Source organism: Desulfosporosinus sp. (assembly GCF_014237355.1).
Taxonomy (GTDB): domain Bacteria; phylum Bacillota; class Desulfitobacteriia; order Desulfitobacteriales; family Desulfitobacteriaceae; genus Desulfosporosinus.
In genome coordinates, this window is the sequence record NZ_JABZFS010000015.1 from 1 (window position 1) to 57,671 (window position 57,671).

54 protein-coding genes, 1 pseudogene and 1 other annotated feature (1 of these 56 running past the window's edge) are annotated in these 57,671 nt (G+C 43.7%); of the genes and pseudogenes, 48 read left to right on the plus strand and 7 right to left on the minus strand.

Translation table 11 applies throughout. The annotated features are described in order from the left end of the window. The first annotated feature begins 31 nt into the window (after nucleotides 1-31). Genes HGJ98_RS03435 through HGJ98_RS03445 form a run of 3 tightly spaced genes read left to right on the plus strand, consistent with a single transcriptional unit; the run spans nucleotide 32 to nucleotide 2,955 of the window. Nucleotides 32-1,207 carry a glycine betaine/L-proline ABC transporter ATP-binding protein gene (locus tag HGJ98_RS03435; protein ID WP_291349639.1) on the plus strand — a complete coding sequence of 392 codons (1,176 nt, stop codon included), beginning with the start codon at nucleotides 32-34 and terminating at the stop codon, nucleotides 1,205-1,207. A 14-nt stretch (nucleotides 1,208-1,221) separates the two neighbouring features. Further along, nucleotides 1,222-2,058, plus strand: a complete 837-nt coding sequence (locus tag HGJ98_RS03440; RefSeq protein WP_291349640.1) for a proline/glycine betaine ABC transporter permease — start codon at nucleotides 1,222-1,224, stop codon at nucleotides 2,056-2,058. A 27-nt stretch (nucleotides 2,059-2,085) separates the two neighbouring features. Further along, a complete protein-coding gene (locus tag HGJ98_RS03445) occupies nucleotides 2,086-2,955 on the plus strand; it encodes a glycine betaine ABC transporter substrate-binding protein (RefSeq protein ID WP_291349641.1) in 870 nt (289 codons plus the stop codon). Between the two features lie 160 nt (nucleotides 2,956-3,115). On the opposite strand, the gene putP is transcribed toward HGJ98_RS03445, so the two are convergent. Then, nucleotides 3,116-4,579, minus strand: coding sequence for a sodium/proline symporter PutP (gene putP, locus HGJ98_RS03450; protein ID WP_291349642.1), 1,464 nt, complete (start codon nucleotides 4,577-4,579; stop codon nucleotides 3,116-3,118). A 249-nt stretch (nucleotides 4,580-4,828) separates the two neighbouring features. Further along, nucleotides 4,829-6,748: a cell wall-binding repeat-containing protein gene (locus HGJ98_RS03455; RefSeq protein WP_291349643.1), complete on the minus strand. Its 1,920-nt coding sequence runs from the start codon at nucleotides 6,746-6,748 to the stop codon at nucleotides 4,829-4,831. A gap of 275 nt (nucleotides 6,749-7,023) precedes the next feature. On the opposite strand from HGJ98_RS03455, the gene HGJ98_RS03460 reads away from it, so the two are divergent. The 9 genes from HGJ98_RS03460 to yhbY all read left to right on the plus strand — a co-directional run bounded on the left by HGJ98_RS03460 (nucleotide 7,024) and on the right by yhbY (nucleotide 14,123). Next, complete coding sequence (locus HGJ98_RS03460; RefSeq protein ID WP_291349644.1) at nucleotides 7,024-7,419, plus strand: hypothetical protein; 396 nt, start codon at nucleotides 7,024-7,026, stop codon at nucleotides 7,417-7,419. A gap of 712 nt (nucleotides 7,420-8,131) precedes the next feature. Beyond that, nucleotides 8,132-8,213: a sequence feature (ribosomal protein L21 leader region), on the plus strand. A gap of 13 nt (nucleotides 8,214-8,226) precedes the next feature. Beyond that, the gene (gene rplU / locus HGJ98_RS03465) at nucleotides 8,227-8,538 is read left to right on the plus strand and encodes a 50S ribosomal protein L21 (protein ID WP_291349645.1); all 312 of its coding nucleotides are present in this window, start codon (nucleotides 8,227-8,229) and stop codon (nucleotides 8,536-8,538) included. Nucleotides 8,539-8,551: 13 nt separating this feature from the next. Beyond that, nucleotides 8,552-8,890, plus strand: coding sequence for a ribosomal-processing cysteine protease Prp (locus tag HGJ98_RS03470; RefSeq protein ID WP_291349751.1), 339 nt, complete (start codon nucleotides 8,552-8,554; stop codon nucleotides 8,888-8,890). After that, nucleotides 8,884-9,192, plus strand: a complete 309-nt coding sequence (gene rpmA, locus HGJ98_RS03475) for a 50S ribosomal protein L27 (protein WP_007786854.1) — start codon at nucleotides 8,884-8,886, stop codon at nucleotides 9,190-9,192. The genes HGJ98_RS03470 and rpmA overlap by 7 nt, the downstream gene beginning before the upstream one ends. Nucleotides 9,193-9,522: 330 nt before the next feature. Continuing rightward, nucleotides 9,523-10,020 (plus strand): Spo0B domain-containing protein, encoded by a 498-nt coding sequence (locus HGJ98_RS03480; protein WP_291349646.1) that lies wholly within the window; start codon nucleotides 9,523-9,525, stop codon nucleotides 10,018-10,020. A 52-nt stretch (nucleotides 10,021-10,072) separates the two neighbouring features. Continuing rightward, on the plus strand, nucleotides 10,073-11,341 hold the full coding sequence (obgE, locus tag HGJ98_RS03485) for a GTPase ObgE (RefSeq protein ID WP_291349647.1): 1,269 nt from the start codon (nucleotides 10,073-10,075) through the stop codon (nucleotides 11,339-11,341). Between the two features lie 42 nt (nucleotides 11,342-11,383). After that, the gene (locus HGJ98_RS03490) at nucleotides 11,384-12,613 is read left to right on the plus strand and encodes an efflux RND transporter periplasmic adaptor subunit (protein WP_291349648.1); all 1,230 of its coding nucleotides are present in this window, start codon (nucleotides 11,384-11,386) and stop codon (nucleotides 12,611-12,613) included. Next, a complete protein-coding gene (locus tag HGJ98_RS03495; protein ID WP_291349649.1) occupies nucleotides 12,610-13,809 on the plus strand; it encodes an ABC transporter permease in 1,200 nt (399 codons plus the stop codon). The genes HGJ98_RS03490 and HGJ98_RS03495 overlap by 4 nt, the downstream gene beginning before the upstream one ends. 23 nt (nucleotides 13,810-13,832) lie before the next feature. Continuing rightward, complete coding sequence (gene yhbY, locus HGJ98_RS03500) at nucleotides 13,833-14,123, plus strand: ribosome assembly RNA-binding protein YhbY (protein ID WP_291349650.1); 291 nt, start codon at nucleotides 13,833-13,835, stop codon at nucleotides 14,121-14,123. Between the two features lie 164 nt (nucleotides 14,124-14,287). Here yhbY and HGJ98_RS03505 read toward each other — a convergent pair whose 3' ends face one another. Further along, a complete protein-coding gene (locus tag HGJ98_RS03505) occupies nucleotides 14,288-14,671 on the minus strand; it encodes a DUF302 domain-containing protein (RefSeq protein ID WP_291349651.1) in 384 nt (127 codons plus the stop codon). Between the two features lie 164 nt (nucleotides 14,672-14,835). Between HGJ98_RS03505 and HGJ98_RS03510 the strand changes: the two genes are divergently transcribed. The 11 genes from HGJ98_RS03510 to HGJ98_RS03560 all read left to right on the plus strand — a co-directional run bounded on the left by HGJ98_RS03510 (nucleotide 14,836) and on the right by HGJ98_RS03560 (nucleotide 29,171). Continuing rightward, nucleotides 14,836-15,714, plus strand: coding sequence for an FAD binding domain-containing protein (locus tag HGJ98_RS03510; RefSeq protein WP_291349652.1), 879 nt, complete (start codon nucleotides 14,836-14,838; stop codon nucleotides 15,712-15,714). A gap of 149 nt (nucleotides 15,715-15,863) precedes the next feature. After that, nucleotides 15,864-17,279 carry a sigma 54-interacting transcriptional regulator gene (locus HGJ98_RS03515; RefSeq protein WP_291349653.1) on the plus strand — a complete coding sequence of 472 codons (1,416 nt, stop codon included), beginning with the start codon at nucleotides 15,864-15,866 and terminating at the stop codon, nucleotides 17,277-17,279. Nucleotides 17,280-17,550: 271 nt separating this feature from the next. Beyond that, on the plus strand, nucleotides 17,551-18,207 hold the full coding sequence (locus HGJ98_RS03520; protein ID WP_291349654.1) for an ABC transporter permease: 657 nt from the start codon (nucleotides 17,551-17,553) through the stop codon (nucleotides 18,205-18,207). Nucleotides 18,208-18,268: 61 nt separating this feature from the next. After that, nucleotides 18,269-19,384: an ABC transporter ATP-binding protein gene (locus tag HGJ98_RS03525; RefSeq protein ID WP_291349655.1), complete on the plus strand. Its 1,116-nt coding sequence runs from the start codon at nucleotides 18,269-18,271 to the stop codon at nucleotides 19,382-19,384. Beyond that, the gene (locus HGJ98_RS03530) at nucleotides 19,385-20,020 is read left to right on the plus strand and encodes an ABC transporter permease (protein WP_291349656.1); all 636 of its coding nucleotides are present in this window, start codon (nucleotides 19,385-19,387) and stop codon (nucleotides 20,018-20,020) included. 214 nt (nucleotides 20,021-20,234) lie between these two features. Continuing rightward, nucleotides 20,235-21,179: a glycine betaine ABC transporter substrate-binding protein gene (locus HGJ98_RS03535; RefSeq protein WP_291349657.1), complete on the plus strand. Its 945-nt coding sequence runs from the start codon at nucleotides 20,235-20,237 to the stop codon at nucleotides 21,177-21,179. Between the two features lie 372 nt (nucleotides 21,180-21,551). Then, nucleotides 21,552-22,583 (plus strand): ATP-binding protein, encoded by a 1,032-nt coding sequence (locus tag HGJ98_RS03540; RefSeq protein WP_291349658.1) that lies wholly within the window; start codon nucleotides 21,552-21,554, stop codon nucleotides 22,581-22,583. A gap of 500 nt (nucleotides 22,584-23,083) precedes the next feature. Continuing rightward, the gene (locus HGJ98_RS03545) at nucleotides 23,084-24,559 is read left to right on the plus strand and encodes a trimethylamine methyltransferase family protein (protein WP_291349659.1); all 1,476 of its coding nucleotides are present in this window, start codon (nucleotides 23,084-23,086) and stop codon (nucleotides 24,557-24,559) included. A gap of 146 nt (nucleotides 24,560-24,705) precedes the next feature. Then, nucleotides 24,706-26,160, plus strand: coding sequence for a trimethylamine methyltransferase family protein (locus HGJ98_RS03550; protein ID WP_291349660.1), 1,455 nt, complete (start codon nucleotides 24,706-24,708; stop codon nucleotides 26,158-26,160). Nucleotides 26,161-26,330: 170 nt separating this feature from the next. Then, entirely contained in the window at nucleotides 26,331-26,963 is a 633-nt protein-coding gene (locus tag HGJ98_RS03555; RefSeq protein WP_291349661.1) for a B12-binding domain-containing protein, read from the plus strand. A 192-nt stretch (nucleotides 26,964-27,155) separates the two neighbouring features. Continuing rightward, nucleotides 27,156-29,171 carry a urocanate hydratase gene (locus HGJ98_RS03560; RefSeq protein WP_291349662.1) on the plus strand — a complete coding sequence of 672 codons (2,016 nt, stop codon included), beginning with the start codon at nucleotides 27,156-27,158 and terminating at the stop codon, nucleotides 29,169-29,171. A 405-nt stretch (nucleotides 29,172-29,576) separates the two neighbouring features. Here HGJ98_RS03560 and HGJ98_RS03565 read toward each other — a convergent pair whose 3' ends face one another. Then, nucleotides 29,577-29,813: a YkoF family thiamine/hydroxymethylpyrimidine-binding protein gene (locus HGJ98_RS03565; RefSeq protein WP_291349663.1), complete on the minus strand. Its 237-nt coding sequence runs from the start codon at nucleotides 29,811-29,813 to the stop codon at nucleotides 29,577-29,579. Between the two features lie 126 nt (nucleotides 29,814-29,939). Between HGJ98_RS03565 and HGJ98_RS03570 the strand changes: the two genes are divergently transcribed. From HGJ98_RS03570 to HGJ98_RS03595, 6 genes are all read left to right on the plus strand, one after another. Then, nucleotides 29,940-30,647 (plus strand): vitamin B12 dependent methionine synthase, encoded by a 708-nt coding sequence (locus tag HGJ98_RS03570; RefSeq protein ID WP_291349664.1) that lies wholly within the window; start codon nucleotides 29,940-29,942, stop codon nucleotides 30,645-30,647. 304 nt (nucleotides 30,648-30,951) lie between these two features. Next, nucleotides 30,952-32,211 carry an imidazolonepropionase gene (gene hutI / locus HGJ98_RS03575; protein WP_291349665.1) on the plus strand — a complete coding sequence of 420 codons (1,260 nt, stop codon included), beginning with the start codon at nucleotides 30,952-30,954 and terminating at the stop codon, nucleotides 32,209-32,211. A 148-nt stretch (nucleotides 32,212-32,359) separates the two neighbouring features. Then, nucleotides 32,360-32,524, plus strand: coding sequence for an aspartyl-phosphate phosphatase Spo0E family protein (locus HGJ98_RS03580; RefSeq protein WP_291349666.1), 165 nt, complete (start codon nucleotides 32,360-32,362; stop codon nucleotides 32,522-32,524). A gap of 236 nt (nucleotides 32,525-32,760) precedes the next feature. Beyond that, complete coding sequence (locus tag HGJ98_RS03585) at nucleotides 32,761-34,707, plus strand: ABC-F family ATP-binding cassette domain-containing protein (protein ID WP_291349667.1); 1,947 nt, start codon at nucleotides 32,761-32,763, stop codon at nucleotides 34,705-34,707. Between the two features lie 54 nt (nucleotides 34,708-34,761). Then, nucleotides 34,762-34,917, plus strand: coding sequence for a hypothetical protein (locus HGJ98_RS03590; protein ID WP_291349668.1), 156 nt, complete (start codon nucleotides 34,762-34,764; stop codon nucleotides 34,915-34,917). Between the two features lie 70 nt (nucleotides 34,918-34,987). Further along, nucleotides 34,988-36,544 carry an ABC-F family ATP-binding cassette domain-containing protein gene (locus tag HGJ98_RS03595; protein WP_291349669.1) on the plus strand — a complete coding sequence of 519 codons (1,557 nt, stop codon included), beginning with the start codon at nucleotides 34,988-34,990 and terminating at the stop codon, nucleotides 36,542-36,544. Between the two features lie 118 nt (nucleotides 36,545-36,662). Here the strand turns inward: HGJ98_RS03595 and HGJ98_RS03600 are convergent, their stop codons facing one another. After that, nucleotides 36,663-36,884, minus strand: coding sequence for a hypothetical protein (locus tag HGJ98_RS03600; RefSeq protein ID WP_291349670.1), 222 nt, complete (start codon nucleotides 36,882-36,884; stop codon nucleotides 36,663-36,665). 257 nt (nucleotides 36,885-37,141) lie between these two features. On the opposite strand from HGJ98_RS03600, the gene HGJ98_RS03605 reads away from it, so the two are divergent. From HGJ98_RS03605 to HGJ98_RS03655, 11 genes and pseudogenes are all read left to right on the plus strand, one after another. Next, nucleotides 37,142-38,320 carry an MFS transporter gene (locus HGJ98_RS03605; protein ID WP_291349671.1) on the plus strand — a complete coding sequence of 393 codons (1,179 nt, stop codon included), beginning with the start codon at nucleotides 37,142-37,144 and terminating at the stop codon, nucleotides 38,318-38,320. A 128-nt stretch (nucleotides 38,321-38,448) separates the two neighbouring features. Then, on the plus strand, nucleotides 38,449-39,054 hold the full coding sequence (nadD, locus tag HGJ98_RS03610) for a nicotinate-nucleotide adenylyltransferase (protein WP_291349672.1): 606 nt from the start codon (nucleotides 38,449-38,451) through the stop codon (nucleotides 39,052-39,054). 133 nt (nucleotides 39,055-39,187) lie between these two features. Continuing rightward, the gene (locus HGJ98_RS03615; protein ID WP_291349673.1) at nucleotides 39,188-39,439 is read left to right on the plus strand and encodes an RNA-binding protein; all 252 of its coding nucleotides are present in this window, start codon (nucleotides 39,188-39,190) and stop codon (nucleotides 39,437-39,439) included. 123 nt (nucleotides 39,440-39,562) lie between these two features. Next, nucleotides 39,563-40,159, plus strand: coding sequence for a bis(5'-nucleosyl)-tetraphosphatase (symmetrical) YqeK (gene yqeK / locus HGJ98_RS03620; protein WP_291349674.1), 597 nt, complete (start codon nucleotides 39,563-39,565; stop codon nucleotides 40,157-40,159). Further along, nucleotides 40,134-40,493 (plus strand): ribosome silencing factor, encoded by a 360-nt coding sequence (gene rsfS, locus HGJ98_RS03625; protein ID WP_291349675.1) that lies wholly within the window; start codon nucleotides 40,134-40,136, stop codon nucleotides 40,491-40,493. Before yqeK ends, rsfS begins: the two co-directional genes overlap by 26 nt. A 72-nt stretch (nucleotides 40,494-40,565) precedes the next feature. Then, a complete protein-coding gene (leuS, locus tag HGJ98_RS03630; protein WP_291349676.1) occupies nucleotides 40,566-43,067 on the plus strand; it encodes a leucine--tRNA ligase in 2,502 nt (833 codons plus the stop codon). Between the two features lie 201 nt (nucleotides 43,068-43,268). Then, nucleotides 43,269-44,894, plus strand: a complete 1,626-nt coding sequence (locus tag HGJ98_RS03635; RefSeq protein ID WP_291349677.1) for a cell wall-binding repeat-containing protein — start codon at nucleotides 43,269-43,271, stop codon at nucleotides 44,892-44,894. Next, nucleotides 44,891-44,986 (plus strand): annotated as a pseudogene (locus HGJ98_RS03640) (hypothetical protein); the annotation flags it as partial. The gene HGJ98_RS03635 and the pseudogene HGJ98_RS03640, both read left to right, overlap by 4 nt. A gap of 15 nt (nucleotides 44,987-45,001) precedes the next feature. After that, nucleotides 45,002-45,400, plus strand: a complete 399-nt coding sequence (locus HGJ98_RS03645; RefSeq protein WP_291349678.1) for a cell wall-binding repeat-containing protein — start codon at nucleotides 45,002-45,004, stop codon at nucleotides 45,398-45,400. Between the two features lie 324 nt (nucleotides 45,401-45,724). Then, nucleotides 45,725-47,050: a PhoH family protein gene (locus tag HGJ98_RS03650; RefSeq protein ID WP_291349679.1), complete on the plus strand. Its 1,326-nt coding sequence runs from the start codon at nucleotides 45,725-45,727 to the stop codon at nucleotides 47,048-47,050. A gap of 35 nt (nucleotides 47,051-47,085) precedes the next feature. Continuing rightward, nucleotides 47,086-47,301, plus strand: a complete 216-nt coding sequence (locus HGJ98_RS03655) for a hypothetical protein (RefSeq protein ID WP_291349680.1) — start codon at nucleotides 47,086-47,088, stop codon at nucleotides 47,299-47,301. A gap of 826 nt (nucleotides 47,302-48,127) precedes the next feature. On the opposite strand, the gene HGJ98_RS03660 is transcribed toward HGJ98_RS03655, so the two are convergent. Further along, nucleotides 48,128-48,556, minus strand: a complete 429-nt coding sequence (locus HGJ98_RS03660) for an OsmC family protein (protein WP_291349681.1) — start codon at nucleotides 48,554-48,556, stop codon at nucleotides 48,128-48,130. Nucleotides 48,557-48,963: 407 nt separating this feature from the next. Here HGJ98_RS03660 and HGJ98_RS03665 point away from each other — a divergent pair, with 407 nt between their 5' ends. The 5 genes from HGJ98_RS03665 to holA all read left to right on the plus strand — a co-directional run bounded on the left by HGJ98_RS03665 (nucleotide 48,964) and on the right by holA (nucleotide 54,490). Continuing rightward, nucleotides 48,964-49,266, plus strand: a complete 303-nt coding sequence (locus tag HGJ98_RS03665) for a nucleotidyltransferase family protein (protein ID WP_291349682.1) — start codon at nucleotides 48,964-48,966, stop codon at nucleotides 49,264-49,266. Beyond that, complete coding sequence (locus tag HGJ98_RS03670) at nucleotides 49,256-49,714, plus strand: hypothetical protein (RefSeq protein ID WP_291349683.1); 459 nt, start codon at nucleotides 49,256-49,258, stop codon at nucleotides 49,712-49,714. The genes HGJ98_RS03665 and HGJ98_RS03670 overlap by 11 nt, the downstream gene beginning before the upstream one ends. A gap of 282 nt (nucleotides 49,715-49,996) precedes the next feature. Beyond that, a complete protein-coding gene (locus HGJ98_RS03675; RefSeq protein ID WP_291349684.1) occupies nucleotides 49,997-50,605 on the plus strand; it encodes a helix-hairpin-helix domain-containing protein in 609 nt (202 codons plus the stop codon). Then, the gene (locus tag HGJ98_RS03680; protein WP_367142660.1) at nucleotides 50,602-53,088 is read left to right on the plus strand and encodes a ComEC/Rec2 family competence protein; all 2,487 of its coding nucleotides are present in this window, start codon (nucleotides 50,602-50,604) and stop codon (nucleotides 53,086-53,088) included. Before HGJ98_RS03675 ends, HGJ98_RS03680 begins: the two co-directional genes overlap by 4 nt. A 385-nt stretch (nucleotides 53,089-53,473) precedes the next feature. Then, on the plus strand, nucleotides 53,474-54,490 hold the full coding sequence (gene holA / locus HGJ98_RS03685) for a DNA polymerase III subunit delta (protein WP_291349685.1): 1,017 nt from the start codon (nucleotides 53,474-53,476) through the stop codon (nucleotides 54,488-54,490). A gap of 325 nt (nucleotides 54,491-54,815) precedes the next feature. Here holA and rpsT read toward each other — a convergent pair whose 3' ends face one another. Next, nucleotides 54,816-55,088 carry a 30S ribosomal protein S20 gene (rpsT, locus tag HGJ98_RS03690; RefSeq protein WP_291349686.1) on the minus strand — a complete coding sequence of 91 codons (273 nt, stop codon included), beginning with the start codon at nucleotides 55,086-55,088 and terminating at the stop codon, nucleotides 54,816-54,818. Nucleotides 55,089-55,324: 236 nt separating this feature from the next. Here rpsT and HGJ98_RS03695 point away from each other — a divergent pair, with 236 nt between their 5' ends. The 3 genes from HGJ98_RS03695 to murJ form a co-directional block, all read left to right on the plus strand. After that, on the plus strand, nucleotides 55,325-55,654 hold the full coding sequence (locus HGJ98_RS03695) for a phage holin family protein (RefSeq protein WP_291349687.1): 330 nt from the start codon (nucleotides 55,325-55,327) through the stop codon (nucleotides 55,652-55,654). Nucleotides 55,655-55,755: 101 nt separating this feature from the next. Then, the gene (spoIIP, locus tag HGJ98_RS03700) at nucleotides 55,756-56,844 is read left to right on the plus strand and encodes a stage II sporulation protein P (protein ID WP_291349688.1); all 1,089 of its coding nucleotides are present in this window, start codon (nucleotides 55,756-55,758) and stop codon (nucleotides 56,842-56,844) included. 332 nt (nucleotides 56,845-57,176) lie between these two features. Further along, nucleotides 57,177-57,671: the 5' portion of a murein biosynthesis integral membrane protein MurJ gene (gene murJ / locus HGJ98_RS03705; protein ID WP_291349689.1), read on the plus strand. The gene runs 1,074 nt beyond the window's last position; the window shows 495 of its 1,569 coding nt (coding positions 1-495); its start codon is at nucleotides 57,177-57,179; the stop codon falls past the right edge of the window.

A 57,671-nucleotide genomic window follows, 5' to 3' on the forward strand; every position in this document is an offset into this window, starting at 1 on the left:
AAGTAAACTAGTTTAGTTAAGGAGCATCTGTATGAGTAAAATCCTGGTTAAGGAAGTTAGCAAACTATTTGGTGATAATCCTCAAGAAGCTTTAAAACGTCTTGAAAAGGGTGAAAGTAAGAACCAAATTCTTGAAGATACAGGTATGACGGTTGGGGTAAATCGGGCATCATTTGATGTTAATGAAGGGGAGATTTTTGTCATTATGGGGCTTTCGGGAAGCGGAAAGTCGACTCTCATTAGGTTGATTAACCGTCTGATTGAGCCCACTTCAGGAGAGATATTAATTGATGGTCAAAATATTGTAAAAATGAATACCAACGAATTAATAGAAATTCGCAGAAAAAAACTTGGTATGGTTTTTCAGAAGTTTGCCTTACTTCCTCATCGAACGATATTAGATAATGTTGAATATGGCTTAGAAATTCAGGGTGTCCCAAAAGAAGAAAGGGCTAAAAAAGCTCTGGAAACCCTTGCAACGGTTGGTTTGAAAGGATACGAGGATCAAAGGCCTAATCAATTAAGTGGTGGTATGCAACAGCGGGTAGGCTTGGCGAGAGCGTTAGCAAATGATACGGATATTTTACTTATGGATGAAGCATTTAGTGCTTTGGATCCCTTGATTCGTAAAGACATGCAGGATGAGTTGTTGACGCTACAGGAATCATTGAAAAAGACTATTCTATTTATTACCCATGATTTAGATGAAGCTCTAAAATTAGGAGACCGGATTGCTATCATGAAGGATGGCCGAATCGTACAAATTGGAACTCCAGAAGAAATACTAACTACACCAGAGAATGACTATGTATCAACCTTCGTACAAGATGTCGATCGATCAAAGGTTTTAATTGCATCACAGGTTATGAAAAAGCCGGATATTGTGGCTATTTGGAAAGAAGGAGCAAGTAGGGCAATTCGTAGAATGGATGAAAAAGGAATTTCAAGTATTTTCGTTGTAGACAAACAACATAAGTTAAAAGGGTTATTAACAATTGATGCTGCCATAGAGGCTCTCAAGGAAGGCGGTTGGGTAGAAGAGATATTGGTTCAGGATTTTCCAGTTACCTCTCCCGATACACCTCTGCATGAATTGATTGGGATTGCTATAGATACAAAATATCCGATTGCCGTCGTGGAAGGGGAAAAACTTGTCGGAATCATCGTGAGAGTATCGATCCTTTCGGGTCTGGCATTAGGGAAATAGGAGGAGTAGTCCGTATGAATTATTTTTATTTTCCATTAGAAGAATGGACTAATCGTTTTGTTAACAATTGGCTTTTGCCTGTTTTGGGAGGCTTTTTTGGTATAATTAGTGACTATATATCCGCCTTTTTAGGAGGCATTGAAGCCTTTCTAATCTGGACTCCTCCAGAAATCATTGCTCTTGTTTTTGTCCTAATAGCTTGGCGCACAGTAGGCAAAGGGATGGCTTTGTTTACGATCATCGGTCTACTATTTATTGGATCCGTTGATCTTTGGGAAGATGCGATGCGAACCTTAGCTATAGTATCCGTGGCTACATTTTTTTCCATCATAGTCGGGGTTCCGCTCGGTATTTGGAGTGGGAAATCAGAGATGGTAGGGAGAATCCTTCGACCAATCTTGGATTTTATGCAAACTCTTCCGAGCTTTGTCTATTTGATTCCGACGATTCTTTTATTTGGAATTGGGGGAGTTTCAGCTGTTATTGCGACCTTTGTTTTCGCTGCACCTCCCGCTGTAAGATTAACCCATTTAGGAATTAAGCAGGTCCCAGAGGATGTCATTGAAGCGGCAAGAGCTTTTGGTTCTACATCTTGGCAAATGCTGGCCAAAGTCCAATTTCCACTCGCCCTTCCGACAATAATGGCAGGTGTAAACCAGACAATTTTACTGGCACTTTCTATGGCGGTCATAGCATCTATGATTGGAGCTCCGGGACTTGGTTCGGTTGTTTTAACAGGAATATCCAGGGTAAATGTTGGAATGGGCCTGGTAGGCGGTTTAGGAATTGTTGTTTTGGCAATTATTCTAGATCGAATTACTGAAGCTTTAGGTAAACCCAGAGAGAGCTAAACTATAAATTGACAAGGAGGAAAGCTAATGCTTCGGAAAATTAAATGTATAACGGTTTGTTTGCTTATGTTATTTGTAGTAATTGTTGGAGGATGTGCACCGGGAGATAAAGACGCAGGGAAAGCTGGTAAGGAAACGATTAAGATTGGTCAAGTTCCTTTCGAACATGAATGGATTCCCGTCAATATTATCAAAAGGGTAGCAGAGGAATTGGGATATTCAACAGAAATTAAAGAAGGGGATGTTGGGATTATATTCCTCGGTCTTTCAAGAGGAGATATAGATATATATCCTGATGTTTGGCTGCCAACGGTTCATTCCAGCTACATGGAACAATACAAGGGACAAATAGAATTAGTTGGTACATTATATAAAAATGCTCCAACTGGATGGGCTGTTCCGACTTACGTCGATATAAATAGCATTGATGAATTAAAAGGAAAAAGTCAATTGTTTGGTGCAAAAATTATTGGAGCTGAGCCAGGCGCGGGAATGATGGAAGTTTCAAGGAAAGTAATCAAAGAGTATGGACTTGATTACACACTGGTTGAAGGTAGTACACCTGCAATGTTGGCAACCGTTAAAAAGGCTATTCAATCTAAAGATCCGATTGTTTTCCTGGCTTGGCGGCCGCATACTATGTTTCAGGATTTTGACATAAAAATACTCAAGGACCCTAAAAACATCTGGTCGGTTGATGATGCAAGAAACGGAGTAAACCCGGGATTAAAAGAAAAAGCTCCTGATCTATACAAGTTTCTCAGCAACTTTCAAATTAGTATAGATGAGATTGAATCCATGATGGTCGAGATGGGTAAAGGAGAAAAAGTTGATAAGTTGGCTGAAAAATGGATTAATAACAATCGAGATAAAGTCAATGAATGGTTAGGTAAGTAGGCCCTTGAAACGAGGAAGGGCACAAAGAAGACACCAGGGAGGGTCTTAGTTCTTCTAAATGGAACCAAGACCCTCCCTAGGTGTTTATCTCTTTAATTTAATCTTTAAACTTCCACTATCTCAAGTTGGAGTGCCAACGATCTTACGAGAGTTGGCCTATTTAGAGTTGATTCGTATTCAGCTGACACTGTTCGAATTCGGCTTGCATTTTATCCGAGGGTTTGGTTGTGAGCAAGCTTACAGCGACGATGGCTATCAGGCATACGAAAAACCCCGGTACCAGTTCATACAAGTTATTTTTCAGGAAGGGGAAGCGGGTCCATAGTATTACCGTGCTGGAACCGGCAATCATGCCGGCTAAGGCCCCCCATTTGTTCATACGCTTCCAATAGAGGCTTAAGAGAATAACCGGGCCAAAGGCTGAGCCAAAACCTGCCCAGGCGTAACCGACTAAGCTCAGAATTGTATCATTACGCTGATAAGCAATTAGGATTGCGACTACCGCTACGATGAGCACGCAGAGACGACCCACCAGGACGAGCTCTTTATCCGTTGCCCGGCGGCGAAACAGGCTATAAAGATCTTCCGTTAATGAACTAGAGGTTACAAGGAGCTGGGAAGAGATGGTGCTCATGATGGCAGCTAAGATAGCTGCCAGGAGAAGACCGGTTACGATGGGATGAAAGAGTACTTTGCCTAGTTCGAGGAAAACAGTTTCAGGGTCCGTAAGGGTGATGCCCTTGTTTGCAAAGTAGGCGATTCCTACTAATCCGGTAAACATTGCTCCAACTACTGAAAAAACCATCCAACTCATGCCGATTCGGCGAGCTTTGGCAACTTCTTTAATGGAAGAGATGGCCATGAAACGGATGATGATGTGAGGCTGACCAAAATAACCTAATCCCCAGCCAAAAAGGGAGATAATCCCTAGCAGAGTGGTTCCTTTGAAGAAGTCGAGGTAGGCGGGGTTAATACTTTGAATGGTATTAAAAGAAGTGCCTAGTCCTCCAGAGGCTTGGATAGTCACAAGGGGTACCATAACCAAAGCCAGGACCATGATCAACCCTTGGACGAAATCCGTGATGCTCACGGCTAAAAAGCCCCCGAAGAGGGTATATGCCACTACGACTCCACCGACAATCCATAGTCCGGTATGATAATCGACGTTAAAGGAGTTCTGAAACAAAACGGCGCCTGAGACGAGGCCTGACGACACATAGAAGGTAAAAAAGATAATAATGACAAGTCCGGATACGAGACGCAAGGTTCTAGATTTGTCTTCAAATCGGTTCCCTAAAAATGCAGGGATTGTAATAGAATTGTTGGCGAGCTCTGTGTACGAGCGCAGACGGGGGGCAACATAAAGCCAATTTAAGTAAGCTCCCAGGGTAAGACCAATGACGATCCAAGAAGCACTTATTCCTTGGGCAAACATGGCGCCGGGTAGTCCCAGCATAAGCCAACCGCTCATATCAGAGGCCCCTGCACTTAAGGCCGTAACAGCAGGGCCGAGATTTCGACCCCCTAGCATGTAATCCGACAGGTCAGTGGTGCGTTTATAGGAGTAGTAACCGATCCCCAACATTCCGGCCATGTAAATGATAATTGCAATTAATGATTCCAAGCCCTTTTCCTCCCTTTTCTTTATGCTAAAATTATTTTTGCTATGGGCTAGGATATTGTACCATAAAGTATCTAAGTAATGAATAAGCTGATGTTAGTGAATACTGGATACTTATTTTTAATTTAAATAAGATTTTTAATATTGATGTAAAAGCTCAATAAAGCAAAAATCCCTAGAAGTCGAAGGCTTTAAGCACTCGCTTCCAGGGATTTTCAGTCGCATAGAGCATATCTCACTAATCCTAAACGTTTATAAACTGAAATCCTTGCGGTCCAGGTTTTTATAATATAAACGAACAGGGCTGTAATCAGGGGTATAATCTTCAATGTAGTCAAAAGGTTCGTTGTCTTCCAAGTAGAGGGTTGTTAATTTTGTCAAATATTTTAAGGGTGTAAAATCCTTAATATAATTGTCGGATATGTCAAGATAGGTAAGGGAGGTTAAACCTTTCAAGGCATTGATATCCTTAAGTTCATTGTTGGATAATTTCAACGTCTGGAGATTCGTAAGTTTGGTTAATGGAGTCAGTTTTTCCAGGGAATTATTGCCAAGATCAAGAGTCCTTAAGTTCGTAAAGTATTCCAAACCGGATAAATCAGTGATTCCTTCACTGCGCGCATTTAAGGTGGTGATATCGATCACATCACTCTTGTAAATGGTTTCGTCCCAATCCTTATTTACTTTATCCTCAACTGCAGATCTTAGGCCCGGATCGGTAAAATTGATTTTTGCATCCTCGGATACTTTAAGAGATAGACTGACCTTTTGAGTTAGGCCATCAATTGTCCCCTGAAAGGTGTAAGTGCCTACCTTATTAAGAGGGACAATTTTACTGGTCCAAGTCACTGGAAGCGTCTCTGTGCTGCCATCGCTCATGGTCGCATCCACCGTATCGGGAAAACTATAGGAATCACCCAGAATGATTTCTGCGGAAATGGTGTTGATTTTAGATATTTTAGGGTGGACCGTTAAGTTGAGATAAACACGTCCTCTATAGTTGTCGATGGTCCCTTCAAATTTGTAGGTTCCAGACCGCAGTGTACGTACGGAGGAAAGGGTCCAAGTAACGGGTACCTCTTCGGTTAAGCCGTTGGTTAGGGTTGCTGTAACTGTTTTAGGGGGATCATAGTTTTCCGATTCCTGGACGCTGTCCGTGACGTTTGCAACGGAGTCAATCTCAGGAGGTAAGGACGCAAGCTTTAGTTTTGTCGTGTCACTGATAACAGCTGTACCGCCTAAAATGGTGAGTTTAGAAATGTGTTTTGACCGCATAAAGGAAGTTACTGGATAAGGGATCGTGTCCCCTTGAAGTAAGATAAGGGCATTTTTCCCTTTTTGGACTAAGGCAGAGGCTGCTAGAGCGTCGGGGAACCGTTGCCCAGTAGCGAGATAGATGTTGTCAAGCTCTAGACTAGCCGCAAATCGGTTAATGAGGTTAATATTTCTTTCATAGGGATCATATCCGTAAATGACCTCGGAATTCGGAAATTGATTAACTACGTTGTAACTTAATTCTGAACCATTGACAATATAAGAAGTGGGAATTTCATTCTCACTTAGGAAGTTTGTTAATGCTGGAGTAAGTTTATCTGGAGGGACTAGTAGGATGGGCATCTCTAATGCTGCTGCAATGGGGCCTATGGACAAAGCGTCTGCAAAGGTTAAACCGTTTGTTACGAAAACCCCTTGTGTGACACCGATTTCTTGGGCCACTTGCATCGCTGTATCATAACGATCTTCTCCAGCTAGGCGCTCTGTGGTAATACTCATTAAGGAAAGTTGTCGTTCAACACCGCTAGAGACAACAGCGGTTCCACCTACTATATAAACTTTTTTAACCTTGAGTCGCTTCAATTCAGTCGCAGTATCATTATTTAAAGCATAAGAATTCGTCAGTAAAATAGGGGCGTTGTATTTCTTGGCTAAAGGTCCTGCACTTAAGGCATCCGGAAAGTCCTCCCCGAGGGCTAGGATTGCTGTATCTGCTCCATCAGGCCAGCCGCTTTGGCTTATAGCAACAGCAGTTTTATAATGGTCATAGCCAGCAAGTCGGTTAGTCGATGTAGAAGCGCTGGTAGCAGGCGCGTAAGTCAACATTATAAAGGTCATAAGGAAAAAAGCTAGAAAGCCCGGAAACGCTGAGAACAATTTCATCTTCTTAGTTGTCAAGTAAACACCCTCCTTTTTGAAGTACTTTCTCGAATTATTACCTAAAATCCTTCTTTTTCTTTGAAAAAGTGACATAAGTCCTAAAGTGACCTGATACCCACTAAATGGTATAATGAGGGAACTCGCTCCTACTTGAAGAGCGGGGGATTCTTAGGGTAAACAAAAATAAGCCCTTGTTAGGCTCGTGTTTGTGGCTGGATTTATGCATAAAGTTTCATTTGCGACAGATTTGTTCATTCAAGCGAAGGAATAAAAGGCTCTTGGAGGGAAGTAATTTGAATAGTGCATTGAAATTCATAACCGGAATTATTAACTATTTTCACGATCACTTAATTCTGTTATCAAAGCTGATGGGTCTTAAGTTGAACGATAAACAGCTTCATTTCTTGGTGATAGGGGCTATTGGAATTCTTCTATTTATCTTTGTTCATGAGCTCTTTAAGCGTTTGGTTCGGTATAGCCTTACGGCGATTTCTTTTATCTATACGTTTACAGTATTAGTTGTTTTTGTTTTCGCTATAGAGATTGGGCAAAAAGTAACAGGGCGCGGCAATATGGAATTTCAAGATATCGTAGAAGGCCTATGGGGATTCTTAGTTGCCTTTGCAATCTATAGGATAGTCGTTATCTTATTTTATTTGTTAAAAAAGATATTAATTCGTCTAAGATAAGAATTAATATAAAGGATGACAATCTAAGTTAATCTTAGTAATAATACTAATTAGGAAGTAAAAATAAAATACGCAACAATAAGTAAGCAGATTACGGTTGAGGCTGCGATAATGATAATTTCCTCATGTGAGGGGATGTGAAACATAGAATTTTTATATTGCTTCCATGGCATGGTGCATCACTCCTTACATTTTAAGTTAATATACATTTTAAGGTAATATAGTAATTCTGTTACTATTCAAGAACTCCTTCTTAGAGCATAAATATTTACTTACATAATTAGCAAAGTTTCGTGTTTGATTATCCTATGTTGACATAAAAACGTACAAAGTTTTAAAAGATGAAACGTTTATAGTTTAAAATTTATGGTTATTTGAAGAATTATCTGATTATAACTATTTCTTTTTAGCTTTGATATTATCTAAGTAAGTTGTTCAACTAAGGTGTGGTTTACCCTCAGCAGTAGAAGTCAAGATTCTTCGGCTATGCCTCAGAATTCCCATGCGTTACCCACATCACGATAAACAAAAGATTATTTTGTCATCCTGAGCGTTAGCGAAGGATCTAGATCCTTCAGTCGTCCCTCCTTCAGGATGACACAGTGCTTAAGTTTCTTTCATAACAAAGACATATATAGTAAAAAGATGCGTAGCATTTTTCTTAAGTTGACAAATGAAGTGGATAAATGCTAAAATACTTAAATGTGGTGACTTCTCACCGCAACCGCTCGAATCAGGTATTAACCGGTTTTTTCTTTAAGAACCGACCTGCAATGGCGAGTCTAGGGCATGGGAGGTGTAATAATAATGTACGCAGTGATTGAAACCGGTGGTAAACAGTTCCGCGTTCAAGAAGGCGACGAGATTTACGTTGAGAAATTGGATGCTAATGTAGGAGATGCAGTAACGATTGATCAAGTTCTCCTCGTTGAAAAGGACGGTTCTGTAAAAATTGGAACCCCAGTTGTGGCAGGTGCTACAGCAGTGCTGAAAGTCGTGGAGCACGGTAAAGGGGAGAAGATTATTGTCTTCAAATACAAATCCAAGAAGAATTATCGACGCAAACAAGGACATCGTCAACCTTACACAAAAGTTCTCGTCGAGGCACTCCAAGCGTAAGCGTCAAGACGGAATCCGCTTCATTATATGGGCGGATGATCAAGGGCAAGTGCGTGAATTCGAGTTGTCTGGACATGCCGGGTTTGCAAAAAGGGGTCGGGACATTGTTTGTGCGGGTGTTTCCGCACTGAGTATTGCGGCTGTCAATGGGTTAGAGCATTTCTTGACGGTTGCCCCTACGGTGCAGGAGGCGGATGGACACATCACTTGCCGGCTTGTAGAGGTTTCTGCGCAAGACTTGGAGAAGGCTCAGTGGATTTTGCAGACAATGATATTAGGTATTGAAAAGATACAAACGGCTTACGGCCAAAACTATATACTAATTGATCGAAGGAGGTGGACTCCATGCTAAAAATGAATCTGCAATTATTCGCCCATAAAAAAGGGGTAGGTAGCTCACGTAACGGCCGGGACAGTAACGCTCAACGTCTTGGTTTAAAACGTGGTGATGGCCAATTCGTTACTGCTGGTACGATTATCGTACGACAACGCGGTACGAAGTTTCATCCCGCTAAAAACTGTGGTTTGGGTAAAGATGACACCTTATTTGCTCTGATTGACGGTTATGTTAAATTTGAGCATAAGGATCGGACACATAAACAAGTAAGTGTTTATGCTGAGCGCCCAAAAACACCGGTGGCTATCGCCCAATAAGCTGTTTCTTAATTACCCCTGGGTTTACCCCAGGGGTTTTTCGTGTAATATCAGACTTCCAAGCAGCTTAGGCTACACCACGGATGAATGAAAAAACAGTAGAGGGTCAAGATACTTCACTGCGTCCAGGATGACATAGTGCTTGAATTGCTGTCACAGCAATGACATTCCATGCTTCTTAAACTTCTATTTCGGCGTTGACTTCTATTTCGGGTTTTGGCCCGCAACTATGGCTTTCTACTAGCCTAGTTTTTTGCTGATAGGAAATGCTAATACATATCTATTCGTAGTTCTTGCGACAATAACTGTGATGGATGAGAGGGTATATTTATGTCAGACATAAATCGGGTTCTTTTATCAGAATTGTTACACTGGTATCGCTTGCAAAGACATGATTATATGAATCACTGGCAGGTGATTATGGGAAATTTACAGCTAAACCGGCCTGAGGAAGCCCTGCGGTATATGCGGGAGACAAATTCTGAGTCACTTGAAGAGCAAAAGATCGGGCAAATTCCAGAACCTCTCTTAGGAGCTGTTTTGTTAGGCTTTGTGATTCGTCTTAGACAAGAAGGGGTTATGGCGACCCTTGATTTTCCTGAGGAGATGAAACAGAGTGACTTTTGGAAAGATCATTGGCGGGAAGAATATGTAGATGGGTTCTACGGGTACACTATGGAATGTATGGAAGTGGTTTCGCGGTTTAAAACTTCCAAAGATTTATATGCTGAAGTCTATTTGTTTGATGAACCGGGAGGCCTGGCTTGTCAGTTTATCTTATCTGATGAGGAGTCAGTCCTCTGGGATAAAATAATCACGTTTAATTAGGGCAGCAAGTTAAGAACAAAGGGCTACTGCTAGCAGTTAAGGAGAATCATGTATGTTTTATGATCAGGCGAAGATTTATGTTAAAGGCGGGGATGGCGGCGCAGGTGCTGTTGCTTTTCGTCGAGAAAAATATGTCCCCGAAGGCGGTCCCAGCGGCGGAGATGGCGGGCGCGGTGGAAATATTGTGTTTGTAGGAGATGAGGGCCTAAGGACCCTTGTGGACTTTCGCTATAAGCGGCATTATAAAGGGGAACGAGGGGATCATGGCCAGGCCAAGAATATGAGTGGCCGGAGTGGTACGGATACTATTCTGCGTATTCCCGTTGGAACCATGGTCTTTGATGATGGAACTGGGGAAACCATTGCTGATATCACTGAGCATGGACAGCGCGTGGTTGTGGCAGCGGGTGGACGAGGGGGCAGGGGTAATGCCCGTTTTATGAGCAATACCAATAAAGCCCCTACGTTGGCAGAAAATGGGGAACCAGGGGTGGAACATTGGCTGCGTCTGGAATTGAAGCTCTTGGCTGACGTTGGTTTGGTTGGGTTCCCTAATGTAGGGAAATCTACGATTATTTCAAAGGTGTCTGCAGCAAAACCAAAGATTGCCGATTATCATTTTACCACGTTGGTTCCGAATTTAGGTGTGGTGGATATGGAGGATGGGGAAAGCTTTGTTATGGCGGATATTCCAGGACTGATCGAAGGTGCCCACACGGGGGCTGGATTAGGGCATGAATTTTTACGCCATACGGAGCGGACACGCTTGATTTTGCATGTGTTAGATATTTCAGGCTCAGAGGAACGAGATCCTCTTGAGGATATGCGAATTATTCAGGATGAACTGAGGCTTTATAGCCCAGCGCTAGCTGAGCGTCCGGTGATTATTGTTGCAAATAAAATGGATATCCCGGGGGCTGAGGAGCATTTACAGCGCTTGAAAGATGAGGTTAAAGACCAGCACGAAATCTTTGCGGTATCTGCGGCTACTGGAGAAGGATTACAAGCCTTGGTTTATCACATTGCCCAAGTCTTGCCGGATATCCCAGCACCGCAGATTGTCAGCCTGCCGGCAGAGCATCGAGTGACGAAGGCGGAGACAGACAAGAGGTTTGAGATTCGCAAAGACGAGGGGCTCTTTGTCGTTGAAGGTTCCGAAATTGAAAAACATGTTAAGATGACCTTTTTTGATCGGGAGGCAAGTGTTTATCGTTTCCAGAACATCTTAAAGATGATGGGGATTGATGACGCTCTCCGCGAAGCAGGGATTAAAGAAGGGGATCAAGTAGAAATTGCAGGAGTTAAGTTTGATTGGGTATAGGCTTAGATTAGGGGTATCTTTGGGTGGTTTGGGGGTAACAATGTGACGAAACGTCTCTGGTGGATCATTGGGGCAATGCTCTCTGTTCTTGCGTTAGCCTTGAGTGTATGGTGGTTTTGGGGAAGACCCCAGGATCCACTGAAAGTCAAAGCTGGAGTGGTGGCTCCGATATCAATGCAAGAAGATGTTTATGCGACGGGGAGTGTCGTTCCAGTGTCTCGCCAGGAAGTGCGTGTCTTGACCCCTGGGCGAGTAGAGAAGGTGGCAGTAAAGGTTGGGGATGCTGTTCAAGTGGGGCAGATTCTGGTTGCTTTAGATACTACTCTTGCCGATGCCCAAGTGGCTCAGGCTAGAGTGGGTGTCGAGGCAGCCCAAGCCGTTGTTAATACGGCTCAGGCTAATCTGGACGAGCTAAAAAAAGCCCAAAGTGCTGCGAAGTCGGCGACAGAATCGTTTAACGTCGCTGGGAAGGGTCCAGACGGGGCAGATGCGGAAGACGGGGTTAGTTCACTGCTTCCGGATTTTATAAGCGAACAAAAGAATTCGGTCCAGGAAAGCCTGGTGTCCCCTGCTGTTATCGCGCAAGCGGAGGGTGCTTTGGCGCAAAGCAAGGTGGCTTTAAAGCAGGCTCAGGAAATACTAAAGGTTGCCCAGGTGCAGAAGGGACAGCTAGTCCATAAAGCTGGGATGGCTGGAACTGTCCTTGAGGTCAATGCTCAAGAAGGAAATCTAACCTCTGTGCAGCTGCCCTTAGTGGTGGTGGCTGATCTGTCTGAGATGAATGTCGAGGCGCAACTGAATGAAGTTGATGCGGGAAAGATTCGGTTAGGCGGAAAGGTGACCATCTCCAGTAAGATGTTAGGTGAACAGTCTGTTCAAGGAACCATTGTAGAAATAGCCCCGACTGCAGTATCTAAGCCAAGTATTCAAGGAAGCTCTTCCCCAACAGTGGGTGTGAAAATCCGCTTGGAAAAAGCACCCCTTGAACTAAAGCCTGGCTTTACAGTGACGGTTGAAATTGTTGTAGCGACAAAGGAAGGCGTTTTAGCTGTTCCACAAGAAGCTCTTTTTCAAGAAGGAAACAAAAATTATGTTTACAAAATCCAAGCAGGCCGGCTTGAAAAAACAGAAGTAACGATTGGGATAGGAAATGACACCCACCAAGAGATTACCTCCGGTTTAACGGCTGGAGATAAGGTGGTATTGGATCCCTCTACGGATTTTTCGGAAGGGATGCTGGTAACCCCTGAGGCAGGAAGTGGGGTTTCATGAGCTTCTTAGAAGGACTGCGAGGGGCACTTTTTAGCTTGCGGACCAATAAGCTGAGATCGGGATTGACCATGCTGGGAATCATTATTGGGATTGCTGCTGTGATTGCCGTTGTTACCATTGGGCTGGGGGGCAAGGCAGCCATCATGCAGGAAATGGAGAAAAGCGGGGTTAACCTGTTTGTTATGTATGCCAAGTCCTCCGGAAGTAGTGGACAGGGCGAAGGGGGGCGCTTGACTCTTCAGGATGGGGAGAGTCTGAAACGTGCCCTTCCTCAAATCAAGATATTACTTCCGGCGAGTATCGAGTATACTACGTTAGAGGTCAACCAAAAGCGATCGTCTGCTATGGTTGTAGGAACTACCCCGGAGTTTGCGGACCTGCGCAATCGGGATATTGCCAGAGGGCGTTTCTTCTCCGAGGAAGAATTTGCTGCAGACCGTCGCGTGGTGGTGATTGACCAAACCTTAGGGGATGCCTTATTTGGCGCCGGAAATCCCTTAGGACAGCAGGTTATTATTCAGAGTGTGCCTTGTCGAGTCATTGGGGTTTTAGCTAAGGATAAATCTGCCTTTGCTCAATTCAATGTTGGGCCTCAGAATGCTTATTCTTATGTTCCCTGGGGAACCTGGTCGGATGTGTTTCAGTCACGACGAGTGGACCAATTAGAAGGTGCGACGTTTCGGGAGGCGGATTTGGCTAGTACGATTGACAGCGCCAAGCGCATTTTGAATGTGCGTCATGGGACAACCAATCAGTATGAGGCCTTCAATGTACAGCAACTAGTGCAATCCGCGAATACGATTATGCGGATTCTAACAAGTTTTATCGGTTTAGTTGCAGGTATCTCCCTTTTAGTGGGGGGGATTGGAATTATGAACATTATGCTCGTGTCTGTGACAGAACGCACACGAGAAATCGGGCTGCGCAAAGCCGTGGGGGCTAAAGAACGAGACATCTTAATGCAATTTTTATTAGAAGCTATTGTTTTATCTCTAATCGGCGGGATAATGGGGATCGCTTTGGGGGTAGGGAGTGCGCTGATAGCCTCCTACCTTTTGAACTGGCCGCCACTTTTGTCCGGATGGGCGATTATATTTGCCGTATCCTTTTCCATCGGAGTGGGACTTTTCTTCGGTTTTTATCCGGCCTTAAAAGCGGCCAAACTAGAACCAATGGCGGCCTTGAGATATGAGTAGTGAATATTAGGGGGAAGATTTTTGTGTTGACAGGTAAACAAAAGCGTTTTTTAAGAGCTATGGGAAATGAAATGGATCCTATTTTGCAGGTGGGTAAGGGTGGAATTGGGGAAACCGTCGTCACTCAAACCAATGAGACCTTGCAAGCCCGGGAGCTGATTAAAGGAAGGGTTTTGCAAAACTGCCTGGAGGAGCCGAAAACCGTAGCAGCAGAACTTGCCGAACGGACCGGATCGGAGCTGGTTCAAGTGATCGGTCGCAACTTCTTGCTGTTTAAGCAGTCGAAGGATAAGCCGGTAATAGAGTTACCCTAGTAAAGGGGTACTGGAAAAAGGGATCGGACGCATTTAAAGCGACCGATCCCTTTTTAATACCATCAGAAAGCATAAACTTGCGTTATATACTTACTAAGCATAAGGGCAACTAGGGCGGCCGCCGGCGCCTGCGGCTTGGTGCCAGCCAAGTTTTCTTTATAAAATTACACACTATCATCGATGATTTTTAATAAGACTTCTTCTACATCATTTGCGAAATCTTTTAAATCCTCATTATTGAACATTGTTACTAAGGCTTTTGGTTTAACCGTGCTAATCACGGTTTTTTCTGCTTCGCGATAGACATTAATACGACAGGGCATTAACAGACTAACTGTAATATCGATCATCAAAGCTGTATGAGCGTATTTAGCGTTGCAAACTTCGATGATCTTCAAAGGTTCTCGTTGAAAGTCCTTTTCTGCTAACGTCGCCTGCACATCATGGGTATGGAGAACTCTAAATCCATTAACTTGAGTATTAGTCTGGACCGCTAAAACTGCGTCATCGAATGACTTTTGTGTAGTAACCTGATATATGGCTTCCAATAGTTTTCGCCTCCCTAAAGATATAAACTTAGTTTGCGTAAAGATCAGTCTTTTAAATCACAAATCTTAAGCTTAATGAAATGAAGGGATATTTGCTCAAGCTATCGAATAGTTAGAACATCCAAGTGGAGAAATGGAAGGGAAGCAAGAGAGGAGTTTTTAGGTTGCAGGAATGTCAATTTATTTGTCCCTCGACAGTGTCCGAGGGAATTGAGACTATTTCTAGAATCAATGAGGATGTCTTGTTCATAAGCGGTGGTACAGACCTTGTTATTAAGCTGCAGGGCGGTCAGGTAAAACCTGTATGGCTTATGGATATCTCCTTGCTTCCAGAGCTGAAATTTATTAAGGAAGATGACGGTAGGATAAGGATTGGAAGTGGGGCAACCTTCGCTCAAATTAGTGAGAGCGATCTGGTTAGGGAGAAGGCTCGATGTTTAAGTCAAGCAGCTTCTCAGGTTGGGTCTGCCCAAATTCGTAATCGAGCTACCCTAGGTGGAAATATCGCTAATGCCTCACCTGCTGGAGATAGTCTGCCAGCTTTACTGGTTCTTGAGGCTTGGGTCAGTGTTATTGGTCCTCAGGGCTTTCGGAGAATACCCTTTGCCCAGTTACAGGCCGGTGGAGATGTGGGCTTGCAGGGGAAAGAATTGATAACAGAGATTGATTTTCCAGTGAGGGAACCTCAGGGAAATGAGCAGATTCTCAGCGTCTTTGGGAAAGTCGGAAGTCGTACTGCGGTTTCCATTGCCCGCTTAAATATGGCGGCATTGCTGGAGTTTGATGCGGAGAATCAACGGATTCTAAATTCAAGATGGGCGGTAGGAGCTTTAGGGCGCACGCCCTTTCGTTTAGAGGAATTGGAGCGAGAAATACAGGGGAAGAGGATTAATCCTGTCTTAGCCCAGGAAATTGCCGACCATTTAACAGGTGTGGTGGATCAAGCGATCCCTGGTCGTGCTTCCCAGGAGTATAAACGTCAGGCTATTCGGGGTTTAGCCTACGATCTCTTGGAGGACTTGTTCCCTCTTAAACTCGGGTAAGGTAAGTAGTGTTAAGTAAAGTAGTAACAATTTATAATTTCGTTATGTATTATGGTACACAATTCGTTAATAAAGAGGATATTTGTCGTTACTTGGAGAATTAAATGAATCATAGAGTTTTAAAACCACATTAACTAGGGGGTAGGAGTATGCCTGCAAATGAAGTTATAGTTCAAGTTTTTAGGCATCTCTTTAATTCAATTGATGAAGGGGTCATTGTGACTGATCCCGAGGGGAAGATCATCTTCTATAATGCTGAAATGGCTAAGTTAGAGGAGTTATTATCAGAACATGTTGTCGGAAAGCATCTGAACGAAGTCTATGACGCTGTAACAGTTGAAAGCAGTGAACACTTGAGTGTTGCCTTAACTCATGAACCTATTCTAGAGAAACATAAAACCTATTTCACGAACAGGGGTAAAGAGGTTACTATTGTCGCCAGTACGTTTCCCGTAATTGAAAACGATCAGGTGGTTGCGGTCTATTCCGTGTGTAAGGATATTACTAAATTCAAAGAATTACTGACCAAAACAATGCAATTGCATGATCAAATTGGTATGGAAGGGCAAGAACAGCGTGGTAGTAATGGAACCCGTTATACCTTTGAATCGATAATCTATGCTAGCTCCACTATGCAGAGCCTGATTGCTTCAGCTAAGAAAGCGGCTTTAGCGGATGGGTTTATCTTAGTGTTTGGAGAAACCGGAACGGGTAAGGAACTCCTGGTTCAAGCCATTCATAATCACAGCCTTCGCAAAAACGAACCCTTTGTGGCGATTAATTGTGCCGCCATTCCAGAAACACTCTTGGAGAGTATTCTTTTTGGGACGGCTAAGGGGGCTTTTACAGGGGCGGTAGAATCTAAGGGGCTGTTCCAACAAGCTGGACAGGGAACCTTGTTTTTGGATGAACTTAATTGTATGAGTATCGCCCTGCAGGCTAAGATCTTGCGGGTGGTCCAGGAAAAAATGGTGAGGCGAGTTGGCGGAACCACAGAAACTCCTGTTCACTGCCGAGTTATCAGTTCTACGAATGTTGATCCGTGGGAATCCGTGAATAACGGTAGTTTGCGAAAAGATCTTTTTTATCGCTTAGCGGTTATGACCCTTTTTATTCCTCCTTTGAACGATCGGAAGGAAGATATAGAGGCTTTAATTCACTTCTTTTTGAATCGATACCAAAAAATCTATGGATTAGGAGCGGTTCAGATTGGAGCTGATCTAAGGGATGTTTTTCTTAGATATCAATGGCCGGGAAACGTACGGGAGTTAGAGCATATCATTGAAAGCGCGATGAACATGCTTGATGGGAGAAGAGTTATTACCGTTGACCATTTGCCACATTACCTTAAGGCGAAGTTTCTTAGTCAGGATGGAACTTCGTTTGAAATATATAAAAAGGGATCTAGTACTTTAGCTCACGTTTTGCGTGAGGTAGAGAAACAAGTGCTTTGGGAAGCCTTAAAAAACCATGGGGGGAATATCACCAGGGCTGCTGAATCCATAGGGATTGCCCGGCAAAACCTGCAATATAGAATGAAAAAACTTCGGATGCAAAATTTTTAGGCGCGCAAAAAATGTACGCTTTTAATCGTTATTACATGTCTGGCAAGGTTTAGAGTTGTTTAGTAGTCCCATCTTTAGAGCAAAAGAAATTTGCGGCATAAGAGATATTGAGGGGAAACCCCAATTGTCTGAAAGTAGGCACAATTCTTGCAGAAACTATTAAGTTCTATTCTATTTTAAAAGACTGATTTAACGGTGCAATTAAGGAGGTCGCCGGTCCTTTCTCGCCGGAAATTCCTAATCATTAATGAAGAAAGTGGGGTGATGGAGAGTGGCTTTATCGGATTTTCTTGATTTTCTGATGAAAAATACTAGGACTATTTCGGAGTATTCTGAGAATCATTTTACCCTAGTCTTATTGGCAGTGGGAATTTCCTTGGCAATTTGGGTCCCTGTTGGGCTCTTGTTGACAAAAAGTGATAAATGGGCGGCTAGGGTTTTAGCTCTGGCAAACACGATATTTTGTATTCCAAGTTTGTCCATGTTTGCAATTTTAGTAACTATTCCGATGTTTGGATTAGGTCGAAAATCTGCTTTGTTGGCATTAGTTCTCTATGCGATGATGCCCTTGATTCGCAGTGTTTATGACGGGGTTAAAAACGTCGATCGCAGTGTAATCGAAGCTGCTAGAGGGATGGGTATGAGTACAAGGAGAATTCTAGTTGAAATTCTTGTGCCTTTAGGTATGCCGATCATCTTTGCGGGTTTTCGAGTGACGGTAGTAATGACGACTGGGATTGCGGCGATAGCTACCTATATTGGGGAGCGTAATTTAGGGCGGTTTATTCAGGAAGGTCTCGTTCGTTCAAATACTCCTATGATGGTCACAGGTGCTTTGATTATTTCGGTAATTGCTATAGGTTTAGATACTATTCTTGGACTGATTGAGAAACGAATTGTTCCAAAAGGATTAAGAATCAGCCGCTAACTCCTCATCAATACAGAAGGTCTAACTAAGGACAAGATAGAGTTTTCAGAGGAGGAATTTGATGATCGTACTAGAACAAATTACAAAAAAATACCCAGGTCAGGCTATGCCGGCAGTTGATAAATTGTCTATTTCCATTCCTAAAGGCGAGATATGTGTCTTAGTCGGGCCCTCAGGCTGCGGGAAAAGTACAATTTTACGCATGATTAACCGTATGATCGAACCTACATCGGGGATCGTGAAAATTAACGGAGAGGACGTAACACAGAAAAATCCAGACCAGCTGCGGATGGGGATTGGCTATGTCATTCAACAAATTGGACTACTGCCCCATCGAACTATCGCCGAAAATATTGCCATCGTACCTCGGTTATATAAATGGCCGAAGGAGAAAATCAAGCAAAGAGTTGATGAGCTGATTGTTATGATGGGGCTTGACTTGGAGAAAACAAGAGGCAAGTATCCTGCTCAGCTTAGTGGCGGACAAATGCAGAGAGTAGGGGTGGCAAGGGCAATGGCGGTTGATCCGCCTATTATGTTGATGGATGAGCCTTTTGGAGCAGTTGATCCCATTGCTCGGACCCATTTGCAGGATGAATTGCTTCGTTTACAGAAAGAAATAAAGAAGACCATTGTCTTTGTTACTCATGACATTAATGAAGCTATAAAAATGGGGGATAGAATTGCTATTTTTAATGCCGGAAAACTAGTGCAATTTGGAACTCCTGAAGAGATCTTAACCAATCCGGTCAATGAGTTTGTCGAGGACTTTATTGGTCGTGATAGGGTTGTTAAAAAGCTGAACTTATATTCTGCTGGAGATGCAATGCAACCTATCCGTTGTGTTGTGAAGGAAAATGAATTGGGTAATGCTGCTCAGAAAATGAAGGAAGCCGGGGCAGAAGTTGCCTTTCTCTTGAACAAAGCGGGTAAGGCTTGTGGGCATATCACCTCTTCTGATCTTGACGAGTTTGGGAAGGACCTGGGGGGGCTGCGAAAACGAATTGGTAGGACGGAAAAGGCTTTCGTGCAAACAACCACGCCGTTCCCTGATGCACTTTCCTTATTGCTGGAGTATGATGCGGATTATCTCGGAATTCTAAAGGGCGAGGAACTATGTGGAATGCTCTCTTTCAAAGGGATTAGGAAGCATGTGTACAGGAAAGAGGGGGAGTAAATGAGTTGGGAGAATTTTAGATTTGCTCTTTTCGAGAAGGCTCCAGAGGCTTTGTTGGAGCATTCTATGATTGTTGTGGTCACAATAGGGATCGCAATTTTGATTTCCATACCCCTGGGAATTTTCCTAAGTCGTCCGAGGTTTAAAAAGTTCGGCCTTTTTACCATGAATATACTCAACCTTTTACAAGCTGTTCCGGGACTTGCTGTTATTGCCTTGGCTTTACCCTTTCTTGGATTGGGAATGAAGCCTGCCATAATTGCGCTTTTGTTCCAGAGTCTGTTGCCCATCGTAAGAAATACGATTGCTGGTTTATTAGGTGTTAGTTCAGATGTTAAGGAAGCTGCCAGCGGTATGGGAATGTCCCAACGGAGAATTCTTTTAGAAGTGGAAATTCCGTTGGCTATACCGATTATTCTGAGCGGTATTCGCACGGCAACGGTCTATGTCGTAAGTATGGGTACACTAGCCTCTTTTATTGGGGCCGGCGGTTTGGGCAATCTTATTCAGGGTGGATTAACTCTTTTCAGGCCTGAATACTTGCTGGTTGGTGCAGGACTTGGGGCGCTGATGGCTATCTTTTTAGATCGGATGATCAATTATCTTGAGTATCGAATTACCCCGCCAGGGATGTAGATTGAGTAAGCGGAAAGAGTGCGAGTGAACGGTTCTTGGCCTGGCATTCTTTGCTTGCATATAGACTAACATTAAGGAGCTTGAGAGACTAAGGTGATTTTATTAGCCGTTGGAAAAGGAGGGGTATTTGCCAAAATAATGAAAATTGGGTCTACGCTAATATTGTGAAAAGATGTATAATTAGGACAACTCAATTAAAGGAAGGGGTATGTATATGAAGAAACGATCATTATTTCTCGTTGCAATCTTGACCCTCGCATTAGCTTTAGGCGGGGTTATTGGTTGCGGATCAAAGACGCCTGCGGATGCACCGGCTCCAGACAAGGCGAAAGAAGGACCAACCATTAAGATTTCCTCCAAGACCTTTACTGAAGCTGCACTTTTAGGAACGATGAGTCTTCAGTATCTGGAAGAGCTTGGCTATCCTGTCGAAAACAAAATGGGACTTGGCGAATTAGCCGTCATCAGACCTGCTTTGACCTCCGGGCAAATTGATCTTTATTGGGAGTACACAGGTACAGGTGTTATGAATTTAATGGAGCATGAGCCAGTATTTGAGGCTGAAGAAAGCTACAAACTCATTAAAGAGTGGGATGCTAAGAATGGAATTGCTTGGCTGGATTACGCCCCGCTTAATGATACTTACGGAATTGTGGTCCGTCCGGAGATTGCTGAAAAGTATAATTTAAAAACTATTTCTGACTATGTTGCTCAAGTGAAAAAGGGTGAAAGCCTTAAATTTGTTGGTTTCCCTGAATGGGAAGGAAGAGCAGATGGATTGCCATCGTTTGAAAAGGTTTATGATTTTAAAATGCCAAAAGGAGATTTTGTCAATGTAGCTATGGGTCTTAACTATGAGACTCTTGCCAACAAAAAAGGGGATCTGGCTTTGGCTTTCACTACGGAACCGAGAATTGTCACGGATAAGCTAGTGATGCTCGAGGATGATAAGAAGGCGTTCCCGGTTTATAATGCAGCTCCTGTTGTACGTCAGGCAGTCGTGGATGCGTATCCTACCCTGGCTGAGGATCTTAAGAAATTGAGCTCTGTGTTAGATACCAAGACGATTACTGAACTGAACATGCAAGCTGACGTTGAGAAGAAGTCCATTGAGGAAGTTTCAACGACGTTCTTAAAGAGTAAGGGATTGATTAAGTAGGTCGGCTTGGAGCGAAGTTGAGGTGCGGGCCCGTTTGGGGCGGAGGCATTGACTTAGCCCATTCGCACTCGTGCCGTCGCTATTCGCTTGCCGATAAGGCTAAAACTCAAAACCTCTGGGCTTTCTGAATGTGAACCGTTGAGTTTCTTCACGCCTTATCGGCTGCTCTCATTGACGCGACTCTACTCACATGCTCATTAAGCTAAGTCAATGCCTCTTATCTTGGGTCTGGGCGGACGCACCTCAACTTCGGTGCTGCGCCGAGGGGCTAGGAACGGGGGAGGCATTTCTTTGGCAAGTCGCTTACCTAATTAAATTGGCCACTTTATGCCCAATTGTTTTTCAAGGGGTGTAAAGTGGCTTTGTAAACTTTTGCATCGTGAAAGGCTGGATTTGTATATGGCTAATTTGGATCGGTTTGTTACTTTGTTTGGTGTGCCTGAATTTGTTATTCCTCACCTCTCTCGTTTTGTTTCTGAGGGTGAGATGGAGCTGGTGATTCGGCTGGATGGGGAGAAGTGTTCTGTGCTTGAAGTGGCGTCAAGGTTAGATGGCGCTTTAGAGGATGTGCAGGATTTTTTGATTAGCTGTTATAATAGGCATATTGTTCATAAGGAAGAGCTTGATGGGGAACTTGTTTATTATGGGGCGGATTTCTATGAGCTTTTGGATTATTTATGTAAGTTTGATATAGACTATTATCTGATTGAAGAGGGTTTGAAAAAAGCTTTAGATCAGTGGTGTTATAGTGTTTACGCTGAGCGAATGGATTCCTATCTTGATTCGCTTAAAAACAGAGAAGTAGTGGATAGGTGTCCGGAGACGTTTCTAATGATTGAAGATCTTGACGAGGTACTGGAGTCGGTGAGCGATATTCGTGTAGTTCCTTGTAATTGTCGTAAGTTGGCAGAGCATTGTGCCAAGCCAGTAGAAACTTGTTTGAGTTTTGATGAAACCATAACCGACCGGACATCAGGTCGTTCGCTTACGAAGGAAGAGGCGAAAGCACTTATCAAGACGGCTCATAGGAACGGTCTGATGCATCAAGTAAATAGTGACTGGAAGACAAAGGGACCGACTTATATTTGTAATTGTTGTTCCTGCTGTTGTTATCCTATACGCCTAGCTCAAGAAAAGGGAACCAAGGGCGTGTTTCCAGTCATTCGTTACGTGGCTCAGTATGATGAAACTAAATGTTCACATTGTGGAGTATGTGCTAAGCGCTGCCATTTCGAAGCTTTTTATCTGGGAGATGCGGAAACGGTCGTGAAGGGCAAGGCGCGCAGAAGGGTCATGTTCGACCAGAGCAAATGCTGGGGTTGCGGGATTTGTGTCGAGGCTTGTACCGGTAAGGCTATTTCCATGGTCCAAGCTATCGATGATGGGGCAGAAAAGGCGCAATAATTTTATGCGGAGCTAAAATATTTGGCGCGTAGATATCTTGAAAAGTCAGGACCCTAGAGAGAATAGGGAAGCAAATATTTTTTGCGGTAACGCTTTCCTTTCTTTTATTTTAGAGGGAATTCTTTGTCTTTGTAAGGTAGAAAGATGCCTTAAGGAAGCTGGTATAATTAGTCTGACTGAGCCTATAGGGGCCTATATGAATCTTTTAAGGCTTAAACAAATAACTTCAAGTCGGGAATTTGTCCTTTCCTAAGGAGTGGCATGAAACTTGCAATGTTTGTCCATCAGGTCTTAACCCACTTGCGGATATGGATATCGGCAAGCGAGGAGCAGAGTTTATAGCTCAATAATACCTGAAGTTGTTTAGGTATTGGAGATAACTCTGGAGGTAAGCTAAGCAGAGAGACATCAAAAACTTGGAGTGTAGAACGATAAACAGATAAGAATTAGGAAAGGAAAAGGTTAGGTTTTTTCCAAGTTTTATTAACCAGGTACTACCAATGAAAAAGATTCGTTCCAATAGTATAGAACAAACAACTCCATTATTGCGCTGGGTGAGCGAGGGACAGATTGAGGAAATTCATTTTGCAACCTTAGAAGTCCTGGAACGAACGGGAGTTAAAGTAGATCACCCAGAAGCGTTACAACTGTTGAAAGATGCGGGATGTATTGTTAATGAGAACCGTGTTCGAATTCCGAGTTGGTTAGTAGAGGAATGCATTCGCTTAGCACCGAGCAAAATTGTGGTAGCTAATCGGAAGGGTAACCGGGTTATGCCTTTAGAAAAGAATCGCACATATTTTGGAACAGGCTCAGACCTGCCCTACACGATAGATTTAGAAACAGGTAAGCGTCGACGTTCTACTAAGAACGATGTGGAACTTGCTTGCCGGGTTATGGATTATTTACCTAATTATGATTTTGTCATGAGTTATGCTATCGCCTCGGATACGAGTTCTAAGGTGAGCGATCTTCATCAATTAGAAGCAATGGTCTCTAATACGATAAAACCGATGATTGTTACGGCCCATGATGAAATCAACATGCGGGCTCAATTAGAGATGGCGGCTTTAGTAGTTGGTGGTAAAGAAGAGCTTAGGAAAAATCCCTTCTTAATACTTTACTCTGAGCCAATCTCTCCGTTAGTACACACCAATGACGGGGTGGGCAAGATGTTTGCTTGCTTTGAATATGGGGTGCCCGTGGTATATACTCCAGGAATTTTGTCAGGGGCTACTACGCCGGTAACGAAAGCCGGAACCATTGTATTAATGAATGCTGAAGCGTTAGCGGGAGTCGTCATGGCTCAATTAAAACAAAAAGGAGCACCGATTATCATTGGCGGCGGTGCAACTCCTATGGATATGAGAACTACCGCGACCTTGTATGGATCTCCGGAAACCATGATGAACTATGCTATCATGACTCAATTATCCCAATTTTATGGTATTCCAAACTTTACGGAAGCTGGTTGTGTCAATTCGCCGGTTCCTGATGCTCAGGCAGGTATGGAGGCTGGAAATGGGATTTTAATGGCTCAGTTAATGGGTGCTAATCTAGTTCACGATGTGGGATATCTAGAAGGCGGAAAAACCGGTTCCTTGACCTTCCTCACTATGTGCAACGATTTCATGGATAATGCTCGTTACATGGGAAGAGGAACTCGTATTGATGAAGAGACCATGGCTGTCGATGTAATTGATGAAGTGGGACCCGGTGGAAACTATGTTAGCCATGAACATACCTTTAAGCATTTCCGTGAAGAAGTGTGGACGCCTAAACAGTTTAATCGCTCATTCTGGGAGATTTGGGAAGAGCAAGGGTCTAAATCCATGGAAGATAATGCTGAGGAATTGGCAAAAGAAATTGTGGCTAATCATACTTCAGAACCATTAAACGAAACCATCCGGCAGGGATTAAATGAAATTATTGCTGAGACGGATAAAGCGAAAGCGACTAGTAGACGAAAGAAATAAGGAAGTACAGAAGTAGAGGACTCTAACTCCTTCTTAATGGGGAAGGCGACACGGCTATACTTTATCAAAGTCGGAAGTAAGTTCTACGAGGGAACACCCACTTTGGGAAGGGGGTGTTCCGAGGATTGTATGAAAGGGGTATAGTAATGGGAGTAGGAAGTTCACACGGCAACGGGCTGTTCTTTCGAACGCTCACGGAAAAGCAAGCAGAGGAGATACATCTCGCAAGTTGTCAAATCCTCGAAGATACAGGCATGGTGATTCACCATGAGGAGGCAGTCGAACTACTTCGGAAGGCAGGGGCGCATGTAGAAAATGGCAACCGGGTTTATTTTCCGAGTTTTCTCGTGAAGCAAGCATTGCAATCGGCCCCTTCACGGGTGACACTATATAACCGTAATGGAGATGCTGCGCTGCATTTAGAAGGGTCTAATGTTTACTTTGGCACAGGATCTGATACGTTGAACTATCTCGATCCCTTTACCTTAGAACGGCGGAGTTGGCGTCAGGAGGATGTCGCTAAGGCGATTAGAATCTGTGATAAATTACCCAATATTGATTTTGTCATGTCAATGGGGCTATTATCTGATGTGAATCCCTTGATGATTAACCGGGAACAATATGCAATTATGGTTCAAAACACAGAGAAACCTCAAGTAGTTATTGCCGAAGACGGGGATACTCTGAAAGATATTATTGAGATGGCATCTAGTGTTAGAGGCGGAAACGATCGTTTGCGTCAGAAACCTCTGTTTATGATCTATACGGAGCCGACCTCGCCGCTCCAGCATCCCAAGGAATCTATTGAAAAGTTGTTAATTGCTGCAGAATATGGGGTTCCCTCAAATTTCGCCTGTGGCGGTGTTGCCGGCGCATCCGTTCCTACGACAGTGGCAGGGGCTTTGGTACAGGCCAATGCTGAAGCCTTGAGCGGGTTAGTTATTCATCAGCTGAAAGCTCCAGGGGCTCCCTTTGTTTACGGTTATGGGAATTCTCCCCTCGATATGCGCACGATGCAGGCTGTTTATGGTACACCTGAAGCTGTGCTCTTTCAAGGAGGAGCCGTTGATCTGGCCCACTATTATCAGCTTCCGTCTTGGGGCTATGCTGGATGCAGTAACTCTAAGGTTTGCGATGAACAGGCAATCATGGAGTCGACGATGTTCACTTTAATGGGAGCCCTCCAAGGGTGCAATATTATGCATGATGTTTTCTACATGGAATTTGGGATAACAGGCTCTTTAGAGTTGCTGGTTATCTCCAATGAGGTGATTGGACGGACCCGGCGGTTGTTGAAGGGGATTGATACAGATAAAGAGTCCTTAGGAGTCGAGTCAATCATGCGGGTTGGCCCAGGAGGAAATTTCCTTGGAGATGACCATACGGCGAAGCATTTTAGACAGAACTGGATGCCAGATCTTTCGGATTTCAATAATTATGAAAACTGGACTGAGAACGGCAGTAAGACCATGGTTGAACGGGCAAGAGACCGCATCAAACTTATCTTAGAAACTCATCAGCCAAAACCTGTCTCTGAGGAAGTAAAGGCTCAGATTAATGAAGTTCTTCGGAAGGCTAAGGAAAAGCTCGGGGGGAGCTAAGCCCGGGCTAGCAGCGGAGAGGCGTCTCGTGCCTTGCTAAAGTCTGGAAGTTCAGATTTACAGAACAAGTCCACTTTAAATATGATAGAATATAGTCTTAGTATTGATCTGCAACAAACTTATGTTGCGCACCTTTTGGATAGCCTATATTATGAGGAGGAAAAATCTAAATGAGCAGTTTAAATGATTTAGCAGAACTGGTGATCAGTGGGAACTATAATGGGGCTAAGGAATTAACCCAGAGGCTGATCGATAATGGCACAGAGCCCCTGGAGATAATTAATCAGGGATTAATGGCGGGTATGAATGTTGTTGGTGTTCGCTTTAAAGCTGGGGATATGTTTGTCCCAGAGGTTATGATGTCTGCTAAGGCTATGAGCACAGGAATTGAACTGGTAAAACCCCTGATTGCGGATCGAGACATGCCTTCTGCAGGGACGGTGTTAATCGGTACGGTAAAGGGTGATCTTCACGACATTGGGAAAAAGCTTGTCGTTATGATGATGGAAAGTGCTGGATTTAAGGTTATTGATCTGGGTGTTGACATAAGTCCGGAAGCTTTTGTTGAAGCTGTTAAGGAACATAAGCCCCAAGCTATTGGTATGTCCGCTCTTCTGACAACGACTATGCTGTCGATGAGAGATACCATTGAGGCTCTGGAGGAAGAGGGCTTACGTGATTCTGTCAAGATCGTAATTGGAGGGGCCCCTATATCACAAAGTTTTGCTGAGGAAATTGGTGCAGATGGATATGCACCAGATGCTGCAGCAGCTACAGATTTGTGTAAAAAATTAATCGCCTAGGAGTAATTTAATCCGTGATTATTGGGTATGACAGATAATATAGGTTAAGATAGGTATAATGAAAGGGTACAGGAGTCCTGAGGGATGACTGTACCTATTTCTAAAACCATGAGAACCATAGAGACTTGGGGTAAGACCTATTGAGTACCTCGTCAAGTTTCTTTTAAAGATTCAAGTGAGGAGTGATCAAGCATGATCAGTAACTATGACATTTCTCAAGCTATGACAGTTAAGCTGGACTCAGAATTGCCTGAAATGCAAGAATTTGTGGAAGGGATTAGACGGGCTCCGGATCGAGGGTATAGCCTATCTCTCAATCAAACGAAAATTGCTCTCAAGAATGCCTTGCGCTATGTTCCCGAAGAATTACATGAACAATTGGCGCCGGAATTTTTAGAGGAACTACGAACCAGAGGCAGGATTTATGCCTATCGTTATCGTCCGGCGGGGAGATTGTACGGCAAACCTATCGAGGAATACAAGGGAAACTGTATAGAGGGTAAGGCTTTTCAGGTAATGATCGATAATAACCTGGATTTTGAGGTGGCACTTTACCCTTACGAACTTGTGACTTATGGCGAAACAGGAAGTGTCTGTCAAAACTGGTTGCAGTATCGCTTGATTAAGAACTATCTGGAAGTTATGACGGATCAGCAGACCCTGGTCATGGAATCCGGTCATCCCGTCGGATTGTTCCCCTCTCGTCCAGAAGCTCCGCGAGTCATCATCACCAATGCTTTAATGGTCGGGATGTTTGACAATCAGAAGGATTGGGAGATTGCTGAACAGATGGGTGTCGCGAACTATGGTCAGATGACAGCCGGGGGTTGGATGTATATTGGCCCCCAGGGAATTGTGCATGGTACCTTTAATACCTTACTTAATGCTGGGCGAATGAAGTTAGGTATTCCCCACGATGGGGATTTAAGAGGGCGTTTGTTTATTTCGTCAGGTCTTGGCGGCATGAGTGGAGCTCAAGGAAAATCCGTAGAGATTGCCCGTGGTGTGGGGATTATTGCTGAGGTGGATGAGTCTAGAATCAAGACTCGCTATGAGCAGGGTTGGGTCAGTAGAGCCTCTACAGATCTAGAAGAAGTTTTTCGTATTGCAGCTGAGTATGTGCAAAAAGAAGAACCCATCTCCATCGCCTATCTGGGTAATGTTGTAGATTTATTGGAGTATGCGGTTGATCATCAAATCAAAGTGGATTTGCTGAGTGATCAGACCTCCTGTCACGTTGCCTATGAAGGAGGGTATTGCCCTCAAGGAATCTCCTTCGACGAGAGGACGAGGTTACTGGCAACTGATCGAGTCGAGTTTAAAAAGCTTGTAGACCGGAGTTTGGTTCGTCAATTTAAATTAATTCGGACGCTGGTAGAACGTGGGACGTATTTCTTTGATTATGGTAATTCGTTTATGAAAGCTGTTTATGATGCCGGAGTAAACGAGATCTCAAAAAACGGCGTGGATGAGAAAGACGGCTTTATTTTCCCATCCTATGTAGAGGATATTATGGGGCCTGAGCTTTTTGATTACGGGTATGGACCCTTTAGATGGGTTTGTCTAAGTGGTAAACCGGAAGACTTACGTAAAACTGACGCTGCAGCGATGGCTTGTATCGACCCTAATCGCCGGGGTCAAGATCGAGATAACTATATTTGGATTAAAGATGCTGAGAAAAACAAACTAGTCGTTGGAACCCAGGCCCGAATTCTTTACCAAGATGCTGAAGGGCGAATTAAGATTGCTCTCAAATTCAATCAAATGGTTCGGAGCGGGGAGATTGGGCCCGTCATGCTGGGTCGGGACCATCATGATGTAAGTGGAACAGATTCTCCATTTAGAGAGACTGCAAACATCAAAGATGGCAGTAATGTCATGGCCGACATGGCGGTACAAAGCTTCGCGGGAGATGCCGCCCGGGGTATGAGTCTAGTTTCTCTACATAATGGAGGAGGCGTCGGCATTGGTAAAGCTATCAATGGTGGATTTGGCCTGGTGCTTGATGGGAGCGAGCGAGTGGACAGCATCATAAAATCTGCTCTATTATGGGACGTGATCGGTGGAGTTGCGCGACGGTCTTGGGCTAGAAACGAACATTCCATTGAGACGAGTATCGAGTTTAATGAACGGTATAAAGGTTTAGGACATATTACAGTTCCGTTTATTCCCAAGGATGAATTGATTGATCGGTTGGTTAGGGAGTAAGTTTCTTAGCCCAGTCTTACATCCTCCGCCGTAAGGTATTCCTATAAGGATCGCGGCTTCGGCGATAGTGTATCCTTCGCCGTTAGGTCTTCCTTACGGGATCACGGCTTCGGCGATACTCTCCACCGGAGAGTATCGTACCGGACACTATCGTGATCCATCGCTATTCCCTTGCCGTCGAGGCTAAAACGCAAAACCTCTGGGCTTTCTGAATGTGAACCATTGCGTTTCTTCACGCCTCGTCGTCTGCGTCCATTGACGCGATTCCTCTAAAGTGCTCCTTAAGCTAAGAAACTTACTCTGGCTTGTGGGTCGAAGGGGGCTTAGGACGACGGGAGATGAAACGTTCGAAAAAAGGGGTTAGCATTGATTGCTAACCCCTTCGATGGATCGATTCCTTGCATTTTAGTGGGCGGAATTTGAAATAGTGACTACCATGCTTACTTCGCCTGAGTTTTGAGCTTCAGTGAAGATTTTCTTGATTCCAGTCCATACTTGTTCATCGTTTCCATCAATATGGGTGCTGAGAGAACCCACTTTGTATTCTACGTTTTCTTGGGATAAGGTTTGAATAGCATTTGTAATGACTTGACTAGCGTTATTCGTTTTTTGCGGGTAAATTGATACTTCTGCACAGAGCATTTTGACGGCCTCCTTAAGAATTAATCACATATAGCCTTCCCAGTTTGAGTTTAATTATTGATACTAGGATTTCGGGTTTGGACAGGCTATAGCATCTTTGGAGGCCGCAAGTTTGGGAGGAAAATAATGGAATATATTACGTGGGATAACTTGAAGTTAGATACTTCAGAGATCTATCGGCGAATCGGCATGCCGGATGCAGATTCTAAGCGGAGTCAGAACTTTAAACCTGTGATTGAACAGATGCGCCTCAAAGCTTTAGAGCTTATTGAAGCTCGCTGTATCTATGGCTATATCCCAGTGGAAGTCACGGGTCCGGGAGAAATTCTTCTGGCAAACCAGTATCCTATTAAGGCTGTTACCTCGTTTTTTACGGGAGCAACCGAGGTGTTAATTGCGATTCAGACGATTGGTTTTCCTCTCGAAAAAGAATCAATCCGTTTGTTTGAAGCAGGGGAGATGCTCGATGGCATGGTCTTGGATGGTTGCGGGACCGTTGCCCTTGATGAGGCTTTGGAATTGTTAAGGGGCATGGTTGTTGAGCAGGTGCTAGCTCGCGGTTTACAGACGGGTCATAACTTATGCCCGGGTGGTTATCAGATTCCTTTGGAAGCTCAGAAAATCTTATTTACTCTTCTTGATGGGGGTGAACTGGGCATCACCTTAGGGGAAGGAATGTTAATGTCTCCGGTAAAATCTCACACCTTAGTTATCCCAGTTGGTGAAAAGCTCAATAAGCCGAATTTGTCTTGCGCAATAACCTGTGAGATGTGTGCTGAACAGCAAAATTGTGCTCACAGCCGCATAAAATTTGGCAAATCCAAACCAGTATAACTAGTTGTTGACTTCTCCAAGTTTAGAAAACAGTTTAAGGAAGCAGGGGAAGGTTCTTTTGCTTTTACTAGACAGAAAGTATAACTTTTCGTTGATACTGCAAGAAGGCTAATACGTGCGAAGACAGTGCTGCAAGAAGGTTTAACCCGTGCGAAGACGGTGTCTTCGTCGTCTGAAGCATAAGTGCAACTAAGGCTGCCGCCTACGCCTGAAGGCTTTTAAGATAAGCTAACCCGTGCGAAGACAGTGTCTTCGGGCGCCAGCCAAGTATTCTAATAAAATTGACTTGAAGGGAGATGATTATGTGGTTTATGCCGATCTCTTAATCCATTCTGCGCAAATGATGGCGACGATGAGTGGTTATTCCGAGAGTCCAGCTTGCGGGGAAGATATGTCGAAGATCGGGTTGATCGCAGACGGGGCCGTGGCTATCCGAGAGGGAAAAATTGTTGCAGTAGGCACAACACAGGACCTTCGCGCCAAGGGTTGGGTAGGACCTGATACAAAGGAAATAAGTGCACGGGGTAAAGTTGTTACTCCGGGGTTCGTGGATCCTCACACCCATGTTCTTTACGCCGGTTCACGGGAGAATGAATTGTCCTTAAAGTTAAAAGGGGTTCCCTATCTCGAGATACTTAAACAAGGTGGAGGAATTCTTTCGACAGTTCGGAGTACAAAGCAGGCTTCGGATGAAGAGATTAAGGCGCAAACACATCGTCGACTTCGGACAATGCTCAGCATGGGAACCACGACGGTTGAGGCGAAGAGTGGTTATGGCTTAACGGTGGAGGAAGAACTGCGGGCTTTGCGTCTTATCCATGAGTTAGATGGAGAACAGCCGGTTGATTTGGTACCAACGTTTATGGGAGCCCATGCGGTTCCGCCAGGTTACAGCGAAGAGGAGTTTACCAACTATGTTGTGGATGAGATGTTGCCTCAAATTGCTGCTGAGGGCCAAGCGGAATTCTGTGACGTTTTTTGTGAACCGGGAGTTTTTAGTCTTGAATCCAGTGAGCGGATTTTAGTAAAGGCGCAAGCCTTAAATCTTAAGTTAAAAATGCATGCAGACGAATTAGCTTCAGCAGGAGGAGCACAATTAGCAGCAAAACTAGGTGTTATTAGCGCCGATCATTTACTCCAAGCTTCAGATGAAGGAATTGCTGCTCTAGCCCAACAAGGTGTGATTGCCGTGCTGCTTCCGGCGACTTCCTTTAATCTTGCTAAGAATTCCTATGCCAGAGCGAGGGAGATGATTCGAGCAGGGGTACCTGTAGCGCTGGCTACGGATTCGAACCCCGGATCCTCTCCTACGGAATCCATGCCTTTGGTTTTAACCTTGGCCTGTCTTTACCTAAGGATGACCCCGGAGGAAGCGTTGACTGCGGTGACGATTAATGCAGCGCATGCTATCGGAAGGGCAAATCAAATAGGGAGTTTAGAGGTTGGAAAACAAGGAGATGTGGTTATCCTAGATATTCCGAATCTAAATTATTTGCCCTATCATTTTGGAAGTAATCCCGTTGAAATGGTGTTTAAGAGAGGAAAAATTGTCTGGAGTATTTAGGAAACTATTGGAATATACTGACTATTTCCTAGTCTGCTCAATTCATCTCCTTTCGACAAAAGTTTATCTAATATATTGTTGATGATATTTGGAAAATATATTAGAATGTTCCAAGGTTCATTAATTTGTTGAAATGAGGTTTTCCAAAATGGAGCAGTTAATAGATCAGCAAATAGAAGAATTAAGATTAGAAATGCATGAAGTTGCTTCCGACAAAAATCTCACTGATTATCGAGTTGTGAGTATTAGCTGTAAATTAGATGCCTTGATTAACGAGTTTTATGTAATGAAAAGACTTAAGATAAGCTCGTAAAAAAAGTGGGGCGGTATCACCGGCCGCCTACCCCAGAGAGGCTGTTCTTGGTTTCCGAATTGGATTAACTAAGAGCAGCTTTTTTTCTATTCTGCAAACTTGGCCATAAGGCTTTGCTCTATGGCAGTTCTCTAATCTTGAACGTCCTGTTCGAGTCACTAATCATTGGGCATCCTTCCTCGAACTATGATATAATAAGATGTTCTACAGCTTTTGCTAAGGAAAAGAGGGTTAGTATGAATGTCTTAACTGCTGAGAATTTGACAAAAAGTTATGGCGAGAAGGTTCTTTTCACAGACATTTCCTTTGGGATCGACGAAGGGGAAAAAATTGGGATTATTGGAGTCAATGGGACGGGCAAGTCTACATTGCTTAAAATATTGGCGGGTATCGAATGGCCAGATCAGGGCAAAGTTACGACAGGTAATAGTATCCGCTTAGAGTATCTCCCTCAAAATCCGGAGTTCGAGGATTCTGCAACAGTCTTACAGCAGGTCTTTAAAGGGAATTCCCCGGAGATGAGGTTGCTGCGGGAGTATGAATTAGCCTTAGAAAAGCTGAATGAAGATTCCGATGATCCGATACTTCAGCAAAGGTTAATCACCTTAGGTCAGCAAATGGATGAGTTGGATGCCTGGCAACTTGAAAACGAGGCCAAAACCATCTTGAATAAGCTGGGGATTTCAGGGTTTCACACCTTGGTAGGAAATCTTTCAGGTGGACAGAGAAAACGGGTTGCCTTAGCTAGTGCTCTCATTACCCCTACCGATATCCTGATTCTTGATGAGCCAACCAACCACATTGATAACGATACTGTCGACTGGTTGGAGCAGTATCTTCATAAACGCAAAGGTGTGCTGGTAATGATCACCCACGATCGGTATTTTCTTGATCGTGTGGTTGGTCGAGTATTTGAGTTAGACCAGGGGAAGCTTTATCCTTATCCAGGTAATTATAGCCGCTTCTTGGAGTTAAAAGCAGAACGAGAGGAGCAGGTGGAAGCTACTGAGCGAAAACGCCAAAATCTCTTTCGCAGCGAGCTTGCTTGGATGCGGAGAGGGGCTAAGGCTCGAACGACAAAGCAAAAGGCTAGGATTGAGCGTTTTGAAAAGCTGCAGGCTGAGAAGCCACTGGAGCAGGCAGGTCGGATTGAAATGCCGACTGGGGCATCTCGTTTAGGAAAGAAGATTCTAGAATGTACTGACGTTCGAAAAGAGTTTCCTGATCGGGGGGTGGTCATTAAGAACTTCAGTTATATCCTCTTGAGAAATGACCGGATAGGGATTATTGGCCCTAATGGAAGCGGCAAGTCTACGTTGCTAAATCTAATTGCCGGTAACCTGACACCGGATCGTGGAAGCATAGAATTGGGGACGACGGTTAACTTGGGATATTTTTCTCAGGAAAACACCTATTTCGATCCGGATATACGAGTGATTGATGCGATCAAAGCCGTAGCGGAAGTAATTCCCACGGCAGATGGAGGTTTTTTGACGGCCTCTCAAATGTTAGAACGCTTTTTGTTTCCACCAGCCGTTCAATGGACTCAGATTAATAAACTCTCCGGAGGGGAAAAGCGCAGGCTGTATCTATTGAGGATCTTGATGGGTGCGCCGAATGTTCTTTTATTAGATGAACCTACCAATGATTTAGATATTCAAACCTTAACGATCTTGGAAAGCTATCTGGATGATTTTCCGGGGGCAGTCATCGCTGTTTCTCATGATCGCTATTTTCTGGATCGTGTCACAGATAAGATCTTTGCTTTTGAAGGGGACGGAGAAATCCGATCCTATGAGGGAAATTACTCGGACTATCGTGAGCAGGCATATGCTGCTGAACAAGAAGCTGAACAGGCCGTGAAACTAGCGTCTTTAGCAAAAAACTTCCGAGGCATTGATGTGGGGTTGGAAAAGGAAGAATCAGAGAGGAAGAAAGAACGTCCTCTGAAAATGAGCTATAAAGAGCAACAGGAATATGCTAAGATTGATGCTCAGATTGCTCAAGTTGAAGAAGAACTTCAAAAAACCAACCAAGCCATGAATGAGGCGGGTAGTGATTTTGGAAAGCTAAATGAGTTAGTAAAAATACAACAAACCCTTGAACAAAAACTAGATGATCTGCTCGAACGTTGGACGTATTTGACGGAACTGGCAGAGAAGATAGAGCAAAACAAGGGCTAGGAACAATGTTCTTTGAATTAGCGATTTGACTTAAACAATTGGAGGATAAAAATAATGGATAAAAACACCTTGGACTTGATGAAAAAGTTGGTTGAGGAGAAGAAACTGAAGAGCTCTCAACAAGGCGGTCCTATTAAAGCTATGCAGAAAATCGGAGAAAAGAGAAAAGGCATCAAACGACGCAAGGTCGGTGGAATGTTTGATAAGTAAGACTCCCGCTTTTTCAAAGGGGAGGAGCTCTGCACATATAAGTTTACTTAAGGGAGAGAAGTAAAGTCAGATGAGTGTTTTAACTGTTGAAAATGTCAGCCATGGGTTTGGTGGACGTAAGATCTTTGAAGATGTTAGCTTTCGTTTATTAAAAGGTGAGCACGTTGGCTTAGTTGGAGCGAATGGGGAAGGGAAATCGACCTTTCTGGATATTATTACAGGTAAGCTTATGCCTGATAAAGGTAAGGTGGAATGGTCGAATCGAGTGACGGTGGGTTACTTAGATCAGCATACGGTTTTGTCCAAAGGGAAGACCATTCGAGATGTGCTTAAAGAGGCCTTCCAGGGAATGTATGACTTAGAAGCAGAGACCTTGGAGATGTATGACCGAATGGGAAATGTCTCCGAAAGTGAAATGAACAAGCTTCTGGAAGACGTAGGAGAAATCCAGAGCATTCTAGAGCTTAATGGTTTTTATATGATTGATGCAAAAATTGAAGAAATTGCTAATGGACTGGGGCTTGGAGAAATTGGTCTGGACAAGGATGTAGCGGATTTAAGCGGTGGACAGAGGACAAAGGTTTTATTGACCAAACTATTACTGCAAAATCCAACCATTTTAATTTTAGACGAGCCAACGAACTTTTTAGATGTAGAGCATATTGAATGGTTAAAACGCTACCTTAATCAGTACGAGAATGCTTTTATTCTTGTTTCTCATGATGTGCCATTTTTGAATAGCGTTATTAACGTTATTTATCATGTGGAAAATGCGCTGTTGACACGCTATACAGGAAACTACGAACAATTTATGGAGCTCCTAGAAACTCGAAAGATCCATGAACTAAAAGCCTATGATAAGCAGCAAAAAGAAGTGGACCGCCTCGAAGACTTTATTGCTCGTAATAAAGCACGGATTTCAACGACTGGGCGGGCAAAAAGCCGGCAGAAGCAGCTGGAAAAAATGGATCTGATTGAGCGACCTCGGGAGAGGATTCAACCAAAGTTTAAGTTTAGAGAAGCTCGATCTCCCGGAAAGATGATTTTTGAAGCAAGGGATATTGTTTTGGGTTATGATGAGCCCTTAACTCGTCCTTTGGATTTAGCCCTGGAGCGTGGACAGAAAGTTGCCATCCGTGGAGTGAACGGATTAGGAAAATCCACCTTGCTAAAGACACTCCTCGGTTTTATCCCAACCGTGTCCGGTGAAGTTGAGTTAGGAGACTACCTTTACCCGGGTTACTTCGAGCAGGAATCCAGTCGCAAGAATACTAAGACGGCACTGGAGGAAGTGTGGGATGAGTTTCCCGGCATGACAAACTCTGAGGTGCGCGGAGCCTTAGCTAGATGTGGTTTGACTAGTGAACACATCTCCAGCAAAATGATGGTTTTGAGTGGAGGAGAGAATGCCAAGGTTCGCTTGTGTAAGCTGATGCTGAAAGATGTGAACTGGTTGGTTCTTGACGAACCTACGAATCATTTGGATGTAGAGGCTAAGGCTGAACTTAAGCGGGCGATTAAGGAATATAAAGGAACTGTCATTGTCGTTTCCCATGAACCGGATTTTTACGAAGATTGGGTCACGGATGTGTGGAACCTGGAGGAATGGACGACGAAAATCGTGTAAGGGAATAGATTGTTTGTTAGAAATCTTATCCACTAAACAAAAGGCTTGCTGATAATGTCAGTAAGCCCTTTTCAAGTCCGCCAAGCTGGTAATAAATTCTTAGACTATATGTAAGGATTTAATGAGTATATGCATCTACGGCTTTAGTGAGCATTTCTTTCCATGAAAGGAAATTAGTCGTCTTTCGGACGTGCGCATCTATAGCTTCATCAGGGATAGCTTCGTAATCTTCTTCTGAATTTACGACAAATCCACCCGATGATAGTAATTCATCGATGGATTCATACTGAGTGTAATGTCGCATGAAATCAGATGTAAAAAGTTCGGTAAAGGAAATCACTAGTTTCACCTCCCCCTGAGTTATTAAGTCGTAATTATCGTAAGGATTCTTCCAGCTTTGAAGCAAGGTTTGTTTATAACTCTAGTATTATTCGCATTTTTACACCTACTAATTCCTCGAGTTTTCTGTTGATTTGAGCGTGGTGCAAGAAGGGTAAGCGGAAGGAATTCGAGCTAGTTTATGGAATGATTATTAGAAAGAATCACAGAAGGAAATAGAAAGAGGGGAAAAAATTGATTAACCCTTACTTATGGGTTTTGAGCTTAGGTCATTTGGTTGTCGATTTAGGTCAGGGAATCCTTCCTATCTTAATGCCCTTTTTAGCTCAAAGCCTTCATCTTAGCTATTTTCAAGTGGGTACTGTTGTGTTGGCTTTTACCTTTAGTTCAGCAATTATACAGCCTATTTTTGGGGTGTTTAGCGATCGGTACAGTATGCCTTGGTTAATGCCTCTGGGACTTTTCCTTTCCGGCTTTGGTTTGGCATTAACAGGAATGGTTAACTCCTACGAATTGCTGTTAGTTGCGGTACTGCTAAGTGGTATTGGGGTGGCGGGATACCACCCAGAAGGATCCAAAGTGGCCCATTTTGCCAGCGAGGATAGCAAGGCCGGGTCCTCCATGGCAGTGTTTTCCGTAGGAGGAAATCTTGGTTTTGGCCTTGGCCCCATGTTCGCAATGTTTCTATTGGGTTTTGCGGGCTTGGACTCAATTGAGGGGCTCATGATTCCGGGAGCCTTGACCGCTCTTATTTTTATTTTCTTGTTGCCTCGATTTAAGAAAATTTTAGCGCAAAAATCCCACACACAAAAAAGGGGAATAGAACAGACACCAATTGCTGGTAATGGAAAGAGAACAGGAAACTTAATTCGTTTGATACTATATATCACTGTGAGATCTTGGATACACTCTGGTTTAGTTTATTTCATTCCCTTTTATTTTCCCAGCTTTAAAGGAATTGCTGAGCCTGAATATCTGGTGAGCACGTTTTTAATTGCCGGGGTGGTAGGGACGCTTTTGGGCGGGCCGTTTGCCGACCGTTTTGGTGGACGGAATGGATTGGTGATTTCTATGATTATATCCTTACTCACTGTCTACCCGTTTTTACACTTCAATGGTCCATGGATTCCCATTTTTGCTTTTATTACTGGCGCGTCAATCATCTCGACCTTTTCAGTTACCGTGGTTTTCGGGCAAAGGCTATTACCTAATAACGTCGGTTTAGCCTCGGGGTTAATGCTTGGGTTTGGTGTTGGTATGGGATCTATCGGGGTAACCTTACTAGGGGTAATCGCGGACAACTTTGGCTTGCCTCTAACTATGAACCTGATAAGCCTATTGCCTGTCTTAGGTATAATACTTGCCTTTACTTTGCCAGATGTTAGGGCTAGGGACTCTGTTTCCCAGCAAGGAAAACCTTTAGAGCAAGGAGTCTAAACAAAGTGTTGTAAATTACAAATATTTATTACGGATAAACGCGTGATAATGGGTTGAGAGTGGTATACTGATAAAGAATTTGTTTTGCATTGTCGACTAGTTAAAATAATAATGGTTTAGAGGCGAAAATGAAGAAAATTGGAATCATGGGCGGCACCTTTGACCCAATTCATTATGGGCATTTGGTTGCTGCGGAAATGGCGCGTGGGGAGTTCAAGTTAAGTAAAGTATTATTTATTCCGACTGGAACTCCGCCGCATAAAAATCGAAGAGACATCTCAGCTGGAGAAGTACGCTTCGAGATGGTGAAGCGTGCTATTCAGGATAATCCTGCCTTTGATATTTCTGCTTTGGAAATTGAACGGGAAGGTCCATCTTATACGGTTGAAACCTTACGTGTCTTACGACGCACATGGCCGGAAGATGAGCTTTATTTTATCACGGGGTCGGATGCGCTCTTAGAGATCTTTTCGTGGCGTGAAGCGGAAGAGATTTTTAAGTTGATCCAATTTATTGGTGCCGCTCGTCCAGGGTTTGATGCTAGTGACTTTTTCCTAAAGGTTCAACAGGAACATCCAGAAACTCAGGGGAAAATTCATTATTTGGAAGTTCCCGCTCTGGCAATTTCGTCAACGGATATTAGGGCACGAGTTCGGCGTGGAGAACCAATCAGATACCTTTTGCCTGAGCCTGTTCGTCTTTATCTGGAAGAGCTTGGGCTTTATGTAGAATAAGTTCTTTGAGGTAGTAAGATTGCTTATTTTTAGTTGTTTGAGAACTATCAAAATTTTTGTCGCATACTCTGTCCGTATTTGACCATACTAAAAACGATCAGTGATTAATACGAGACAAGAGGTGACAGTTATCATGGCAACAACACTATATGTAGGAAATCTTCCGTGGAATACGACAGCCGAGGAACTCGGAGAATTCTTCAGCGAGTATGGTCAGGTGGAAAGCAGTCGGATTATTACCGATCGTGAGACTGGCCGATCCCGGGGGTTTGGCTTTATCGAAGTTGAAGAAACGGATGCGGAACGTATGGCACAGGAGTTAAATGGCAAAGATTTTGGTGGAAGACCATTAACGGTCAATGAAGCCAAACCGAAGCAAATGTAATACTCTACGACTGTAAGGGAGACCTCTGAAAGCTTTGTGGGGTCTCCCTTTTGCATCCTAAGCATTTAATTGTTAAAATAGAATAATTAAGAGAAATGTGGAGATAAAAGAGGAGCGAGATACGTGATATTGCAAGTTGGGGTGCTGAGGGATCTAGCGGCTCGTGTTCTTTCAGAAGAACGTTTTAGACATACAGTGGGGGTCGCAGATTGGGCGGAAAAGTTAGCTCTACATCATGGATTGGATCCGGTTAAAGCTCGTTGTGCAGGATTAGTGCATGATTTAGCAAAGGAAGTTCCCTTGAAAAGTCAGTTAAGGTATGCACGGCGGTGGAATTTGCTTAAGTATCCTGAAGATGAGCAAAGCCCTTATGTTCTACACGGATCTGTGGCGGCTTATTGGTTGGAACATTATTACGGATTAGATGATGCAGAGATCCTGGCAGCTGTTGCCAATCATACCTTGGGAAGGCCGGGAATGTGCCCTTTGGAGATGTTGATTTACAGTGCTGATCTAACGGAACCTGACCGTGATTTTGCAAAAGTGGACTTTTTGCGTCAATCCTTGTATGATAATTTAGAAAAGGGTACATTAGCCTGTGTTGAACACACGTTAATATATTTAAAAGAGGGCAAACGCCCCATTCATCCTTTAACTCAATTGACATTTGATGATTTACAAAGGAGGTTAACTATTGGAACTGGATCAAAAAATGCTTAACCAAGTGGTCGGTTATGTAGAAGACAAAAAAGGTGGAGACATTACCCTTTTGAATTTAAAGGGAATTTCAATGGTCACGGATTATTGCTTACTTGTGACTGGAAATACGACGACTCAGGTTAAAGCGATCACGGACCATTTAGAAGAGAAGCTGCCGGAAATTGGAATACCTGTCATTCATCTTGAAGGATTGCCAACGGCTAACTGGGTGTTGATGGATTGTGGCGGTGATTTAGTGATTCATGTTATGACTCCGGATCAGCGTGAATTTTATCAGCTTGAACGTCTCTGGAAAGATGCAGAGGTCATGTCATCAAGTCCGGCGGAGCACTAAGTCGAAGACGGCTCTCTCGTCCCTTTAGGGACGGGAGTTTTTTCAGTTATTTCTAAGGGGGAAGATTTTTTTATGCAAGAGAGATACTCGTTTCCTGAGATCGAATCTAAGTGGCAGAAAAAATGGGTAGAGAAAAAGGCTTATAAAACGGAGGAAGATTCTTCAAAACCCAAGTATTATGCTTTGGCTATGTTTCCTTATCCTTCGGGAGATCTACATATGGGGCATGTGCGGAATTACTCAATTGCAGATGTCATTGCTCGTTACAAACGGATGACCGGACATAATGTCCTTCACCCTATTGGCTGGGATGCCTTTGGCTTACCCGCTGAAAATGCAGCTATCAAGCATCAGACACCTCCGGCGGACTGGACCTGGAAAAACATAGAAAATATGCGGCGCCAGCTCCAAGAAATGGGGATTTCCTATGATTGGGACCGGGAAGTTGCGACCTGTCATCCCGGGTATTATAAATGGACACAATGGTTATTCTTAGAGTTTCATAAACATGGGTTGGTATATAAGAAGAAGGCGGCTGTAAACTGGTGTCCTTCCTGTGCCACGGTGCTTGCTAATGAACAAGTTGTGGACGGTGGGTGCGAGAGGTGCGATACCTTAGTCACAAAGAAAAATCTGGAACAGTGGTTCTTCAAAATCACGGATTATGCGGAAGCCTTGCTTCAGGATTTAGATAAGTTACCGGGTTGGCCTGAAAAGGTAAAAACTATGCAACGGAACTGGATCGGCCGTTCTGAAGGTGTAGAGGTTAAGTTTGCCTTGGAAGAACGCCCTGAAAAAATTTCTGTCTATACGACTCGTGTTGACACTCTGTTTGGGGTGAGCTATGTAGTTCTTGCACCGGAACATCCGCTGGTTCTTGAGTTAGTGAGTGGGACAGGCTATGAGGCGGACGTGTTAGCTTTCATCGAAAAAATGAAAGGTCTCAATGAAATTGCCCGGACAGCTACAGATGCAGAAAAGGAAGGTCTATTCATCGGAGCTTATTGTCTAAATCCCTTAAGTGGCAAGAAAGTACCGATTTGGATTGCAAACTATGTCCTGCTTGAATATGGGACTGGGGCAGTTATGGGTGTGCCGGCTCATGACGAAAGGGACTTTGAATTTGCGACCAAGTATAGCTTGGATATTAATACGGTTATTATGCCTCTGGAAAAGTTGTTGGAAGAGAAGGACCTGCCACTTAAAGCTGCCTACACTGGAGAAGGTTTTATGGTTAATTCCGGTTCTTTTGATGGACTCATGAGTGATGAGGCTTTAGAACGGATTGCCGATGAAGCAGAGCGGCTGGGTATAGGTCAACGGAAGGTTAATTTCCGTCTGCGGGATTGGCTTATTTCTCGTCAGCGTTATTGGGGAGCTCCGATTCCCATGATTTATTGTGATTCCTGTGGAACCGTACCTGTACCTGAAGAACAACTGCCAGTTATGCTGCCACCTGATGTAGTCTTTAAATCGGGGGAAAATCCCTTGGCGACTTCATCCTTGTTCATCGAAACAACCTGTCCTAAGTGCGGGGGAGTTGCTCGACGAGAAACGGATACCATGGACACCTTTGCTTGTTCTTCCTGGTATTTCCTTCGCTACACTGACCCGCGCAATCCAGAAAAGGCTTTTTCTAAAGAAGCAGCTAATCAGTGGATGAATGTTGATCAATACGTTGGTGGAGTGGAACATGCGATCCTGCATCTTTTATATGCACGCTTTTTTACTAAGGGTTTAAGAGATTTTGGCTACTTGGAAGCAGATGAACCTTTTCAAAACTTACTTACCCAAGGGATGGTTTGTATGAATGGTTCTAAAATGTCTAAGTCCAAGGGGAATGTTGTTAGTCCGGGAGCAATTATTGGTAAATATGGGGCAGATACTGCCCGTTTGTTTATCCTCTTCGCAGCTCCTCCAGATAGAGATTTAGAGTGGAGCGATCAAGGGGTTGAAGGATGCTATCGTTTTCTAAATCGAGTTTGGCGCTTGGTCGCTCAGTACGAGCCCCTCATTAGAGGAGTTCAAAGTCAAACATCGGCTCTCACAGCTTCGGATCAGTGGAAAGCCTTAGACAAAGATAGTAAAGAAATGCGACGGCATACTCATTTGGCCATACAGAGAGTAACTAATGATATTGGGAAGCGTTATAACTTTAATACTGCCATTAGCACAATTATGGAATGGGTTAATGCTTTATACCTCTACAAGGAAAAACCAACGGCGGATCCTGCAGTTGGTCGAGAGGCCTTGGAAGGAATTCTTATTCTTCTAGCCCCCATTGCTCCCCATATTACAGAAGAGCTTTGGAGCGAATTAGGCCATACAGAAAGCATTCATCTCCAGCCTTGGCCTGAAGTGGATGAAGCGGCTCTCGTACAAGATGAGGTGACGGTTATTCTCCAGGTGAATGGGAAAGTTCGGGACCGCATTCAAGTCGCAGCTGATATCTCAGCAGCTGAGCTGGAAACGTTGGTCATGGCTCAGCCCAAAGTTACAGAATGGACCCAAGGAAAAACCATTGTTAAAGTGATTACAGTTCCGGGTAAACTGGTTAATATTGTCGTTAAATAAGACATAGAGGCCGTTGGCTTACGAAGGAAATAGTTCGTAATAAGCCAACGGCCTTTGTTTATGCAAGTTTGGAGAATTATTAATGAAAACATTAACAATCAATCCATTACATAGTATATTTTTAGGAAAAAATTTGTCATGGGGAGGTATCAGTAGTTTATTATAGAAGTAGTATAAATACGAAAGTAGGGAGGAAACTACGTGAAGTTTAAGAAAAAACTAATTTGGGTCGCAATGTTACTGATACTATCACTTACTTTATCAGGTTGTAGTCAGAATCAACAGGCCATTTTTGATGCTGGCATGAAAATGCAAAATGTAACGTCTTTACAGCAGCAGACGACCATGACCTTCAAACTAAGTGGCACAGGGTTTGACCCTGCTGTCCAACAACAAGTTGATACTGCTGTTGCGTTTGTGAATAATGCTACCTTAAACTTAGATACTAAAATGAATAGCAATGAAGAGAGAACGGTTAGTAAATCCCAAGTAGACATGAATTTGACCTTACAGGGGATGAACATAACGATGCCAGTTTGGGTAGATTCGGATTTAACCGGAGACACTCCAAAAATTACTGAGATTTTTAGGCTTCCTGAACTAGCAAAAGGATCTTTACCGCCCGAGTTTGCTAGCAAGGAATATGTAGTCTTAAATCCGAATAATATGGGTGCAGCTGAACAAAGTAGTATGAATATGTCCAAACTTGCGGAATTTAGCAAACGTATGCAAGTTAAGCAAGTGGCTTTTTTAACTAGTTTTGCACAACGATTTAATCCGGACATTAAGGTGGTTTCAAAAGGAAGTCGGTACTTGGAAACTAACGAGGGTAGCAAGTCAGCCGAAATTTATGAAATCAAACTTAATGACCAACAACTAAAGGAATTTATCCGATACACTGTTAACAATTCTGCCCAGGACGAAGAGGCAATGTTGTTTGTTAAGGAGTATATGGATACTATCTTAAAATTTAGTCAAGTTCCTGAGGGAGAAAGTAGCTTTGATCAGGATTTAAAGGATTTCGAGGTTAAGAAACAAGAGTTTCTTGACCAGTTTAATCTTGTTATGGATGAGTTAAAAGATGTTACCTTATTAGGTGATCAAGGATTAGAGCTGGAATATGCTATTGTTGATGGGTATGTGGTAAAGAAAAGTGGTGCTCTAGATCTTAGGGTGGAGTTGGCTGAGATTAATCAATTAATGAAGGCTCTAAACCCGGGACAAAGCATGACGGAAGAAGCAACAGGCAGCTGCAGTTTGAAGGTCGACTTTAGTACGGTTACCTCAAATATTAACAAGCCGATCGAGATTGAAATTCCGGAAGTAAATGAAAATAACTCCTTTGATTACATGGATTTAATCAAAGCCCTTACTCCTCCTGCAGCCTTGGAAGGTGCAGTTCGTTTGGCAGGAGAGGATGGCTACACTACGTCAAGAGTCATTGGGGAAGAGTATAACAGAGGTCAATGTGCAAACATCATTGTAGCCTCCGGTCTCAACGTTACAGATGCATTATCCTCGAGTAGTTTATCTAAGAAATTGGATGCTCCGATTTTGCTCGTAGGGGCAACGGTTGAAGAGTCTTCGGAAGCCTTTGATTATATTGCCTCACATGCAAATCCTGATACGAAACTTTATATAGTCGGCGGTACTGGGGTAATTGACACATCCTTTGAAACAGAACTTAGGAAGCGTGGGCATGAAACTATTATCCGATTGGGTGGAGTTGATCGTTACGAAACAGCTATGGCTGTGGTAGACCAGGTTAAGGTAGAGTATGGAACCCCGGTGTTCTTAATTTCTGGCGAAAGTTTCCCGATGCGCTGAGTACTGCTAGTTTTGTTGGGTCAAAGCAGTATCCAGCACTTTTTACAGGTAAAAATTATCTGTCTGACAAAACAAAGGATTATATCTCAACTAATAAGCCTGTTACTGTGTATATCATTGGCGGTACAGCGGTTATCCCAGAGACATTAGAAGCTCGGGTCAAAGAATTAGTGCCTTCAGCAAATGTAATCCGTCTTGCAGGACTTGATCGTTTTGATACCGCGGGTGCAGTTCTCAACGAGTTTTCACTCAACCCTCGGACAGTTTATTTGGCCAATGGGTATGAAAACCTTGAGGCCCTTGCAGGAAGTGCCTTAGCGGCAAAGACCAGTGATCCGGTTCTTCTGATTAACCCTAAACTTAGTACACTACCTCCTGCAACTGAGGCTTACCTCAAAAAACTCAGCGACTCAGGATATCGTCCTATGGTTCGAGCCTTCGGTGGATCGGTGGTTGTTCCAGATCATCTTATTAAGCAGGCTGAAATGGTTCTGAACGGAAAGTAGACTAATCTCTTTCGTTAATCGATATCGAAAAACTTAGAAAGCATTGCTTATAATTATTATATAGATTGTCCTAGAGGGGCGGTTCATCTTGGCTTTTTATAGATGCAAGATAGAACCGCTCTTGTCTTTATTTATAAAAATAAGTTTGTCGTCCTTAGGGACAAAACGTATGAAAATAGGTTTTGCGAATGCTTGGTAAGGTTGGGAATATACATTTAGAAAAGGTTTGAATATCGAAAGGAATATCTAATTAAAAAATAGAGAATTTGGAATTTTATGGAATAGACTATAATTAGGACGGTTTAGACGAAGGGGTGTATATAGTTGCAAAAAGTATATGTACTCGATTCTAGCGTGTTATTGCATGACCCTAATGCCATCTATCAATTCCAAGAGAATGAAGTCATTATTCCCTATGTAGTTCTGGAGGAAATTGAAAGTAAGAAACGCCTCTTAGAAAACATCGGTCGGGCCGCTCGGGAAGCGATTCGTCATCTTGACCGATTGCGAGAAAAAGGGCAACTATCTCAAGGTGTTCTTCTGTCCAATGGAGGTAAGATACGCATTGAATTAAATCATTACTCCAATGAGATCTTGCCCTTAAAATCAGATATGGCACTGGCAGACAATCGAATTCTTGCAGTTGCTCTGAGTTTAACCCACGAAGAAGAACGACCTGTTGTTTTAGTTACTAAAGATATTGCCATGCGTGTTAAAGCGGATGCGTTAGGAATTTTAACGGACGATTATCATAATGACAAAGTTGTATTACCTCCCATTGTGGAGGAGATTTTAACGCTTTCTCTTGACGATCATGACGTGTCTCTGCTTTATCAAGATAGGTATATTCTCCTCGAGTCAGCGCTATCTCCGAACCGTTGTGTCAAGGCGGTTTTAAGTGATGATAGCGTTTTGCCACTTGTTTCATCTTCTGATGGGAAAAGGTTAATCTATCAAATGGGGAGAGGGCTGGCTCCCTGGGATATCAGGCCTAAAAATCTGGAGCAATCTTGGGCTTTGGAAATGCTCACTAATCCTGACATTAAATTGGTTAATCTGATGGGTCCGGCAGGTACTGGAAAGACGTTACTTGCTTTGGCCTGTGGCCTTGAGCAAACAATCCATGCCGAAATCTATGTTAGGATGCTTTGTGCCCGCCCGATTGTTCCCTTTGGCAAGGATATAGGGTTCCTTCCCGGAGAAAAGCATCAGAAGGTCCGTCCGTATATGCAGCCAATTTATGATAACCTTGAGTTTCTCCTGCGGACGCGGCGAGAGAAAGATCGCGAGAGAGGCAGTGAATCTGTGATTGATAGCGCCATTGATCTTCTCATCAAAAAGAGGCAACTTGAAATTGAAGTGTTGACCTATATTCGAGGACGAAGTATTCCTAACCAATTCATTATAATTGATGAGGCCCAAAATCTTTCGGCACATGAGGTAAAGACGATTATTACACGTGCTGGGGAGGGCACAAAAATAGTGCTTTGTGGGGACCCGGATCAAATCGACCATCCTTATTTGGACAAAGAGAGTAATGGATTAGCCCATCTCGCTTCGAGGTTGTCTGGGCAGTCTTTTTATGGCCAGGTTCGGCTGATTCGCGGGGAACGGAGTGAGTTGGCTACGAGGGCGGCGGGGCTGTTATAGGGGGGACTTAGGGGACTTGTGTCACCCAGCGCTCGGTGCTTACGACGCAGAGCAAACTAACCGTTCAAGCTCTTGGCTTGGGGGCGCGGGGTTCATCCTTCGGCGATAGTATTCGTTTGAAGAACCCGCCTACGGCGATAATCTCCACTGGAGACTATCGTGCCAAAAGCGCCGTCCATGGCGCATTGGCGGCAGTGTACATCCCTGTACACTGCCCCGGTCTGGGGTCGCCTGAACGGAAGTTTGCTTAGCTGCTTACGTAAAGACCTCGCGCTCGTGTGACACTGCGTCCTGGGCTTGGGTAGACGGGGGAACGGGAGAACGGGAGTACGACTTTTGGGTAGAAGGCACATTTCATGTGCGCCTTCCTCTGCAGGGGAAACATAAGGGAAGGGGACGTGTCCTTTGCTCCAGAACTAAAGACTTGATAGTGTGAAACTACGTCCTGGTCATGGGTAGATGGGGAACGGGAAAACGGGGGCACGACTCTTGGGTAGAAGGCGCATTTCATGTGCGCCTTCCTCTGCAGGGGAAACATAAAGGGAAGGGGACGTGTTCTTTGCTCTAAAACTAAAGACGGGATGGTGCGTCCTGGGCTTGGGTAGACGGGAGAACGGGGCACGACTTTTGGGTAGAAGGCACATTCCATGTGCGCCTTCATCTGTGGGGAAATATAGGGAAGGGGACGTGTTCTTAGCTCCAAAACTAAAGACGTGATGGTGTGACACTGCGTCCTGGGCTTGGGTAGACGGGGGAACGGGAGAACGAAGCACGACTTTTGGGTAGAAGGTACATTCCATGTGCACCTTCATAGCTTGAGGCAGGGGCTGAGTCTATTTTGGTGTTTAAAAGCAGACAGTTATAGGTTTTAACACAAAAAAGCAGATACTCAGCGATCTGCTTTTTCAACGTATCAGAAAGTTAGGGTCCTCTTTCACTCATGTCATCCTGAGCGCAGCGAAGGATCTTAACTTGTGTGAAATAGTGCAGAAGTCAAGATTCTTCGGCTATGCCTCAGAAAGACATAATAGTAAAAAGACGCGTAGCGTTTTTCCTAATGCATCACTATTCCATTAATTAGACTCTCACTATCTCATATTCATTACTTATCTCGACATTATGCTTAATCATATTCCACACTGGACAGATAGATTCTTCAGATAGGCTTATTGCTTTTTTAACGTCCGATTCAAGGGCATCCTTTGATTTTAAGATAATTACCATATGAATCTTTTCAAAACCCGTAGGATGTTGTTCCCTTCTATTACCGTTAACATTGATTTTGAGACCAGATACGTCTTTTCTCATCTGCCGCAGTAAACTGGCAATTGAGGTACCGGCGCAGGAAGCTAAGCTTACAAGAAATAACTCCAATGAGGTGTAACCCTCGCCATCTCCTATCGGCGGAGTGTAGTCCAAAGTGATTTCTGGATTGGATCCTGATGTGCCAATGAATTTCACCTTTTGATTAACCATTTCAGCAGAGGCTGTGAGTTGTTGAGACATAATAATTCGATCCTCCTGTTCTCCTATTTATCTCTCTCGCTCAGAGTTTTGGGTTGGGTAAGCTTTAGATTATTTTTTGTGATTCCGAATAAGTTGAACTCTCGGGATTTCTCTGACAATTACTTGCAAGAATAAACTACTATAAATGGTATTACATGTAAAGCATTTATGAAACAATGATTTTTGGAGGGAAGCAAAGGAACGGTTCTCTTGCTTCCTACGTCTTTATGTTAAATCTTATGAAGACTATGGTGAGGAAATTGGCTAAACTAGTAACGACTTACGCATTGGGAACACCCGATCCCTTATCCGAAACACGTAAAATAATAACTAAACAGGGATCTAATGACAAGCTTTAGAGATGATGTTACAATGTAAGTGTTAGTAAAATTATGGGAGTTGATTATTTGAGCGAGATTTTATCTAGAGTTCCGAAAGAATTTCAAAAAGATGTAAGCTCTGCAATCGAGATACTAAAGAATGCGGGATGCAAAGAAGTATTCATCTTTGGCTCATTGATCACGGGTACTTACAGAGAGGATTCAGACATAGATATTGCAATAAAAGGTTGTTCACCAGAAAATTATTTTGCATTACTAGGGCAATTACTTACTACATTAAGTCGACCCGTCGATTTGATTAACTTAGATAGAGATGATGCGTTTTCAAAATACCTTGTGAAAGAAGGTGACCTTTACCGTGTCTCTTGAAAAGGCTATATCCCAAATCAATTTTGAAATACAGCAAATTGATGAACTCTTTGCTTCTTATAATGATTTGATTGAGAAGAGTAAAGGGGAAGAACCCACTTTAATAGAACTAACAGCACTTGGTTCTGTATTGCATTCCTTCTATAATGGTGTAGAAAATATATTTAAAACGATCGGCAAAACTATTGATGGAAAACTTCCTACAGGTCATCAATGGCATAGCGAACTTATAAAACAAATGACTGAAGACACATATAATCGTACACCCGTTATCTCACAGGGTTTAAAGGGAAAGTTGATAGAATACTTGGCTTTCAGACATTTCTATCGTAACTCATACTCATTTTTCTTAAAATGGAATGAGTTAAAGAAACTCTCAGACCCAGTGATATTGGTATGGTTAGAATGTAAGGCCGAATTGAAGTCATTCATCGAGAGCCAAATTTAATTATTACTAAGATGTTTACCCCGGAATTAGTTTCGGGGTTATTGCATTTTGCAAGAGAAAAATAGGGTCCGTGTATCGTTATAGTTCATATAGAATCATGAGGTTCAGAGAAGAGAAAAAGCCATTGAATATGGAACTAAGTGCATCGTAAGGTATCGAGGTCGTTGAACGAGAGGATAAAATGCGACAGGATAAACGAGACTTCGCGGCAGGAAAAAGAAGGAATTAGGAGAAAATGACAATAACTATGGAACATTATTTGTGATGGCAGGGGGCAGGAGAATGGAGCGTAAGCTTCGTTATGCTTGGTGGGTTGTGCTGGTTGGTTTGGTGGTTGTAGCGATTTGGAAGCTGTTTCTTCCTCATGGCACGTCTGCCTATGTTCAGAAAACAGATATAAGTCGAGAGATTGTTGTTTATGTTGCAGGGGCGGTGGAGAAGCCGGGGCTTGTTCGTTTAGAGCCGGATGCTCGTGTAGATGATGCTCTTAAGCAGGTTAGTTTGTTGCCGGAGGCGAATTTAGAGAGTATGAATCCGGCGGAAAAACTTAAAGATGGGCAAAAGGTGACTGTTCCGTTTAAGATTGTTGTTCCTCAGACTCCGGCAGTCTCTGGAAACTCAACTAATACTGGAAATGCGAGTTCTGCATCAAAGGCCGCTGCTCCAATACCTGTAGCGATCCCGGTATCAGATGGAAAAATAAATATTAATACTGCGGGGTTAGTCGAACTGGACAAGCTGTCGGGTGTTGGTCCGGCTTTAGCGGAGCGGATTATTAAATATCGGACAGAGCATGGGCCCTTTGCTAGGGCGGAGGACCTTGAGAATGTGTCTGGGATTGGTCCTAAGACCTATGAAAAGATGGCTTCCCAAGTGACGGTTGGTCCATGAGTATGAGAGACCCGTGGATTAGGCGAGCAGCAGTCCTCTTGGTTGGGGGATATTTTGGAGCATACATTCCGGTGCAGGGGCGGGTTTGGATTTTCGGGCTTCTTGTTTTGTTAGGAGTCCGTCTTTTATTGTGGCGCCCCCGTGATTTCTTTGGACGTGTGTTTCGGCCGGAGATTCCTCTGCTAGCGGCGAGTTTGTTGCTGGGCTTTGTTTATGGGGCCCTTGCTGAGCGTGCTTTGCCGGAACCTCTTGTTTTGGACCGTGTAGAAATTGTTGGTCTCGTGAAGGATTGGAATGCAGCTGAGGATAAGGTTGTTGGAATTATCTTGGTCGAGGAAGGTGAGGTTAAAGGTCAGACCTATCGCTTAAGTGTTTATCCGGATCAATCGGGGCAGATTTCAGGTGAGTGGAAACGGTTTCAGCCTGGCGATGAGATAAGTTTCCGAGGGCACTTGGAGAGGCCGAAGTCTTTGGGGACGTCAGGAGGATTTGATCAACGGCTTTACTATGGGGTCAGAGGGTTAAGTGGAACTATGTATGCTCAAGGGGATGCTGTGCTTTTGTCTGCGGGGAAGTCGAGCCTAACGTGGAAGATACGTCAGCAGGTAAGAAATCAGCTTTCAACATGGGACTCAGAGGAAACAGGGGTATTAGAGGGAATTCTTTTTGGGGATTCAAGTCGGATTCCTGACGTAGTTCAAGAGCGCTATAAGGTGACTGGTGTTCTTCATGTCTTTGCGGCCTCAGGTTCAAATGTGGCTTTTGTGCTGGGGCTTTCTTGGATGCTTTTCAGCTTTTTGCCAAGGCAACTCAGGATTTTCGGAACGATTTTGGCACTGCTGCTTTATGCTGCACTTTGTGGAGGAAATGCTCCGATTGTTAGAGCAACTATTCTAGGTATAGCACTTTTACTCGGGCGCTTAGGGCGAGGAAGAGTAGCTACGCTGAGGTGGTTGTTTTTTGCTGCAGTAGGGCTTTTTATTCATAACCCTTTAATCATTCAAGATCTTGGGTTTCAACTTTCCTTCACAGCGGCGTGGGGAATTGTTGTACTCTCTCCTCGGATTGCTGGGACGAGGTTGCTGGGGAACATGCCGGTTTTGCTTCGTTATGCTATTGCCGGTACAGTGGCCGCGCAAATAGCTACCTTGCCACTGCTGATTGCTGCCTTTCATCGCTTGTCGTTGATCGGTTTTTTCGTTAACGTCTTTATTTTATTTATCTTGGGTAGTGTCTTGGAAGTTGGGCTTATCGGGGTAATGCTTTCATTTTTTGGAGAGTTGTCTGCGCCTATGTTTCAAGCGAGTCTTTGGTTGTTAAAAGGAACGAATACTATTCTAAAAATCTTGGCAGAATTACCCTATGCTGATGTTTGGGTTCTCAATCCCGGGCCCCTTTTTTGGTTGATTTGGTATGGTGGAATCGGTGTCGTTCTGTGGGGCAGAGAGCGCACTCTCTTTACACTAAACGTAAGGTGGGTTTATCACCGCAGAGGGTTAAGCACTCTTGCTGCTAAACTGATTAGGAGATGTCCCGGAAAGTATGCTCAAGCTGTCCAACAACGGCTAGTGAATTTGTCTCTTATTCCAGCTGCTGGTAAACTATTGCCCCTACGTTGGGGCGGTCTTGTATTAATCTTGTTGTCACTATGGAGTCCCTGGAATTCGCATCATGATCTGGAAGTAGTTATGATTGATGTGGGACAAGGGGATGCGATCTTAATTAGGACCCCTGAGGACCATGCTGTTTTGATCGATGCTGGACCGCGCAGTGAAACCTTTGATGCGGGGGAGCGTATTGTTCTTCCGTATCTGTTGCATACGGGTATTGGTCAGTTGGATGCTTTACTGATTACCCATGAACACGATGACCATATTGGTGGAGTACGGTCGGTCCTTGCAGTCATCCCAACTGATTGGGTAGGGGTACCTGCTGTAGGTGATCGTCTGGACAATGAAGAATGGCGAGAGGGGCTGCCCGCCGGGTTAACTTGGGAGTCTGAGAAGCTGCGTCTGCTTCAAGCGGGTGATCGCATTGATCTAGATTCTGGAGCATGGTTAGACGTTTTAGGCCCGTATAGGGTCCTCGAGGGGACGAATTCGGATGCTAATAATAACTCTTTAGTGCTCAAACTTCATTACTTAGGGCAAAGTGTCACGTTAACCGCGGATATAGAGGAAGAAGAAATGCAGGATATTTTTGAGACGGGGGTTGATTTAGGAACGGATATATTTAAGGTGCCGCATCATGGAAGTCGGTTTTCATTGTATACTCCGTGGTTAGAGAGTATGGAACCCCAGGCTGTGATGATTTCAGTGGGAAAGAATTCGTTTGGTCATCCTACACGGGAGGTATTGCAGTATTGGGAGGAACGTCATATTCCTCTTTTTCGGACGGACGACCATGGAACGATCAGGCTTTTATTGGGAGAACGTGGGCTGGAAATCATCCCTGGCCGGGAGCGAATTCTAAAGTTGAAGTAATAATTATTTATTCTAGTTTAGAATTGCATGTATAAAAAGGAAATACTGGGTAACAATAACAAGGAACATCTCTTTTCTCCTCCTCTTTCTTTTGCTCCTCCACTACCGTGGAGGGCTTTTTTTCTATACTACGGAAAGTATATACTTGCGTTATACACTGCAAGAAGGCTAATACGTGCGAAGACAGTGTCTTCGTCTGAAGCATAACTAGGGCAGCGCCTTCGCCGGAGGCTGCAAGAAAGTAAACACGTGCGAAGACAGTGTCTGCAAGAAGGGCTAATACGTGCGAAGACAGAGTCTTCGTGGGCGCCAGCCAAGTTTTCTTTATTTGCTGGCTTTTTTTGTCCGTGTCTATTAAACTTAGAAAGAGAGAGGTGATAAAAAGATGCGTGAGATTGAACGAATTAAGGAAAGTGTAAAAAAGGGGAAGATTGCATCCGTTTACCTTTGGTATGGAGAGGATCGCTTTTTGATACAGGAAGGACTGCAAGTCCTTAAGTCGTTCTATTTCATGACGGACCCTTCTGGAAGTGGGATTGAAGTGCTAGATCCCAAAGAATTGTCACCAGCTGAAATTGTAGAGCGGGCTAATACAATGTCCTTCTTTGCTAATCGACTAGTGGTAGTTGACGAGGTGACCTATTTTCAGGACGGACAAACGGCAGACTTAGAGCCGTTTATAGAATATATTGCAAACCCTAATCCTTCTACATGTCTTCTGTTTATCGCGGAAAATGTTCACAGAGGAAGGAAGTTTTATAAGGCTATTGATCGGGCAGAGGCAGGAGAGATCTTGGAATTCTCTGCTCCTAAACGTCCCCAAGACTGGCTTGCTTGGGTACAGCTAGAGTTAAAAGCTCGAGGAAAGTCAATGGAGGCTCGAACGGCATCTCAGTTTATTGAATGGGCAGGTCATCAGACCGGTGTTTTAAGCCAAGAGTTAGATAAGCTTGTGATTTTTGTAGGGGATCGAACAAAGATAACCATGGAAGATGTTGAAACTATCACGATTCAAACCATCGAGGCGAGCATCTTTGATCTTTTGGATGCGGTAGCTATACGATCTGCCACCAAGGCTATTAAGAAATTACATGAGGTTTTACGCGAGGAGCATCCCCTAAAAGTTTTGACCTTAATGGTGCGTCAAGTCCGATTGCTGCTTGGATGTGATGCCCTGCGCAAGCGGGGGGGGAATGTGGCGGATGTTCCTTCAGCCTTAGGGATCAGACCCTATGAAGCCCAAAAAGTTTGGCAGCAATCCTCAAGATTGTCGACCAAACAATTGTCCAAGGGGTTAGCCGAGTGCTTAAATACAGACCTGGCTATGAAAACTGGAGGCGGGGATCCGGGGTTTTTGTTGGAAATGATGATTGTGAGGTTTTGTGGGGAGGAAGTTTCTTAGCCCAGTCGCACACGTTCCATTCGCTATTCCCTTGCCGCCGAGGCTAAAACGCAAAACCTCTGGGCTTTCTGAATGTAAACCGTTGCGTTTCTTCACGCCTCGTCGCCTGCGCTCATTGACGCGATTCCACTGAAGTGCTCCTTAAGCTAAGAAACTTCCTCTGGCTTGGGGGTCGACGGGGGTAGGAACGGAGACTGGAGCTGTTTGCGTTTGAAACGCAAAGGCGAGTGATTAGGATGATGTGTAGTTATTTATAGAATCCCAGAAGATAGCACAAAAAAAGAAAGCGACGATTTCGTCGCTTTCATTTTTTGCTATGTCTTGTTTAGCTAACTTGAGCAAAATGCTTGCTGAAGCGTTTCGTAAGACGGGACTTCTTGCGAGCAGCTAAGTTTTTATGAATTAAACCCTTGGAGGAGGCTTTATCCAAAGCACGAGCAGCCCTTTTCAAAGCGAGTGCTGCAGTCTCGGAATCCGTGCTGATTGCTTCTTCAAAACGGCGAAGGGTTGTCCGTAGAGCAGATTTTGCAGCAGCATTTTTAATCGTGCGAGCTTTTCCCAACTCAACTCTTTTAATGGCGGATTTAATGTTTGGCACTAATAGTCACCCCCTTTGGTAGATATTCTCTCTAATTGTTGCACAAACTATATTTTAACATCAGGGCTCGGAATTATCAAGGAAAATAGTTAAATTTGTTGTTATTGTTAAATGCAGTCCTAGAAAATCAGGAAATTAATGCAATGTAAATAAATATGGATCATTTTGTTTAAACTAAACCTTGTATCAGATTAAACACGTTAGTGTAGCAAAAATAATGATTGGAGGGTCTTGCAATGGTAGGAATGATCGTTCGCTTTATTGTATCAGCTCTGGTGTTGCTTTTAGTAAGTTGGATCGTTCCGGGACTTCGTGTCGCTGGTTTTACGGGAGCTTTAGTTGCAGCTGCGGTAATTGCCATAATGGGTTATGTGATTGAAAGGTTGTTCGGAGATAAGATTACACGTATGGGACGAGGTACGGTTGGTTTTCTAACAGCAGCCGTTGTTATTTACTTCAGCCAGTTCCTTGTACCAGGCTCCATTTCCGTCTCCATTATTGGTGCTTTACTAGCTTCCCTAGTTATTGGGATTATTGATAGCTTTGTTCCAACAACGCTACGATAAACATAGTATAGACTAAAATATATTCAAAAAAAGTATTTACTGGTTCTACTGTGGACTTGTTCTTCATACTTCTTCAATAAGAGGAAGGGGGGACAAGTCCTTTGTTACGGGAAGATTTTTATCATAGAAGAAAAAATAATTTTAGGATTTGGACATTCAGAGAATGGATGCGGGGGTTTTTGCTCGGGATCGTAAGCTTTATACTTATTTTAGGATTAGCTTATGCTCTTCGTAGCGGGAGTTCTCACCAATTCATTCATTTTTTAACTCAGCAAGCATTTCCCTTCGAAGCAATTCTCTTAGAAGGGGCTCCGGGTTATTCTCAACCGGAGCGGGCTCGTTTGGACTTAGCAAGGCATCAAGGTGCAGCAGTGAGCATGTTTTTATTGACAGGTGTTAATATTTCAGATCCGCGTACATTTTTTCTTGGTTATTATTCTCCTCCTCCACAAGGTCCGGTTTGGTTAGGTTGGGCATATAATCCCGATGATCCTGAGTTTGAAGGCCCAATTCTTGAACCGATTGAACCTCAAACACCTGATCAAAATAGGGTTCCCAATCTGACTCCTCCCGTGCCTGGTGCCAAGGAAGTGGTCGTAGGGATTTATAATACTCATAATAGTGAAAGTTATGCGGGGAATGGCGGTCCTGATCGGGTACAGGGAGAAAACGGAGATATTGTTTCGGTTGGAGCAACTTTGAAAAACGCCCTTGAGCAAAACGGAGTGGGTGCAGTTCACGATCGGACAATCCATGATGCGGTGGATTTCATGAAAGCCTATAGTGAATCATTAAAGACGGCAACTCAATTGGCTAAGGATTATCCTTCGTTAAAGATTTTAATCGATGTTCATCGGGATGGTCTTCCCCCCGGATTCCCGAAGGCAACTGTTTCGGTTAAGGACCGGAAAGTCAGTAAGGTTTTGGTTGTTATTGGGAAGAAGAATCCCCACTGGGAGAAGAACGAAGCGTTGGCTAAGGAACTGATGGCTATCGCTGAAAAAAATTATCCTGGGCTTTTTGCACCAAATATTAGTTATGCAGCGGATGCACGGTATAATCAACACCTTTCTGAGGGTGGCTTGTTGCTGGAATTTGGAAGTCAGTATAATACCTTAGATGAAGCTAATGGGGCGGCAGAGGCTGTAGCGGAGATTTTGGCAGAGTGGTTAGGGGAGGAAGTTTCTTAGCCCGTTCGCACTCGTTCCATCGCTATTCACTTGCCGCCGAGGCTAAAACGCAAAACCTCTGGGCTTTACTGCATGTGAACCGTTGCGTTTCCTTCACGCCTCGTCGTCTGCGCTCATTGACGCGATTCCTCTCACATGCTCTCTAAGCTAAGAAACTTCCTCTGGCTTTGGGGTCGACGGGGAGTGGACGGGGGTTAGACTTCGTTTTGGGGCTGTTTGCGTCTTTGACGCAAAGGTGCATGTAAGTTTAGGGAGGGTTGCTCTTTTTTCGCCTGGGGAAAAGTGCTATAATTCGGATGGCAGAGAGCGATAGGGGAAGAGGTTAGTTCTATATGTCATCAACCAACCGAACACTTATGAAAGCAGCTGGGTTTTTAATGGCTGCTCAATTGATCTCGCGGATTTTAGGTTTTTTACGCGAAACATTGATGGCGGGTTTTTATGGTCAGAGTGGGGTTACGGATGCTTATAACACGGCATTTGTTCTTCCGGATTTATTATATTGGTTGTTAGTGGGCGGAGTTTTAAGTGCCGCCTTTATTCCTGTCTTTTCTGAATATATAGCCAAGGGCGATGAGGATGAGGGTTGGCGGGTAGCTAGCTCTGTTGTGAATTTAATTCTGCTTACCCTTGGGGTGCTCGTTTTAATGGGGCTTTTTTTAACTCCTCAGTTTATTCGTCTAGTGGTTCCTGGGTTTGCACCTGAAAACATGGTCCTTGCTACCCACTTAACTCGAATTCTCTTGCTTCAGCCTTTATTTATGGCCTTAAGCGGGTTGACGATGGGGATCTTAAATTCTTATAAGATTTTTTGGCCCTCTGCAGTG

Bases quoted from the DNA above. Each gene is read 5' to 3' on its own strand.
- rplU (WP_291349645.1), top strand. From the start codon at position 8,227: ATGTACGCAGTGATTGAAACCGGTGGTAAACAGTTCCGCGTTCAAGAA.
- HGJ98_RS03675 (WP_291349684.1), top strand. From the start codon at position 49,997: ATGGAGCGTAAGCTTCGTTATGCTTGGTGGGTTGTGCTGGTTGGTTTG.
- HGJ98_RS03680 (WP_367142660.1), top strand. From the start codon at position 50,602: ATGAGTATGAGAGACCCGTGGATTAGGCGAGCAGCAGTCCTCTTGGTT.
- HGJ98_RS03590 (WP_291349668.1), top strand. From the start codon at position 34,762: ATGGATAAAAACACCTTGGACTTGATGAAAAAGTTGGTTGAGGAGAAG.
- HGJ98_RS03580 (WP_291349666.1), top strand. From the start codon at position 32,360: ATGGAGCAGTTAATAGATCAGCAAATAGAAGAATTAAGATTAGAAATG.
- HGJ98_RS03595 (WP_291349669.1), top strand. From the start codon at position 34,988: ATGAGTGTTTTAACTGTTGAAAATGTCAGCCATGGGTTTGGTGGACGT.
- leuS (WP_291349676.1), top strand. From the start codon at position 40,566: ATGCAAGAGAGATACTCGTTTCCTGAGATCGAATCTAAGTGGCAGAAA.
- holA (WP_291349685.1), top strand. From the start codon at position 53,474: ATGCGTGAGATTGAACGAATTAAGGAAAGTGTAAAAAAGGGGAAGATT.
- HGJ98_RS03435 (WP_291349639.1), top strand. From the start codon at position 32: ATGAGTAAAATCCTGGTTAAGGAAGTTAGCAAACTATTTGGTGATAAT.
- HGJ98_RS03570 (WP_291349664.1), top strand. From the start codon at position 29,940: ATGGAATATATTACGTGGGATAACTTGAAGTTAGATACTTCAGAGATC.
- HGJ98_RS03555 (WP_291349661.1), top strand. From the start codon at position 26,331: ATGAGCAGTTTAAATGATTTAGCAGAACTGGTGATCAGTGGGAACTAT.
- HGJ98_RS03480 (WP_291349646.1), top strand. From the start codon at position 9,523: ATGTCAGACATAAATCGGGTTCTTTTATCAGAATTGTTACACTGGTAT.
- obgE (WP_291349647.1), top strand. From the start codon at position 10,073: ATGTTTTATGATCAGGCGAAGATTTATGTTAAAGGCGGGGATGGCGGC.
- HGJ98_RS03530 (WP_291349656.1), top strand. From the start codon at position 19,385: ATGAGTTGGGAGAATTTTAGATTTGCTCTTTTCGAGAAGGCTCCAGAG.
- HGJ98_RS03495 (WP_291349649.1), top strand. From the start codon at position 12,610: ATGAGCTTCTTAGAAGGACTGCGAGGGGCACTTTTTAGCTTGCGGACC.
- HGJ98_RS03565 (WP_291349663.1), bottom strand. From the start codon at position 29,813: ATGCTCTGTGCAGAAGTATCAATTTACCCGCAAAAAACGAATAACGCT.
- HGJ98_RS03550 (WP_291349660.1), top strand. From the start codon at position 24,706: ATGGGAGTAGGAAGTTCACACGGCAACGGGCTGTTCTTTCGAACGCTC.
- HGJ98_RS03560 (WP_291349662.1), top strand. From the start codon at position 27,156: ATGATCAGTAACTATGACATTTCTCAAGCTATGACAGTTAAGCTGGAC.
- HGJ98_RS03585 (WP_291349667.1), top strand. From the start codon at position 32,761: ATGAATGTCTTAACTGCTGAGAATTTGACAAAAAGTTATGGCGAGAAG.
- HGJ98_RS03615 (WP_291349673.1), top strand. From the start codon at position 39,188: ATGGCAACAACACTATATGTAGGAAATCTTCCGTGGAATACGACAGCC.
- HGJ98_RS03535 (WP_291349657.1), top strand. From the start codon at position 20,235: ATGAAGAAACGATCATTATTTCTCGTTGCAATCTTGACCCTCGCATTA.
- HGJ98_RS03660 (WP_291349681.1), bottom strand. From the start codon at position 48,556: ATGTCTCAACAACTCACAGCCTCTGCTGAAATGGTTAATCAAAAGGTG.
- HGJ98_RS03445 (WP_291349641.1), top strand. From the start codon at position 2,086: ATGCTTCGGAAAATTAAATGTATAACGGTTTGTTTGCTTATGTTATTT.
- HGJ98_RS03525 (WP_291349655.1), top strand. From the start codon at position 18,269: ATGATCGTACTAGAACAAATTACAAAAAAATACCCAGGTCAGGCTATG.
- HGJ98_RS03440 (WP_291349640.1), top strand. From the start codon at position 1,222: ATGAATTATTTTTATTTTCCATTAGAAGAATGGACTAATCGTTTTGTT.
- nadD (WP_291349672.1), top strand. From the start codon at position 38,449: ATGAAGAAAATTGGAATCATGGGCGGCACCTTTGACCCAATTCATTAT.
- HGJ98_RS03515 (WP_291349653.1), top strand. From the start codon at position 15,864: ATGCCTGCAAATGAAGTTATAGTTCAAGTTTTTAGGCATCTCTTTAAT.
- HGJ98_RS03545 (WP_291349659.1), top strand. From the start codon at position 23,084: ATGAAAAAGATTCGTTCCAATAGTATAGAACAAACAACTCCATTATTG.
- rpmA (WP_007786854.1), top strand. From the start codon at position 8,884: ATGCTAAAAATGAATCTGCAATTATTCGCCCATAAAAAAGGGGTAGGT.
- HGJ98_RS03695 (WP_291349687.1), top strand. From the start codon at position 55,325: ATGGTAGGAATGATCGTTCGCTTTATTGTATCAGCTCTGGTGTTGCTT.